Origin of the sequence: Streptomyces sp. NPDC020845, assembly GCF_044334165.1 — a bacterium.
In the GTDB taxonomy this organism is placed as follows: domain Bacteria; phylum Actinomycetota; class Actinomycetes; order Streptomycetales; family Streptomycetaceae; genus Streptomyces.
On sequence record NZ_JBIRSJ010000011.1, the window covers coordinates 1 to 54439 of the forward strand.

Sequence of the window (54439 nt, forward strand, 5' to 3'; positions counted from 1 at the left end):
ACTGCCACCGACAAAGACTGAACAAGACCACCGACGACGCGAAAGGGTCCAAACTCAACCGTCCAAAATGGGTCACGGTTCAGCCGCCGCCGACAAAAATCGATCATCACGTGCCGGTCGCAGACGATCTCGACCCCGGGCCAGCTGGCCGCGTAAGCCGTACCGTCAGGGGGATACACCCCTTCACAAAGATTCGAGCCCGCACTCTCCTCGATCGTCCAGCCCGGATACAGACGCCGCATCATCGCGGACGTCCGACGCAGGTCCGCGGCACCCACCTGGCGCAACAGGTTCGGAACATCGCCATCGGCAAAAACGAGCAGACCGGTCTTGGCCCCCAAGGCCCCTCCCCAAGGCAGCAACACTCCACAGCCATCGCACCGTACCCACCCGCTCCGACACTCGGGCCACGAGCAAGGGCCATGGAACGGCAACTTGCCGGCACGGCCCGTGCACGCCGGGCTAGGTTGCAACCATGGAGCAGCTTCCGGACCACCCGGCAGACCAAGTCAACAGCAGGGAAGCCCTGGTGAGTCACATACTCAGCCTGCGTGACGATCTCCTCGAACGAGGCGATGAATGGGAAAACCCCACGCTTGAGCGCTACCTAGAGGCACTGGCGGCGTGGATCAAGGGATCACCAGGCTGGTATCGAAACTTCGGCCAGGAAATGCCGGCGGACGGCGACTGGACGTTCTTCGCTCGTGCACTGAGCGCCGCAGTCGTATACGAGTGACCAGTGGCTGCTGACGTGCCAGATGCGTGCCAGAACGAGCGGTAAGCCACGGTCAACGCGGGCCACTAGGAGCCCACGCCCAAGATCGCATCAGGAGCTGTTTACGCAGGTCAGCGCGGTGACTTGCCTCAATCAACCAGTGATTCCCAAGCTCAGAGCGCGGGTTCGATTCCCGTCACCCGCTCCAGTAAAAGCCCCAGGTCAGCGACCCGGGGCTTCTTCGTTCCCCCGGGCCGCTGACGTCTCCGTCAGCGCGACGACGCGCCGAGATCCGGCGCAACGCGATCACACTTGGGCTAAAGCGATCGAGACGCGTCGGGTGTTGTGTGGGGGACGAGGCGCGGGCGTAGGCTCAGGCCAGCGACCGCAACAACGGCCAGGCTCACGATGATCACGCAGACCGCCGCCCAGGAGACGTTTCGATGACCGAACAGCCTTCTGCCCCCGACGGGCCCTTGATCCCCATGCCGGCGCTCACTCCGGCAGCGCTCCGCGCAGCGGTCGCCCAGATTGCCCCCGCCCAGCTGCCTTCCTTCGTCGAACACCTCGACCGCGCAGTTGAACAAGCCGCTGCTCAGAGCACGATCGCTCCACTGCGCACCTTCCTGCAGTGGTGGGGCGAATTCGTCGCCATCCAGCGCTACCCGGCCCGCGCTGCACGCCTGCGCGAATTGGAAGCCGTAGCGGAAGAAGCAACAGACCGCGAGGCCCTGCGTTCCGCACTCGCCGAGATGCGACAGATCACAGAGTTGGCGCACCACGAGATCTCCGCGTGAGCGATACCTGGACCTGGGACTACGACCCCGATGCCGAGCACGTCGTAGGCGGCCTGCCGCACGAAGTCGTGGCCGAGGTAGAGCGCTTGGCTGAGCAGCTGACAGTCCTGGGCCGCGACGCGATCGACGTCGGCCGCGGAAACCCGCACGGCGGGGGCTGCGGACACAGGACATCTTCGGAGGGCGGGGCTTCTTCTTGTTCATGGCCCTGGAACGGCTCGAACTGGTTGTGATCACCCGCGTAACATGGCTCGGCTGATCAGCGACTACCGGGCAGCCTGCATGCATGCGATCGGCCCGCTGGCTGGTGCAAGGTGAGCCACGGTGGGGCGCGTCAGGACGCACACTGAGCGACCACGTGGCGTCCCCGCACCAGAAGCGCACCAGATACAGCGGTAAACAGCGGTCAATGACGGGTGCTGCGGCGGGCACACCAGCCCGCCGTCAGCACTCGTTTACGCTGGTCAGCGGCATGATCAGCGCCGAGCGCCCGGTGATTCCCAAGCTCAGAGCGCGGGTTCGATTCCCATCACCGCTCCACGACGAAGGCCCAGGTCAACGACCCGAGCCTTGTTTGTTGTCTAGACCTGTTTATGCCTCCCATGCCCGTGGCGTCGGACCCGACGCTCGTCTACGCGCACGGACACCCAGAGCGGAGGTGTTCTCAGGCGACGGTGTACTCGGCGTCCCCGAAGTCCGCGACCACCCGCAGCCGACCACCCAGCGCTTCGACGTAAGAGCGGATCGTGGCCAGCTCGGCGCGGTCCAATTCGCCGTGCTCGATCGCCGAAACCCGAGGTGTGGAGACCCCCATGGATGCGGCAACTTGGCGCTGAGTCAGCGCCTGCTCGCGCCGGACCTCTGCGAGCTTGTGAGCGCGTACCTCCGCGGTCAGCCGGTCCATCGCCGCCTGCTTCTCCTGCGCCGATCGCACCGGCAGCCCGGCGGCCTCGCGCCGCTCGCGCGCCTTGCGCCTGGTCTCCTCCCAGCTGACCGTGCTCATTCGTACTCCCTGATTTCAAGATCGGCCAGATGCGCCTGGTAACGCTTCTCCGCGATCGGGATGTGGGTGTTGTACCAGCCCTGCCAGTTTCCAGCCTTGTCGCCGGCCACCAGCAGCACGGCCCGCCGCACTGGATCGAACGCGAAGAGAATCCGGATCTCGCTGCTCCCGGACGACCCTGGTCTCAGCTCCTTCAAGTGATGGTTCTCAGCACCTTTGATTCGGTCGACCAGTGGGCGACCGAGCGTTGGACCCGTCTCCGCCAGCATGTCGATGGCGTCTTCCACCTGCTCGGCACTGTCCCAGTCTTCCTCGGCCAGCGTCTCGAACCACGCCGCAACCTCCGCGACGAGAATCACTTCCCATTGAGCCACGGCGCCGATGTTAACGCAAGCGTTAACCCGCCAGCCCCCTGATTCCCAAGCTCGGGTTTTGATCCGGCTGCCGCTCGGAACGGAGACCGGCCTCTACTCGCCGGTGCAACCGTGATCGGCCCACTTAGCGAGGAGGTCGGCCAAGCTGGCCAGCGGCGTCGTCATTGGCCAAGGTGGGCGCTCCTCGTGGCCCGCCAAGGTCAAGTGCACCACAGCCCAGGGGAAGGGACGGCCGGCAACGCTGAAGAGCACGTCGTCACATCCTTCGCACCGGGCAGCAGCAGAGACTCGGGCGCCATACAGCTGGTGTCCCGGAGCAAGCTCGCGGCGCAACTCCACTTCCAGTACGTGCATGCCACCATCAGGCACCCACCACGGAGCGGGGAGCTGCGACAGGTCATCCGGCGTGGGCTGCACAAGCAGATTCTTGCAGGGCCCCGGCCGGAAACTCATCAGCTGTACAGCGGTGTAGTACAGCAACCACCGAGACCGCAGCCCACCGCCACCAGCCGCAGCCGACCGGCTCACCAGCCCGGCCGACCTCAGCAACCCTCCCGCCCGTAGTTCGGGACGAAGCGCGGCGCGCACCAGATGCGCACCAGATAGAACGGTAAACAGCGGTCAACGACGGGTACTGTGGCGGGTACACGGGCCCACCGTCAGCACTCGTTTACGCAGGTCACCTGCGTGATCAGCGCCGATCGCCCGGTGATTCGCAAGCTCAGAGCGCGGGTTCGATTCCCGTCACCCGCTCCACGACGAAGGCCCAGGTCAGCGTCCCGGGCCTTGTTTGCTTGGAGGGACCGAGGCGTCGACTGCGCGCATACTGGAGTATGCTTGCCTTATGTCTGCCACGACGCGCATCACCGTCACCCTGCCCACCGAGCAGGTCACCGAGCTGAGGAAGCTCACGGACAACGTGTCCGGCTATGTGGCTGAAGCGGTCGCCCGCCAGATCCGGCACCAACTCCTCGGCGAGGATCTGCGGCGCCATCAGGAGGAGCAAGGTGCCTTCACGGACGAAGAGCTGACCGAAGCTCGCGCCAGGATCTTCGGCACCGCCAACCGTGCCGGCCATACGGACGCTGCGTGAGCACACGCCTTGAGACCGTCGTCCTGGACTCCCAGGGATTGTCCGCATGGGTTGCCCAGGACCGGAAGGTTCTCGCGATGTTCGAGGTGTTCCACGGAATGGGAGCTGATCTCGTCGTCAGTGCCAACACCATCGTCGAAGTCAGCCATTCGCGAGTGAATCTCCCACGCCTGAACTGGGCCCTCTCACGAGTCAAGGTCGAACCCGTCACCGAACAGGCGGCCAAGGCAGCCGCCGAACTGCTCAAGTCAGCAGGACTGCACGGGCACAAATACGCGGTCGACGCCACCGTCGCTGAGGCAGCACTACGCCAGCCGGCACCAGTCGCCGTGCTCACCTCCGACACCGACGACATGGCAAAGCTCTGCAATGACCGCGTGCGACTGATCGGCCTATGAGGCGCGGAGCTCTTACGACAGACAGATGCGCGGTGGACGACGCACCAGATGCGCACCAGATTGAGCGGTAAACAGCGGTCAAATGGCGGGTGCTGTGGCGGGCACACCACCGTCAGTGCTCGTTTTCCCTGGTCAGCGGCATGATCAGCGTCGAGCGCCCGGTGATTCCCAAGCTCAGAGCGCGGGTTCGATTCCCATCACCGCTCCACGACGAAGGCCCAGGTCAACGACCCGGGCCTTGTTTGTTGTCAGACCTCCTCCATTTACATGCCGCTGGAACCCCTGGCCGACGCCTCCTTCGCTCTGGCATGCCCCGGCAACCCTCCCCTGCGGAATAATCGAGTCAAGGCATCAACGACCAGCGTCTCCAAGCTCCGCCGCACCAAGTTCGCACGGCGGCTACCGGCCGAGCTCTCGGAGCTCGCCAACCCGGCCCATGGCACTGTCAGCCTGCCGCTGCACATGGCATGGTCCGGGCTCACCCAGTTCGACCTCGACCAGCCCCGCCTCAGGATGAGCTTCTACCGGATCGTCCTGGCCGAGGGCATGCGCGACGATCTGGCGCAGTACCTCAACCATGGCCTACTGATCAGCATGTGGCCCACCCTCCGTACCTTGATCAGCCGCGATATCCGCGACACCGGGGAAAGCGCCTTCACCGAGCTGACTGCCCACACGACGGCTGTCGCGTGACCTCACAGACCTGCACCGGCGGCTCCTCGCAGACGTGCTCGCCGTCCGAGGCCCCTACCCCTTCGTTCTCACCGGCGGCTACGCCGTAAAAGCGCACGGGCTGGTCGACCGACTCAGCCAAGATTTGGACGTCGCTACCGAGAACCCGGAACGGATGGAGAACATCGCGGCGACGGTAGGCGCGGGTTTGGAAGAACGCGGTTGGCATGTCCGGGCATTGGAGACCGCCCCCTTGTCCGCGCGGTTGATCGTCACCGACATTGGCAGCGGAGAAGAGTGTGAGGTCGACATCCTCAAAGAAGCACTCTGGCGCCCGCCGGTGGAGACCGAACACGGTCTGGTGCTCTCCCTTGAAGACGTGGTCGGCACCAAAGTGCGCGCACTGAGGTTTTCTCACTGAAGATCACTTCCAGTGGCAGTTGAGAGCGAGGGCGGCTCGGGCTATGTCGCCGATTCGACTGGGGCTCAGGGTGACGCGCTTCAGTGTGCGCCAGCGTTCCTTGAGCTCGGCGGCGGTGCGCTGGCCGAGGGCACGGAGGTCTCTGATCAGGGTGTTCGTGGTGCGGGTGTCGGCGTCGAGAGCTTGTTCTGACTTCCCTTTCGGGCGGCGGACCGGGACGTGGACGCCGATACCGGCGCCGATGCAGCCCTTGTCGGCCAGGGTCGGCAGGCCGTCGGCGGCCGCCTTGTACAACGCGGGCAGGACGTGCAGCCGGGCGGCGGTGATGTCCGGGGTGGAGCCTGGCTCGGCATCGGAGACCCACAACGAGGTTCCGTCAGGGGCCGCGAGGAACTGGACATTGCCGCCGAAGCTCTTATGTTTCTGGCTGAACCACAGGTCGTTGCCGTTGTCCCGGGTTTCGGTGAGGCGGTCGCTCTCGATGAGCATCCCGTCGAGGATCACGTGACTCATCCCCTCTTGGCGGCAGCGGTTCAATACCTCGTGCAGGTCAGGGGCTTGAGCGGCGAGGACGTCGATGGCCTCGTGCAGGTAGCGGTAGCCGGTGGCCTGCGAGACTCCGGCGTCCCTGGCCAGGCAGTGCACGCAGCCGCGCTCACGGAACCAGCGCAGCACCATGACCGCCTGCCGGAATGTGCCCAGGACCCGCGACCCACGGGGCGTGTTGAGGCGCCGGCGATGCGCGGCGAGCAACCGGGAGAGGTGCACCACGATGTGGCGCGGGACATCGAGCGTGGCAGCATGGGTGACCAACGTGCAGCCTCTGGTTCAGCGGACGATCTTGCGGTGAGAGCCGTCCTACCAGGGGCTCCACATGCATCTGCTCCGTCGCCGACTGGGAGCGACATGTCAACGAGCAACGCCCTGCCATCGGGCAGGGGGTTGCTCGAGATGGTCTGTTTCAGGATGCCTTTTGGTCGGCGGGTTTCTCGATCTCGGTGGTCACCCGTGCCCCTCGGAAGAGCACCGGGAGCCACAGGAGACATGCCAGCAGGGGGACCGCGGCGTAGGTGGCCATGCCCACACTGGAGCCCAGCCCGTCCATGAGCTCGCCGAGGACGAGATAGCCGATGCCGATGAGCGCCGACTCCACGAATGCGATCATCGACAGCAGGCTCGCCCGGTGGCGCGACGGCACGGCCTCGTTGAACACGTTGTCCACGATCACAGCGGTGATCTCGGGAATCCCGACCAGGGCCAGGAACGCGGCGATGGTGACCCAGACAAGGCCGAGGCCGCTGAGGCCGAGTGCCGCGGCGAGCGTCAGGAGGGACACCGGGACTATGACCCGATACCCGATGCGCCGGTCCGCGCGGTCCGACAGCAGCGGAGTGAGCCCGCCAGTGAAGAATCCCGCCGATATGACCACGCTGACCAATGCGGTGCCCGCTCCCTGATCGGAGAGGGTCTTCTGGGTAAAAATGATGTACGGCGTCAAAGTCGCATGCATCAATCCGGACACCACGACAAGCGTCACGAGCGCCGGCGTGGCGACCCGAAGCATCGCCCGCCATGCTGTGGCGTCGCCGTGCTCCTCCTCGGTTCCGTCCTGCTCGTCCACCGCGTCCGCGCCGCGGATCTCGGGCACCCGTGACCTCAGCACCACCACGGCCAGGACGAGGCACGCCGCCGAACCGACGTAGACGACTCCCCAGGAGATCTGCTGCAGTTGGCCGCCGAGGACGATGGCGGCTCCCGAGGTGACCGTCCCGAGCATGGTGAACCGGGACTTGATCTTGACGTAGTTGGCCGTTGCACCACGACGCACGAGCAGGTCGTACAGCAGGGCGGTGTCCGAACCGGACACACATGCCATGCCCACGCCCTGCCCGATGAACAGCGCCAGGAACACCCAGTAGTTGGAGAACGCCACCTGACCGAGCAGACATCCAGCTATCAGCACCTGGCCGATCACGATGCCGGCACGCCTGCCAATTCGGTCGGCGATGACTCCCGTCGGCAACTCCGCAAGTCCGCTGACCAGGTAGAGCAGTGTCTGCAGTAGGGCCACTTGCCCGGCGGAGAAGCCTCGTTGCTGAAGGAAGAGGACGAATACGCCGCGCTGGAACAGCGTGTTGGCGAGCACGGCGTATACGTAGAACGGGCGCGTGACACTTCGTGCTGCATTGTCGACTGCAGCCGACCCGCTAAGGGCCTCCGTGGTGCCGGTCATGCTGCGGGCTCCCTGGTGACTCCGGTGATCATTAGTGTTGGGCCTCCGCCGCCGACCGGAACCTCCAGTCCATACTTCGCGCAGGATATTGGGCCGACCCTCCGGGAACCGTTGCCAGCGCCGCGGCCATCCTCACAGCCCGCAAGCACGGCCTCAACCCCATGACCGCCCTGCGCGACCTCTTCGCTCGAAACGTCTGGCTGCCGCCCGCTCACACGTAATCAAGCACCTGAGCAGTCACCCTCGATCCACCGCGTGAACTCCGATGATCCTTTTCGACCGGTTTCCGGAGACTTCTCCAGTCCGAGGCAGCGCGAGTCGCCGGGTGGCCGTCCGGGCGGGGTCTCGCCCGGGTCCGCGCCTCCCCAATCACGAGCGGGCGGGCCGAGCTATCCCTCAACCACGGAGAACGCAACATTGTTCGACCCGCCCGGACGGGAGCGGAGGCCGCCCATGAACGTGCCGACGGGCAAGGGCAAACCGCGCGCCAAGGAGGCACGTTCAGCCGTCATGGTCCCGGTGTCGGCGGCATTCCGGAAGAGTTCATGGCCGGACGTTGATCAGGGGAGTGATGTCGGTGCCTTACCGGGCGTCAGCGGACGGGGCTGCGCCGCCTATGGTTGCGGCGGATGAGACATCAGGACGTGCTGCGGCGTTCCTGGCCTGCCTGCGGGCCTTCCTCGGTGATCGAGCGGGCTCGGCCGGTGCCGGTGTCGATGAGGATCTGCTTGGCCTGCGTGACGTTGTCGACGCGGACGGCCCGGGCCATCGCCGTGCGTGCCGCGTCGGGCGTCGCGTGCGGCGGGACCACCAGCAGGGAGAAGAGATCTCGATCGCCTCGGGTGATGAGGATGGTGTCGTCACCCACCGGGAACGAGTCGATGTGCACGATACGGTCGTCGATGATCATTCGTGTCGGCAGTTCTTCCCAGGCGCTGGAGTCCAGGCCGACGCGCATGACGGGCCCGAGGTGCTCGGTCAGCGCGGTGACCAGGGCGGGAAGCTCGGCGTGCAGGTCTCGGGAACGCGGCCACCAGGCACCGTCGAGAATGCCCTCACGGGTATGCGTCGTCGCCAACCGCAGCAGGGCTGTTCCAGGCTTCACAGCATGGTGGATCGCGTCCGGCAGAAGATTCATTTGTCGCGGGGTCTCGGCGTCGGACATGGTCTGCTCACCCTCTGCGGGGTTCGGTGGGCCGCCGGTTTCACCGTACTCCGAGCCCACGCCCAGGCTCACCCACGCCCTGCGGACACAGACCCGGGTTCCTGAAGAAGTCGCTGATCACACGGGGGCTCAGCGGCCCACGCCCGGAGTACAGTGAAAACACCGGGAGCACTTCGTACACCGGCTTCCACGCAGGTGTCGTTCTCGGCGAGCAACAACACCGGGACGTTGAAGATGCGCCCGGGGACGGGTCCGCGCCATGACCGTGACCATCGGCCGTACGACCACCCATGAGCGCGCGCCCTCGCCACCGGCCCGCCTGTCCCTGACTCCGGTGAGCCCGGTTCCAGGTCTTCTGGACGGTGCGTGGTGGCCTCGCTCCCGGGATCTCCTCCATGAGCTGCCCGCCCTGACGGACGTGCTGGACGCACGCTGGGGCCGTATCACTCGCGTCTCCGTGAACCCGGCCCATTGGCCCGTAATCCCGCGCAAGGTGCCGGTGACCGGGCACACGGTGCACGTGGGCTGGTTCACCGACGAGCAGGACCCGCACAAGTTGATTCTGCTCTCCTACACCGCGGGCCGCTGGGACCTTCTGGTGGTCCCGCCGGAGACGAGTGCGGCCGCCGCCGCCCGGCTGATGGCCGCCGCGGCCACCCCCGGCAGTCTCCTCACCGCCAGCGGTCTGATGGCGAACGAAACCGCCACCCGTGACGCCCGGGAGGCGCTCACCCGGGAGGAGGAGTGGGAGACCGATGGCGGGCCCGCCCCTACGGCGGCCGGCATCCGAACCCGACCGGACTCCTGAGCTCCGCCCAAGGGAGGTGAGGATGTGGAGACCGTCATCACCGTGTTCGTGATTATCGCCATGATCATGCTCGGAGTGCTGCTGATCCATCGGCTCAATGGCCGGCACAACGAGCGGATCGCAGCATTCCACTACAGCGACGCCCTGGCGGGAGTCGGCCGACGGAGCCGGAAGAGCCAGCCGGCAAGCCCTCCGGATCACCCGTCGTCACCGCCTCACCCCCAACCCCGCGACGGGGCCGCAAAAGACGCATGACCTTCTCCTGGCCTGGGCCGGTGGGTGCGAAGCGTGGCCCCACGCTCACCGCCCCGTCTTCCTGATGAAACGAGGTCACCATGCAGCCACCCGAATCACCCTCGGCAGGGCGCGCCGAGGTGCGTATCGTCTCCGCGTCCCCCGAGGCCGCCCGTCAGGTCGCCGAGGTACTCCGTCGTTGCTTCGCCAGCACCGAGCAGCGCAGCTACCCTGCCGGCGCCGACGGCGGAACCCGGCTCCATCTCACCGTGGACACCACGCACATGGCAGGGCCGGCGCGGTCCTGGCTGCTGGCAAGTCAGTCCTCCGGACAAGACCGCCCGCAGACGGATGAAGTCTGAAGCGATGCCCCTCAACGGGCGCGGGCAGGGCACCGCCGCCCCGTGTCCATGTACTCCTCGCACTCCTCGGCGGTGCCCTGCACGTGTGGACGGCAACCATGGCAACACTGCGCGAGCGGAAGAACTACCGCGAAGCGATCATGAAGGCTCTGTACGAGGCCGTGGAAGGCAATCGCCTCCTCGGCATCACCGGGGCGAAGCTGCGCGACGAGCTCCAGGTCCCTGAGCAGGATCTGGCGGCCGCCTGCGCATATCTGGCGGGCGAGGGGCTCATCACAGTCGACTGGGCACGAGGAAATACACCCGCGATGGCCACGCTGACGCACCAGGGGATCCGGCTGATGGAGGGCGAAGAGGAGGAGGAACGTGGCTGACGGGGCGCGGGCCTTCCCGCCCAGGTGCCGTATTACCCAAAGAGTCTGTGATGCCGGAAAAGAGCCCCAGGCATAGCATGGTGAGTGGGCCGGTGCACTCTCACGTGCAACCGGCCCGAAAGGGCGGCCCCGGTGTGTTTACGCCGGGGCCGTTGTGTCGCCGTCGGCGCGACGGCAGGGAGCAGGGCAATATCCACGAGGTGATCCTCGCTCTGCATGCGCCTCGACGGTGCGAGCACCTCTAAAGGCCGAGGAACAGGACACGGTACCGACGGCTGTGCAGCTCACGGCGGTCTTCAGAGTGCGTCGCTCGGCTGATGCGGTAACCACGGCAAGGCGCCTCCGGCGGGGCGCGCACATTGCTCCTCGGCCGCCTCAGGCACCGGTCGCGCTCCGGCGACCTGGCGGCGGGTGTCGCAGACCCTCATGTGCGCGATGCTGGGGTGGAGGAGGCAGCAGGACCGAAATGCGGCGAACAGCACTGAGGCTCGCCTCTGTGTGAGGCGCTGCGGCGAAACGAGGTCGCCATGACGGAAGGTGCACGGGACTTCCGTAAAGTCACCGTGGATCGGTCAGAGGGATTCGGTGAGCGGCTGCTGGGTGTGCTGCTGGACCGGGCTCACGAGATGCCGCCCCAGCTGATCGCCCCGCTGGTTGCGGAGGAAGTGGGCAGGATCGGCGGGCGGGACGTCTCGATCCTCCTTCAGGACTACGACCAGCTGATGCTGGCTCCCCTGCCGGGCATGAGACTCGTGGTCGGGGAGCCCGAGCGGATCGACGATTCTCAGGCCGGCAGGGCTTTTCTCAGCGCGACGATAGTGGAACAGCCGCAGGCCGGTGGTGTACGGATGTTCCTGCCGCTGTTGGACGGCAGCGACGTGGTGGGGGTGCTGGCCGTCACCCTGAGCACCGTCGATGACGACGACCGGCGGTTGCTGCGGCGCCTGGCCAGCCTGGTCGCCGACATGCTGGTCACCAAGAACAGCTATACCGATCAGTTCTTCCAGGCCCGGCGCCGTGAGCCGATGAGCCTGGCCGCGGAGATCCAATGGTCACTGCTGCCCCCGCTGACCATGGTCACCCCGCAGGTCGCGGTGGCCGGAATCCTCGAGCCCGCCTACGACGTCGCGGGTGACAGTTTCGACTACGCCCTGAACGACGACGTCCTGCACGTGGCCGTCATCGATGCCATGGGTCACGGGCTGGACGCCGCCGTGCTGGCCACCGTCGCCATCGGCGCCTACCGGCACGCCAGACGCGCCGACGTCGGCCTCGCCGACCTGTACATGTTCATGGACACGGCCATCGACAAGCAGTTCGGGCCCGACCACTTCGTCACGGCGCAGATGATGCGCCTCGATATCGGAACCGGCCACCTGCAATGGGTCAACGCCGGGCACCCGGCACCCCTGCTGATCCGTGACCACCGCGTCGTCCAGGCGCTGGAGAGCCCGGGCACCCTGCCCGTCGGCTTCGGCGGCGCCACCCCGCAGATCAGCGACCAGGCGCTGTCCCGCGGCGACCGGATCCTCTTCTTCACCGACGGTCTCGTCGAGGAGCACCGCACCGGCGAAGAGCAGTTCGGCGAGGAGCGACTGCTCGACTTCGTGGACCGCGCGGGGTGCGCGGGCGAAGGCGTACAGGAAATGGTGCGCGGCCTGTCCCACACCCTGATGCAAGAACGCGGCGGGGTCACCACCGACGACGCGACGCTCTTCCTGATCGAGTGGTGCGGGGGCACCGCCGACCATCTCGTCACGGCAGAAACATGACCAGCAGGTTCCCCCTGGCTCCGCGGGCGGGGCGTGGCGGCCCGACGCCACGCCCCCACAGGGGCTCAGCGCGGCCTCGCCCCACCCTCACCGCACCCGCCCCGACGCTGCTTCGGCCCCCAGCGTTGGTCTCAGCGGCTACGGAAGCGTTCGCTGCTGGGCACCCCGGCACGGAGACAGCCACAGCGGCTGGACGCGGCGTTCGGGCTTGCCTCTGCAAGGCAGGCCGCAGGCCGGGTGGGCTTGCAGGCGATGCAGCCCGCTGAACCGACGGAAACGAAGAACCTTCTGCGCATCCGCTGGCCTCGTGCCCTATCCATGCCCTTCGCAGCAGTCAGCAGCGGTCAAAAACGCCGCGATCAAGCCCCGCGCACACGCCCTACGGGCCACGTTTTCCCTGGTCAGCGGCACCACAGCGCCTGAGAGGGTGTCATTGATTCCCAAGCTCAGAGTGCGGGTTCGACCCGTCACCCGCTCCACTACGAAGGCCCGCCGCGCAGGTAGGCCGGTTGTGATCGCACCAGATCTTCGTTAGTGGCGCGTTACTGGAACGGTAGCCGTCACTGACAACGTGAGTATCACACCGGGCGAAACGTCGTTGGGTGTACTAGTCCGCTGATGACGAAGAAGGTCTTCCCATGCTGATCGCCGGCCCCCGAGTCCGTGTGTTCGCCGGTGCCGGTCTGCTGGTGACTGCCGCGATGCTCGCCACCGCTTGCCAGTCCTCGGACGACGCGAGTGGTCAGTCCGGTGGCTCGTCGGCATCCGCCAAGGCTGTGGCTGTGGCTGTGGCTGTGGCTGGCAAGGACACCGGCTCTGGTTCATCGACCAAGTCCTTCACTGCGACGGACGAAGGAACCCAGGATGGTGTCGGCGCCGACACCGGCAACGGCGAACGCGGCAAGGTCGGGCAGAAGTGCGGGGCCAACGACATTTCCTGGAGCACCAGAGCCGAGTCGCAGGCCGGCGGATACATCCTGATCATCACGAAGGCCAAGTCAGGGATCACCTGTCTCCTGCCCGCCGAGCTTCCCACGGTGGCCTTCGGGTCGGACGGCACCGAGGCCGGCCCTGCGGAACAGGCCGTGGGCCAGCAGATCACGCTGGGCAAGGGAGTCATCGCCTACGCCGGGGTGAACCCGAAGACCACCAAGGAAAACGGTGGCAAAGAACTGAACAGCATCATCGTCGGCGTCGGTGCTGACGACGCCACCCCGGTCTCCCCGCCGGTCGACACCAGCACCGTCGACGAGCCCATCGTCACCAACCGGCACACCTCCGCAACGGATGCCGTTCCCTTCGACGGCGGAACGGACCAGTAGCTCGCCGGCCGCCGGCTTCCCACGAAGGCAGGTGGCGGGGGGCACTCGGACGGGGCAGCGCACCGATCAGCCGTGATGGGCGGGTGCCTCCCAAGCCCAGGGCGCGAGTTCGTCACCCATATCTCACCTTGCAGCAACGACGTCAGGAGTTCGTAGATGCTTCGCAAGCGCTCAGGTCTGATCGCCGCCCCGATCGCGGCTGTCGCCTTGACCCTGGCTGTCGCCGGTTACCAGGCCACTGCGGCCGGGTCGTCGCCCTCGGGCGGCGCAGGGCGGGCCGGCACGGCCACCGAGGCGACGGCCCCGTGCCTGGCCGGCGCCACGACGCTGGTCGGCGATCTCGACGGTGACGGCCACCCGGACAAGATCACGAATCCGGGGCACACCGGAACCAAGATGACGATCCAGTGGGGGGCCGCGGACGGTTCGTTCGGAGAGAAGCAGGCGGTCAGCAAACTCCTGGGCGCGAAGAAGGGGGAGGTCGCGTCCGCCGCGGTCGCCGACTTCCAGAACGACGGCACCCTGGACATGGTCGTCAACCTCGTCGAGCCGTCCGGCGGGGACGACTCCTCGACAGCGCGCGTCGCGGAATACCGCCCCGGCCCGCTCAAGCGGGCGAACCTGAGCTCCGCCCATTCCCGGCACTCCGACATTGGCGACCACGGCGAGGTCCAGCAGCTTCGGATCGCCAACTACGGCGACGACGCCTACCCGGACCTCGCGATCCTCAACAACCCCGGAGACGGGCAACTGGATCGGGACGTGCGCCTGTCGCAGCCGGACAGTGGCCCGGGGAACTACGACTACGCGCTGATGAAGAAGTACGGCGAGTACGCGTCCACGGCCGAGCCGCCGGCCATGCCCAGCGACGGCTGGACCCAGTTCTACAAGCCCTGCTCCTGACCACAACCGGCCGCCCGTCGGCCTCCTGACACCGGAGGGCCGACGGGCGGCCACCTCTGGACGGCTCCCTCCTCCACGGTGAACGCAGTAGGCGGATGAGGGCGCGCACATAGTCTCGGCCTCCGAGCCGGAAACCTGCGTTTCGCGGCTCTCGTCCGTCACTCTCCCATTGTGGACTTCGAGAGCCCGCACCCGGCGGGCGTGCAGGAGGACCGGATCATGGCTTTCGCCGACTACCAGAACGAGATCTACTTCGACGGGCTGCGCGGGGTGCTGCCAAACCTGCCCATGACCTCCGACGAACTGGAACCGCTGGCCGAGGCGGCGATGCCGCCCGCGGTGCGCTCGTACGTGGCCGGCGGTGCGGGCAATGAATACACCCAGCGGGCCAACGTCACCGCGTTCGAGCGGTGGGGCCTCATTCCCCGCATGATGGTCAGCCCCACCCAGCGCGACCTGTCCGTCGACCTGTTTGGGATGCGCCTGCCCACACCGCTGCTCATGGCGCCGGTCGGTGTGGTCGGGCTGTGCGCACAGGACGGTCACGGTGACCTCGCCACCGCCCGCGCCGCCGCCCGTACCGGCGTGCCGATGATCGCCTCCACCTTGACCGTCGATCCGATGGAGCAAGTCGCCGCCGAGTTCGGAGATACGCCCGGCTTCTTCCAGCTCTACACCCCCTCCGACCGGGAGGTGGCCGAGAGCCTGGTCAACCGGGCCGAGGCCGCGGGCTTCAAGGCCATCGTGGTCACCCTCGACACCTGGATCCCCGGCTGGCGGCCCCGTGACCTGGCGGCCAGCAACTTCCCCCAGCTCCGCGGCCACTGCCTGACCAACTACACCAGCGACCCGGTGTTCCGCTCCCGGCTCGCCAAGGCTCCCGAAGACGACCCGGCTGCGACCGTGATGCACTGGGCGAAGATCTTCGGCAACCCCCTCACCTGGGACGATCTGCCCTGGCTGCGGTCGATCACCAACCTGCCGCTGATCCTCAAGGGCATCTGCCACCCCGACGACGTCCGTCGCGCCAAGGACGGTGGTGTGGACGGCGTCTACTGCTCCAACCACGGCGGACGCCAGGCCAACGGCGGCCTGCCCGCGCTCAACGCCCTGCCGGAAGTGGTCGAGGCCGCCGACGGGCTGCCCGTCCTGTTCGACTCCGGCGTCCGCACCGGGGCGGACGTCATCAAGGCCCTCGCTCTGGGCGCCACCGCGGTCGGCATCGGCCGTCCCTATCTCTACGGCCTGACTCTCGCCGGCGCTGACGGCGTCGTCCACGTCCTGCGTTCGCTGCTGGCCGAGGCCGACCTGCTCATGGCCGTCGACGGCTACCCCACCCTCGCCGACCTCACCCCCGACGCGCTCCGCCGCCTCATCTGACCACCGCGACAGCCCTACCCGACTGGCGCCGCGGGGGCGGGGTGACGCCGAGGAAGGCGATTCCGGCCGGTGGCGAGGCGGTGCGGATGCGGGGCGCCGGGGCGGAGAACCGGCTGTTTCCCCCGGGGCAGCGGGCGGTGCGGGGCAGGTCTTCAGGGAGGGGGAGGGTGCGGTGCAGGGCGTTGCCGCGCAGGCAGTTGCCCTGACCGGGGGATCGGGCCGAAGGCTGGTGGGTGATGTCGACCGCGTTGCCGGACAGGGTGTTGTGCTCCAGCCGGTTGCCCAAGGGCGGTACGTACGGTCAGGCCGACCCGGTTGCGGGTGAATCGGTTGCGCAACACCCAGATGGGCCCGCTGGCGTTGGTGCCCTCGTACCCGATGGCGTTGTGGTCGGCGATGTTGTGATCGGGCCGGCGTCGGGTTGGCTGGTAGCTGCCGGGGCCGGTGGGAGCGGTCCGCATCGCGTCGGCCGCGGCCCGCAGAAGGCAGCAAGTGTCAGGACGACACTCCGTAGCAGGTGGCAATCGCGGCGGCGCGGTTGCGCAGGGAGGTGCGCAACCACTGCGGGGCGAGGGCTTCCGCGTCCGTGGTGAGCTGCCATATCGCCCATTCGGCGTGTCGCGAATCCTGGAAGGTCACCTCCAGCCGCAGCCAGCCGTCCGCGTCGGTTTCTTCGGCGAGGACGGCCAGCGCGGTGCCCACCAGGTCCTCGCGCCGCGCGGGGTTCACCCGCACCAGCACGGCGACTTGGTCGCCGCCGCTCCGAAACCGCGTACTGCGTTCCTGCCAGGCCCGGTCCAGGTCGACCCGGTCCGGTCGCTGTGCGGGTTCGTCGAGTTCCTCGGCGGCCAGGATGCGCGACAGCCGGTAGGTGCGGTCCGCGCCGGACCTCGTGGCCAGCAAGTACCCCTGGCCCCGTACGGTGACCAGGCCGATCGGGTCCACGGTGCGCCACTTCGGGCTCTGGTCCACGGCCGCGTAGCGGATGTGCAGCTTGTGTCCGGCGAACACCGCGCGCCGGACCTCGGCCACTACGGCGTCGGGTACCTCCTCGGCGACCACGCGGCGCGAGAGGAGGTCGGTCTCCGGGTCGATGAGCAATCGCTGCGCCGCGCCGGCCGCGGTGCTCCGATAGCCGTCGGGCAGCGCGTCGACCACCTTGAGCATGGCCGAAGCGAGCGCCGAGCCGAGGCCGAATACCTGCGCGCCACGCCGTGATCCGGCGACCAGCAGGGCGAGCGCCTCGTCGTGGTTCAGTCCGGTGAGCTCGGTCTGGAAACCGGGCAGCAGCGCGAAACCGCCGTGCCTGCCGCGTTCGGCGTAGACCGGGACGCCGGCTGCGGACAGCGCCTCGATGTCACGCAGCACGGTGCGGGTGGACACCTCCAGCTCGCGGGCCAGCGTGGCCGCGGAGAGTCGACCGCGCTGGCGCAGCAGCAGCACCAGTGAGACCAATCGGTCGGCGCGCATACGAAAACTCTATCGGAATACATGACACAGGATGTCGTGGTTTCGCTGCGAGGCTTTCAACACGGCGTCGGAGATGGGCAGATACCGAGCCGATGGACGTACGTACGCCCGGTGAATCGAATGGAGCTGTTGTGGCCTTGGAACGAACCGCAGTCAACCCGGTGACGTGGTCGGTGGAGATGGGATTCAACCAGGGTGAGGTCGTCTCCGGGCACACCCGCACCCTGTACTGCTCCGGGCAGACCGCGATGAGCGGCGACGGCAAGCCCCAGCATGACGGTGATATGGCGGCCCAATTGGCGCTGAGCCTCGACAACCTGGAGGCCGTGCTCGGCGAGGCCGACATGACCTTCACGAACCTCGTCCGGCTCAACGTCTACACCACCGACGTGGAGGTGCTTTTCCAGCACTACGGCGTGCTGGCATCGCGGTTGGGCGCCGCCAGGGTGGCGCCGACCACCACGATGCTCGGGGTGACACGGCTGGCGATCCCCGGCCAGATGGTCGAGCTCGAGGGGACCGCCGTCGCGTGATGCGACCTCGCCGTCTCCGCTGCTCGTGCCGGTCGAACCGGCACGAGCAGCGGGCCGATGGGTGATTTCCGCTGCTCGGAATGGCGGGGCGTCAGTCCTCATCCGGTTCGGGCAGGGCTTGGGCGATCATGCGGGTGGCGAAGTCGCGGTCGTCGGTGAGGCGGTTGATGTGCTCAGCGAGCAGGAAGGCGGTGACTTCCAGGGGAGTCATCTCGTCCTTGGTCCAGAATCCGTACTGTTTGCGCCACAGGTTGGGGCTCAGGCCGGTGCCCGCGGCGATGAGCAGGCCGGCCATGGTGGGGATGGCCTCGGGGCGGACGCTCCTGGGCATCATGCGCATCGTGGCCACGAGGTTGGGCACCACGTACTCGATGACGTCCTTGCCGTGGTCCTCGTAGGCCAGCCGGAGCCACTTCATGAACATGAAGATGAGCGTGCACGTGCCGTCCAGCACGGCATTGGCTCCCCTGGGGCCCAGGGACGCGGTGTACTGGTCGATCAATGCCCGCTGTTCGGGATCGGTCTCGGTCGCGCCGTCATAGATGCCCTTGAGCCGGGAGTCGATCATCATGAGCGCTGCGCCCACATCGCCGGCGGGAGCATGCTTGGGGTCGCAGGGCGATGACACAGGATTCCTCCTCAGGTGACTGCGGTGAGTAACGCGGTGCATCCGTACAGTAGATCGCCGATGCGGTCGAGGTCTGGCGAATCCCGATAAAGCGCAGATAGGGGGCAAAGGCGTTGCCGAGTGCTACCGCGATGCGGGCGTCAGCGGCACCGCTCGGAACGACGCGGCCCGGTCCCGCAGCGTGTATTGCGGTGACCTGAGCACGTACGGGGCGTACGTTCTCCTATCCCAGGCTGCCGCTGCCGCCGGCCGCGTCGCTGGTGCCCGCCGGCCGCTCGCCCGGCCGCTCGCCCGGCCACGCCGGCCGCCTCCAGCTTCGCGGCGGTGCACGGCGGTGCGCGGCGCCGGCGGATCGAAGCGGTCCGAACTTATCTCCGGTACAGCGGAACTGATCCACGTACCGGGCCGGAACCGCTGGTTCCCGGGCGGAACGCATGTGAGGATTACTCGCCGTCGGTTGTTCGAAATCCACAACCGGCCGCGTGAAGAAGACCGTTGGGGAACAATGCGTACACATAAGGCCGCGGCCTGTCTGGCCATCACGGGAGCCCTGCTGGCAGGCTGCTCCGACGACGGCGACAAGGACGGCGCGAGCGACAGCATGGTGACTGTCGAATTCAAGGTGACGGGGGATTCACCGGCGAGCGTATACATCCCCGGTATCAACTCGGACCTGTATACCGGCAAGAAGAACAGCAGCGGTGATACGGACCTGGATCTCGACGAGGTCAAGACGCCGTGGTCGAAGAAGTTGAAGGTGAAGCCGGGAAGGTCGCTGTCGCTGCAAACGGGTTCAGTGAACCCGAAGACGGAAATCGGCTGCCAGATATTCGTCGATGGCAAGCTCGTGGACGAGGACACGAAGAAGAACAAGCCCGGCAAAACCCTCACCGCCAGCTGCTCGAGCTCGACCTAGGTGCCGGGCACCCGAGCCGTACGGTGGGCCGGTGCCTGATCCCGGAACGAGCGCCGCCCGCGTCGTGGCTCTACAGAGCCTCTTGGCCGATGCCTACTCCACACCGGTGGCCGTCGAGCGTTGGGAGCGGCTGGAGCCCTGGGCCGTGGCCCGGGTCCGGCTCAGGGGTGCGGCCGTCCCGCCGTCCGTCGTCGTCAAGTGGACGGCGGGCGGCCACGTCCAGGCGCGTACGGCCGCGTGGCGGCTCCGTACCGAGCTGGCCGCGCTCCAGTTCCTCCGGGACGACGTCGGGGTCGCCCTCGCCCCTCGCCTCATCGCCGCCGATGTCGCCGCCGGGTTCGTGGTCCTGGAGGACCTTGCGCCTCGTACGGCCCTGGATCAGCTGCTACGGCGCGACGGAGCGGCGGTCCACGACGAACGGCTGGCCGCCTTCGCTCAGGCCCGCGGCGAGCTGAACGCGGCCACCGCCGGGCGGGCCGAGGCGTACTACGCGCGCCGGGCGAGGCTGGGGCCGGTCGACCGCGTGGCCGATCAGGCCGGACGACTCGCCTCGTACCGCGATGCGGGGATCGAACACGCCGTGGCGCTGGGGGCGCCCCCGGAGGGCCGAGCCGCCACCGATCTCGCGGCGGCCGTCGGCGAGTTACGCGCCCCGGGTCCGTTTCTCGCCCTCAGCAACGGGGACACGGAGGCCAACAACGTCCTCCTGCACCCCTCCGGCCCGCCCGACGCCCGCCTCATCGACTTCGAATTCGCCGGCTACACCCACGCACTCACCGACGCCGTGTGCCTGCATGTCCCCGGCCCCGCCTGGATGTCGGTCGGCGACCCGGCCGCCACGGGCCTGGCCGACCGCTATCGCCGCGCCCTCGCCCGCGGCATCCCGGCCGCCGAGGACGACCGGCGGTACGGGTTCGGGCTCGCCGCCGCCTGCGCCTCCTGGGCGCTGATCCGTCTGCAGCGGTTCGCTCTGGTGGACACCCGCCCAACGGGCCACCGCAGCCGCCCTCAGCTCATCGCCACGATTGAAGCCGCCGCGCGCACCGCCCGGACCCACCGGGCCCTGCCACACCTCACCGCCTGGGTCCAGCGCATCGCCGCCCTGCTGCGCGAGCGCTGGCCCGACGCGGACCAGGACTTCACCGACCCCATGCGATTCCCGCCGTATCAGCCTCGGCGCTGACGGCAGTCCCAGTGTGATCCGGAAAGTCTCCGAAAACTTTTCAGTATCGCCCCCCTGGAATTCGGGCTCTGAGTGGGGGACTTCGTCAATCGACCTCCGCCCGATGAGTCGATCACGGCAGTGAACTGGGCTTATATCCCTTTGGGAGATCTCCCAGCCAGGGCGGAGTTTCCGTAATCCTTGCGGAAACCGTTGACACCCAACGGCCCCAGTCCAACACTGTCGCCATCGTCGGTCGCCAGCCTTCATGAGGAGGAAGTCATGCACGAGGACAACACCCCCGCACGCCCGGTGAACCGCAGGGACTTCATCGGCCGCGCCGGCGCCTTGGCACTGGCCACGACCGGGCTGATGCTGCCCGGCACCGCGTACGCCGACACGACCATCACCACGAACCAGACCGGCACCAACAACGGCTTCTACTACTCGTTCTGGACCGATGGCGGCGGGTCGGTCGCCATGACCCTGGCGTCCGGCGGCAGTTACCGGACCTCGTGGACCAACTGCTCCAATTTCGTCTGCGGTAAGGGCTGGAGCAACGGCGGACGCCGGAGTGTGAACTACTCCGGCAGCTTCAACCCGTCCGGCAATGGCTATTTAGCGCTCTATGGGTGGACCTCAAACCCGCTCGTCGAGTACTACATCGTCGACAACTGGGGCACCTACCGGCCCACGGGCACGTACAAGGGCGCGGTCACCAGCGACGGCGGTACGTACGACATCTACATGACGACGCGCTACAACGCGCCGTCCGTCGAAGGCACTCGCACGTTCAATCAGTACTGGAGCGTCCGGCAGTCGAAGAAAACGGGTGGAACCATCACCACGGGCAATCACTTCGACGCTTGGGCCCGTTCCGGAATGAATCTGGGCACCTTCAAGTACTACATGATTCTCGCGACCGAGGGATATCAGAGCAGCGGGAACTCGAATCTCACGGTGAGTGGCTGAACGTCCCGTCCCCAGTCCCCAGTCCCCCGTCCCCCGTCCCCCGCTGCCGACTAGTCCGGCTCGTTGAGCTTCTTGCGGAGTTCGTCGGCGGCCGTGTGGTCGATCTCGTCGGCGATCCTCAGGGCCTGCTGCCTTACGGACCGGGCCAGGTCGGGTGCGTTGCGCGCGCCGTGGCTGTCGCCGAGATGGATGAGGATCTCGACCTCCCCGCACCGGTCACCGAATCCACGCACGAGGTCGAGGGCCCGCTGGTAGCAGTTCACGGCGTCGGCGTAACTGCCCAGGTGGTGGTGGGCGTAGCCGAGGCTGTCCCACGCCCCGGCCTCGGCGTGCCGGTTTCCGGACTTCTGGTTGAGCTCGACGGCCTCGGTGCAGTAGTCGAGCGAGTGCTCGTATTCGCCGAGCATGGCGTGCAGCCATCCGGCGTTGTTGAGCGACTTGGCCTGGCCGGTCCGGTGGTCCGCCTCCCGGTAGAGCGCGAGCGCCCGTTCGTTGTGGACGAGCGCTTCGCGCAGCCGGTCCTGTTCTACGAACACCCAGCTCAGGCCCCGGTAGGCATGGGCCTGCCCCAGACGCTCGCCCGCGCGGCCGTAGAGGTCGAGCGCGTGCTGGTAGTGGGTGTGCCCGTGGTCGAGGCGCTTGACCTGGGTGTAGACCGCGCCCAGACCGCGGTGGGCGTCGGCCTGCCAGGTCAGCTCGCCGAGCCGCTGCGCGGCGAGCAGCGCGGTGTGCTGGGTGTCGGCCCAGTCGCGCCAGTGGCCGCGGTAGTCGAAGAACGGCTCGAGGGCCTGGGCCAGCATCCATACGTGGGAGTCGAAGCCGAAGGCGCGGGCGAGGTCCACGGCGCCGAGCAGGAACGGATGCTCGGCGGTGAACCACCTGAGGGCGTCCTCCTCGTCCGCGAACGCCTCCGGTATGACGCCTGGCCTGGGGTCGGGGCGGGGGATCCGGTCCCTGTGCGGGTCCAGGAGCTCGGCCGCGGCACAGGCGCTGTGGAGGCAGAAGTCCAGCAGTCGGTGGCGGGCGGACTGACGGTGGTCGGCCGGCAGGTTCTCGGCCTGTTCGGCGGCGTAGAGGCGGACCAGGTCATGCATCCGGTGGCGGTGCGGGGTGTGCTGCTGGAGCAGGTGTGCGGCCTGCAGGGTGCGCAGATGGTCACGGACCCGGGGCGCGGGGAGGCCGGTGAGGCTCGCGGCGGCGGGGACGCTGATGTCCGGGCCCGGTGCGAGGCCGAGGAGGCTCAGCGTCTTTGCCGCGTCGGCCGCGAGGGCCCGGTACGAGGAGGAGAACACCGCCCGCAGATCCGCGGCGACATCGCCGGTGTCCAGGGCGTCGAGCCTGGTGGCGGCCTCCTCGACCTCCTCGGCGAGCGCCGAGAGGGGGAGGTCCGGATGGGCGGCGGCGCGGGCGGAGAGGATGCTGACCGCGAGTGGAAGGCCCCCGCAGTGGTCCAGGAGCGTGTGGACGGCCGCGGGTTCGTCGGCCACGCGGTGGTCGCCGAGGTGGCGGGTGAGCAGGGTGCGGGCCTCGGTTTCGGAGAGTACGTCGAGGCCGAGGGCGCGGATTCCGTGGGTGGCGGCGAGCCCGGTGAGGCGGTGGCGGCTGGTGATCAGCGCCGTACAGGTGGGGCTGCCGGGCAGCAGGGGCCGGACCTGGTCGCTGTCGCGGGCGTTGTCGAGCAGGACGAGCAGGCGTTTGCCCGCCACCAGGCTCCGGTACAGCCCGGCCTGCCCCTCCACATCCGAGGGGATGGCCGCGGGGTCGGCGCCGAGGGCGTCGAGGAGGCCGCGTATGGCCGCCGCCACCGGAACGGGTTCCGCGGAGGGGTCGAAACCGCGCAGATTGACGTAGAGCTGTCCGTCCGGGAAGTCCCGCAGCTGGCGGTGGGCCCAGTGCAGGGCCAGCCAGGTCTTGCCGATGCCGCCGGGACCGGTGATCGCCACGATCGCCATGGGGTCTTCGGCCCCGGCCCGGCCGTCCAGGAGGCGGGCCAGCCGGCCCAGTTCATGGGTGCGGCCGGTGAATCTGGGGGGTGGGGCCGGCAGGTGCGCGGGGACCGGGTGGCGGGCCGGCGGGGCCGCGGAAGGGGTGGGGTGCGGGGTGAGCGCCGGGTCCGCGGTGAGGATCTGCTGGTGCAGCTGTCTGAGCTGGGGCCCCGGGTCGACGCCCAGTTCCTCGGCCAGCCGGCGCCGGAAGGCGTCGTAGCGGGTCAGCGCCTCCGCGACGCGCCCGCCGCGGTACAGCGCCAGCATGATGTGGCCGGTCAGCCGCTCGTTGAGCGGCTGCTCCGCGACAAGGGTGAACAGTTCGGCCAGCAACTCTCCATGGCGGCCGAGCAGGAGAAGGGTGTCGTAGCGGTCCAGCAGGGCGGCCAGCCGCTCCTGCCGTAGCCCCTCCCGTACGGAGCCGAACCACGGAGTGTCACAGGACGCGCCGAAGTCCCCCCGCCACTGCCCCAGCGCCTGATCGAACAGCGGCGCGGCCACCGACGCCTCGTCGGCGGCCCGGGCCTGCTCGACCAGGGCGCGGAAGCGGTGCAGGTCCACGGAGTCGGGGTCGACCAGCAGCGCGTAGCCCCCCGGGCGCCGAGCGATCCTGCACTCGTCCTCGGCCACCGCCAGCACACCCCGCAAACGGGACAGATAGCTGTACAGCGTCCCCTTGGCGCGCTGCGGGGTGCCCTCGCCCCAGATCCGGTCGACGAGTTGATCAGCCGACACCGTGCGCCGGGCCTCCGCCAACAGCACCGCCAGAACCGAGCGCTGCTGCGCATGGCCCAGATCCAGCGCCGCTCCGTCGACATACGCCCCGACATCGCCGAGCACACGGAACTCAATCGGCATGTCCCCACCCCCCGTTGCCAGGGGTCCACTTTTGCAAGACGTACCCCAACCAGCCAGTTCAAGTTTCAGCCAAGGTTCCACCAAGGTGAGTACTTACGTGGCCGGAGCTGAGTACCCGGGCGGATGAGGTCCGGCCGTCCTGACGGAAGAGTGAAGATCACGGAAGGGCCGCTCACTCTCTCCGGGATCAGTGTTCGAACCACTCAGAGGTATTTCATGCGCAAGATCGGAACGACTGCCGCGGTGCTCGTCATAGCGGGCGCCTGTCTGGCCGGTACGGCCGGAATCGCCGGTGCCGCGACCGGTCCGGCGGACCAGGTCGTATCGGCCGCGGCCTGCTCGGCCTCCTGGAACAGCAACACCAAGTCGGCCGAGGACGCCACCGCCAAGTCGTTGCGGAACATCACGACGGGCAAGCACACGTGCTACGACCGCATGGTCTTCGACATCAAGGGGGCGACGAGCAAGATCGGCTACCACGTCGGGTACGTGACGAAGTTCCGCCAGAACGGCACCGGTGACCAGATCAGGGTCAACGGCGGAGCCATCCTGGAGATCGTCGTGAACTCGCCGAGCTACAACCCGTCGAACCCGGCACAGAAGACGTATGCCGGCAAGCCCGGAAAGTCCCTGCCCGGTGTGAACGTCACCGGCTACAAGACGTTCCGGGACACCAAGTTCGGGGCGAGCGTCGAGGGGCAGACCCAGGTCGGTCTGGGCCTCCGCGCCAAGCTGCCGTTCCGGGTGCAGCAGTCCGGCGACAAGCTGATCGTGGACGTCGCCCACGCCAAGTAGGTCACGGCGACACGGCGGCACGGCGACACCGCGGCACCGCGGCACCGCGGCACCGTGACGCTTCGGCGCGCCGCAAAATCGCTCGTGTTCGGCGCGGCGCGAAGGAGAGCATGCGCGTATGCATTACTCCGGACCGCCGCCTCGCGATGTGCGCGTGCCCGCGCCGATCACCGCTCTTGCCGGAGACCGGCCGGTGCTGCCCGTATGGCTGAACGAGTTGGGCGGCCTGACCTTCCAACTCGGCAGCGGGGAGGACCGGCTGTTCGCCAAGTGGGATCCGAAGGGCTCGGGGGCGGATCTGGAGGTTGAGGCCACTCGTCTGCGCTGGGCCGGTCGCCATACGCCCGTTCCTCAGGTTCTGGATCTTGGAGCCGATGAGGACGGGACCTGGATGATCACCAAGGGGCTGCCCGGCGAGAGCGCCGTCAGCCCCCGGTGGAAGGCGGACCCGCGGACGGCCGTACGGGCGCTGGGGACCGCGCTTCGGGCGCTGCATGAGCGGCTGCCCGTGGACGACTGCCCGTTCAGCTGGTCCGTCGACCACCGGCTGGACGTGGCCCGGCGCGCGGGCGCCGAGGTGCCCGCGGATCTGCCCGCGCCGCCGCCGATCGACCACCTGGTCGTATGCCACGGGGATCCCTGCGCGCCCAACACGCTCCTGAACTCGGACGGCACATGGTCCGGCCATGTGGACATGGGCGCCCTCGGCCTCGCCGACCGGTGGGCGGACCTGGCCGTGGCCACGTGGAGCACCGAGTGGAACTACGGGCCGGGCTGGGATGACACACTCCTTGACGGCTACGGCATCAGCCCCGACCCGGAGCGGATCGACTTCTACCGACGGCTGTGGGCCGCGACCTGACGCCCCTCCCTGCCTCCCCTTCCTCAGCGGTTACGCATCTCCCTCAGCCCCGACGATCAGACAGGTCGTCGTGGCGTGGGCGATCAGCTTTCCCTGTTCGTCCAGCACTTTGCCTTCGGCCGTCGCCGTCCGGCGGCCGGCGTGGATGACGGTGCCCTCGGCGGTGAGGGTCTGGCCTTCGGTGCGGGCGGCGCGGATGTAGTTCACCTTCAGTTCCAGCGTGGTGAAGCCGACGCCCGCGGGGAGGGTGGTGTGGACGGCGCAGCCCATGGCCGAGTCGAGGAGGGTGGCGGCGATGCCGCCGTGGACGATGCCGAGGGGGTTGGCGAAGTCGGGGCGGGTGTCGAGGGAGACGACGATGCGTCCGTGGTCGACTTCGTCGAAGCGCATGCCGAGCAGGCGGCCGATGGAGGGGATGTCGGTGGGGCGCTCGGACTGTATCCAGCGCATGAGGTCGAGGCCGGAGAGGGCGGCCAGGTCTGTGGTCGACATGGGGCGGGGTTTCCTTGCGGGGTGCGTCGGCGTCAGCCGAGGGGGATGTCCTTGTCGCGCAGGGCGGCCAGGACGGGGGCGTACATCCGGGTCTTGATGGTGCCGAGGGTGTCTCCGGCCTTGCCCACCTGCGCCGCGGCGAACTCGATGGCGGTCGACCGGACGGCGGCCTCGGCCACCGCGCGGTCGACGATGCCCGCGGTGAGCGCGTCGTGGCCGCCGTAGCGGCGGGCGGTGACCATGGCCTCATGGGCGGTCCGCGGGGCCAGCCGGCCCTGGATGAGGGCGGACATGCCCGGGGTGAAGGGGATGTTGATGTCCGCCTCGGGCAGACACCAGTAGCCGCGGTCGGCGCGCATCACGCGGACGTCATGCGCCAGCGAGAACATCGCGCCCGCCGCGAAGGTATGCCCCTGCAGCGCGGCCACGGTCACCAGCGGCAGGGACAGCATCCGGGCCAGGAGGTCGTGTACGGAGACGACGTAGTCGTGGTGCTGATCGGCGTGGGCGAGCAGCCAGTCCAGGTCCAGGCCGTTGGAGTAGAACTTGCCCGTGGCGGCCGTCACCAGGGCGCGGGGCCCCTCCGCCGACCGGACCTCGTCCAGCGCGGCTTTGACGGAGGCGAGCCAGTCGGGGTGGAAGCGGTTCTCGCCGTCCCCGAGGTCGAGTACGAAGACGTTGTCCTGGCGGTCCAGCGTGGGCATGGCTACTCCTTCACACAGGGGCGGGTCGGCACGGCACAGCACGACATGGCCGACAGGTCATGGAAGCGGCTCGGGCCCGGTGCGCAGGGCATGGACCAGCAGGTCGTGGATCTCGGCGGCGGCCACCTCGAGCGGGGCGGTGCTCTGCTCGGCCCGGCACATGATCACGGCGCCTTCCACCGCGGCGATGAAGGTCTTACTACCTGGCGGTAACATACGTCGTACGGCACAGAACACGCAAGGGTTCAGGGAATGGGGCGCCGACCTCGTCTGTTTCCTGAGTCAGCCAGTCAGTGGGTGGCACGGATCATCACTGTCAAGACAGGTGAGGCCGGGGACGGCTGGCTCTGGCCGATGTCCTCGTACCCCCACGCCCTGTAGAGGGCGTGGACCTTTCCGTCGCCAGCGGCGGAGTTGACCATGAGCGTGACGTATGGCTCTTCGCGCGTGTCGAGCAGAGCGTCGTGGATTCGCCGAGCGGTCCCGGTCTTGCGCCAGGCAGTGCGTACGCCGATCTCCTTCAGAGCCACCGCCGGACGGCTGGTGTACTCCTCTGCTGGTGTCGGGCTGGTGCGCTGCCAGTACCGGTCACCGTGCTCGATGGTGTTGCCGTAGGCGTAGCCGATCGGTTGCCCGTCGGCGTACGCGAGGACGGCCACGAAACCGGGCTCACCGCCGTGCCGGTCCAGGCGCTCACCGAACGCGGTGACGGCGTAGTTCGGCAGGTGGAGCAGTGGGGCACGCACGTCGGCGTACACGTCGATCAGGTCACCACGGACCGGTTCGAGGCTGGTTGCGGTGCGTAGCTCGATGGCGGGTGCTGCGGTCATGCGGTCGTCGCCCTCCAGGCTTCGCCGGTGTGCTCGGTCCAGGTCTGCACGGTGGAGCTGCCCTGCGCCGTGGCGCGCAGCGCAGCCCCGAATTCCTGAAGCATGCGGGTTACCCGGGGGTGTTGGGTAGCGGCGTCTTGGGGGACGGACATCGCGGTGAAGGTGGCGGCGTCGTCGGCGCCCTGCGCGAGCTGGGCGTGTGCGAGCCGGGTGGTGGCGATGGCCTTGGATCGGCACATGTGGGGCCGCAGAGCCGACAGGCAGCGATGAGCGTGGAATTCGGCGGTCTGGTAGGCGCCGAGCGACAGGTAGGCCGAGAGTGCGAGCGAGTCCAGTTCGGCCTGGTCGTAGAAGGCGATCATCCACACCGGCCGGTAGGCATCGGGGTTGGCGCGGTCCATGGCGTCCTGCGCGTGGTCGAACGCGCGGCGGGTGCCGGTGCGGTCCTGCGCCACGCCGAGGATGGCCCCCTGCCGGGCCAGGCCGAGGGACGCGAACATGGGGTCGCGGCGCGTGATGTGCAAGTTACGCGCGACATCGTTCGCGGCGAGGGCGTCGGCGGGGCATCCCATGTGCCGGTACATGGTTCCCGTGTGGCTCCAGATACGGAACTTGATCGCCTGATCGCCGGACATCTCGGCGAGGGCCTGGGCCTCGCGCATGTGCACCTTGGCGTCGTTGTAGCGGCGGCCGTCGATCGCTGCCCACATCGCCGAGGAACGGAACGAGGCCGCGCAGGCGTACAGGCTGCTGCGCACGCGCTGGGTGGCGCTGCCGGCGTTCTGGAGATTCAGTGCCTCGTCGGCAAGTGCGGCGGCCTGCTGCTCGATGCTGAGCTGTCCGCCGTGGCGGTGGTCGCTGGCGATGATCTCGGCAAATCGGCACTGCAGGCGTTCGACGTCGCTCATGCCGATGCGACGGGGTGCGGCAGTGCCGGGGGAGGCTGCTGCTGCGGCAGCGGCGGCGATGCCTCCGACGAGAGTACGGCGCTTCATGTCGGGGTCCTCCTGCGGTGGGGCTGGGGTGGGTGACGTCCGGCCCCGTGGCACGAACCCTAAAGCGGTGGCGGGCAGGCCGGTCACATCCTCAAGTGCCTTGCGGGTTGCCGCCTTGGGCCACCGGACCCGGCCTGCCTTCCAGCCCCGGACAGACGAGCCGTCCAATCCGCCCATCCGTCCTGTGAACCGTTCAAGTGCCTTGTTCACCGCCTCAGCCAGGCTGTTGGAGCTGTAGCCGTGCTCGCCCATCCACGTCTCAAGAGTCGCATTGCGCGTGGTGTCCATCTACGCACCGTAGCCCTACGAACCCACACCACCAGGTAAATGGTGGATCAAATCGCCCTAGGGCGGTTCGCCGGATACCTGCCTCTTCGCCCTAACCGATCAGCCTCAAACGAGAGTTGTCTGGTTATCGGTCGCCCTTCCCCATGCGGGCGGCTGTTGACGGCCCGGCCCGCTCCTTGGGCTCCCCGAGGGGCGAGCTGGGCGCCGAGACAACCGTGAAGGCTCCACTCATGACGAGTCTCAGCACCACAGCTCAGGCCGCAGCTACCGGCCACCCCGGATACAGCGAGTGCATGCCCCGCATCCCCGAGAGCGCCGCCGCAGCGCGCCTCCTCGTACGCACCGCGCTCGCGGCCTGGGGCATAGAAAACCTGACCGACGACGGTGAGTTGATCGTCTCGGAGATGGTCACCAACACCGTCGATCACGCTCGTGGTGATGCGATCCGCGTCATCGTCACCCGGCCGTCCGAGGACACCGTGCAGATAGCCGTGGTGGACAAGGACAAGCGGCGCCCACAGGCCCGCACAGCCGGTGCGGACACGGAACACGGGCGCGGGCTGTTTCTCGTCGCCGCGTTCGCCGAGGACTGGGGCGTGGAGCCCAAGCCGTGGGGCAAGCTCGTGTGGGCCACGCTCACCAGCAAGGAGCAGCGTTGAACGGCCGGCACCGAGCGCCGGACTCGGACGGGGCACTGGCCGGGGTCTTACTCGCGGCAGCGAACGCGGTCGGGATCGGTGTCATGGGCTTGCTCGTGGCCCGCGAGCTTGCACACGCCGCCCGGAAGCTCGCGCCCATCACCCGCGAGGACCTGTCGATCGAGGAGGAATCCGCGGTTGCCCCGGCGGTCGATGCCTCCCGTCCCCACGGTCACCTTGACCGGGTGCCACATCCGCACACCTGCCGGTGCGGCACCCGCACCCCACCCGACGACCCTCCCGGAGCCGGAGGGTTCGCTGCCCGGCTTCGGGACTGCCTCCCAGCCCCCTCCGGGCGCTGCCGCCCTCATGGTCCCCGCGCCGCGCTACTCCTCGGCGCGGAGGGCCACTGATGGGCGCCCATCGCAGACGCCGCCCCAGGTCGCCCTGGTGGAAGTGGTGGCGAACCTGGTGGCTCGGCTCCGCCGCCCTGCTCCTAGCCCTCGTCGTCCTCTACCCACTCCGCTGACTCCGGCGGCGCGCGGCCACCCGTGAAGACACACGCCGCCGGGCCCCGCCCGTACCCCTCGGGCGGGATGGCCCGGGTCCGTGCCCCCGTCGTCCCGGGCCCACAAGCCCCCGCCTCCGGCATCCAGACATGCGGTGTACCGGCAAACCACCGCGTGGCCGGGACGGGTTGTCGCCCTCTGGCCCGGCCAGGAGGCGACTGCCGCTGTTGGACCACTCGAGAGACGAGGAGACTCATGCAGCAGGCGACAGCGCCAACCGATCAGGTCACCCCCTGGGGACTCGGGCGCTTGAAGCCCTTCCCCGACGCCGCCGTACTTCCCGCCGCCCGGCCCGTACTCGACCCGCACACGCAGGTCCCCGTCTGGGTCGACCCCGATGGCACGCCCATGCCGACCATGGACAAGCACAAGAGGTCGGAGACGTCGAAGGAGACGAAGACGAAGACCAGCCTCGACGGCAACCCGGACCAGGGCAGCGACCAGCAAGGGGACACTGACTGATGGCCGTGGGTGGGCCGCCCGTCCTCGTCGTCACGCGACTGGACGACGCGACGGCCGACGAAGTGATCTGCGAACTCAACCGTCGCCGCGTGCCAGTGGTCCGCCTGGACCCCGGCGACTTCCCCACTGAGGTCAGCCTGTCCGGCACCTTCGACAGCATCGGGCCCAGCGGCACCCTCGCCACCGGCACCCGGACCCTCGACCTGGGGAACGTCCGCTCGGTGTACTGGCGGCGACCCACCCCCTACACCGCCGACCTCGCGATGCCCGAGCAGACCGCCCGCTGGACGGTCGAAGAAGCCCGCTACGGGCTCGGCGGTGTTCTCGCCGCCCTGCCCGGCGCCCAGTACATCAATCACCCCTGGCGCAACCGTGACGCCGAGTACAAGCCCGCCAGCTCGCCGCCGCGGCCCGCTGCGGCTTCACCGTTCCCCCGACCCTGATCACCAACCACACCGACACCGCCCGCGAGTTCACAGCCGACCACGGGCCGGTGATCTACAAGCCGCTCAGGGAGACCGACTACACCGACACCACCGGCCGCGCCCTGACGGTGTGGATCGACGACGTCACCCCCGACCAGATCGACACCCGCCTCCGCCACACCGCCCACATGTTCCAGCAGCGGGTGAACAAGACCGCCGACATCCGCCTGACCGCCGTCGGCGACCACCTTTCCGCCGTCCGCATCGACGGCTCGCCCGGGATTGACTGGCGCCGCCACTACGACGCACTCACCTACACCCCCCTCCCTGTCCCGCCCGAGATCTCCAAAGGCGTGCGCGCCTACCTCGACGCCTTCGGCCTGGTTTTCGGCGCCTTCGACTTCGGCCTGGACCGTCACGGCCGGTGGCACTGGTATGAGTGCAATCCCAACGGTCAATGGGCGTGGTTCCCCGACCACATCACAGCCCCCATCACCAACGCCCTCGCCGACTGTCTTCAGCACCCCGAAGGAAGCGCATGACCGATCCTGCCGCCCTACGCCGCCACCTTGCCGGCGCCATCCACGTGGATGACCCCGCATGGCGCGATGCTCTCGAAGGTGTCCCCCGCGAACTGTTCCTCGGCGACGCCCTGTTCCGCCCCACCGGCACCCAGTGGGAACCCGTCCACCGCGACGAGACCGACCCCGGCGAGTGGCTGCGCATGGTCTACCAAGACACCACCTGGGTCACGCAGATCGACGGCGTGGCCGCCGCCGACGCTTCCGGCCCGATGTCCGGACGCCCCACTTCGTCCAGCACGCTGCCTTCCCTCATCGTGCGCATGCTCGACCTTGCGGGCATCCGCGGCGGTGCCAAGGTGCTGGAGATCGGCACCGGCACCGGCTACTCCACCGCGATCCTCTGTCACCGCCTCGGCGACGAACAGGTCTTCTCCATCGAGTACGACCCGGGCCTTGCCACCGCAGCGGCCGACCACATCCACGCGGCCGGGCACTTCCCGAACCTGGTTACCGGAGACGGCCTCGCCGGGCACAAGGACGCAGCCGAGTACGACGCGATCGTTGCCACCTGCGCCGTCCGCCACATCCCTCCGGCTTGGCTCTTCCAAGTGCGCGACGGCGGCACCATCACCACCACCATCAGTGGTTGGATGCTCGCCTCTGGCCTCATCCGCCTCACCGTCCAGGACGACGGCACGGCCACCGGCCGCTTCGCCGGGAACCAGATCGGCTACATGCTCGCCCGCCCCCACGAACGCCCACCGCGCCCCCTCTACTACCAGCACTCCGGTCAGACCCGCCCCACCCGCGTGAACCCCGCCCTCGTCGAGGACTGGACCGGCCAGTTCCTCGCCCAGCTCGCTGCCCCCTCCGCCGAACTCATGACCAGTGGCGACGGTGTGATCCTCGTCGACGTGGCCACCGGATCACAGGCATGGACCGAATCCGCTGCCGACGGCTGGCAGGTGCACCAACACGGACCCCTCCACCTCTGGGACCAAGTGGAAGACGCACTCATCACCTGGCAGGGTGCAGGATCACCCTCACAGTCCGACTTCGGGATGACCGTCGAGACCGACGGCACACAGCGGGTATGGATGGGCGCTCCTGACGGCCCCTCCTGGAATCTGCCCGTCTGAGTACCGCACGCAGGGAGCACGCGACATAGCTGATCCAGACGACGAGCCGCTGAGCGATTGGGCAGCCCGTCTCTCTGTTTCAGCCTGTCGCTCAGCAGGCCACACACAGATTCTCGTCAGATGTAGCGGATGCCGGAACGTCCTCCCCGTGCCTGCAGTCGCGGCAGCGGGTGGGCTCCGCCGCGCGGAGGGGGCGTTCGCAGCCGTCGCAGGTTTGCCAGGGCAGGGGTACGGCCGGGGGTGGTGTGCGGGGCGTGGACGCGGCGGAGTCGGGGGCGGGGAGGGGTGGTTCGCTGAGGCGGAAGGCCAGGATACGGGCCGGACGGGCGAACAAGCGGTCCGGGAGCCGGGCGGTGAGCGCGCTGGTGAGCTGCCTGGGCCCCACGCCCGCCGCGAGCCACTGCGTGACGGCGGGGGCGAGTTGGGCCACTTCGCGTCGGGACAGGATCAGCCGTGGGTCGGCGATGCGCAGTGAGGCGAGGAGGGCGACAGCCTGTTCGTCGGCCTCGGCGAGGGAGGGTTGCGGCGTCGTGGTCGGGGTCGGTGCCGGTACCGGCACCGGTGCGCGAACGGAAGTTGGTGTGGGCGCGGTGTCGGCCGTGGGATGCGGGCTGGGCTTTCGCGGGCGCGATGGCAAGGTGGGCAGGTCTCGTTGGGGCAGGTCCCGTTGCGGTACGTCGCGGAAGTACGTACGCGTACGGATCAGCCCGCCGGGCCCGCGCTCGCGGCGCCGCTCCAGATAACCGGCGGCCTCCAACTCCCGCAGCGCGCGCGAGATCAGGATCTCGCCCTCGGTGAAGTGCTCGCACAGTGCGGCGATGCTCACGGGCGCGCCATCCGGCAGCGAGAGGATGTAGGCCGCGACACCGATCGTGACCGCGCTTCCGCGCCGCTGCGCCAGGGCGTTGGCGATCACGGTGAAGCCGGTGTTGAGGCGGGTACGGACGTGGATCACGCCGGAGGTCGGAGCTCCGGCATCGAAGCGCGCATGCGCGTTAGACTGCGTGTCAGCCATCGGGAAGCGGGTCTTCCTGGGTGGTCAGGCCCTCGTTCGGGATTGCCGTCCCTGCGGGGGCCGTCGTCTGTGTGGGGTTGTTGCGGCGAACGTAACCGCCTGCATCCCACACCCGCAAGCCGGTCACTCGTACGGGTGACGTGGCGGAAGGGTGGGTGGGTGGGGAGTTCTTTTCCCCAGGTTCTTTAGGGGAGTTGGTGGCTCGCCGGACCCCCGCGTACGAGGATCCGGCAGGGCGCGTAATGCGTACTCAACTACTGGCACGGGACATTGGACCGGCTTGTACGGCCGCACCGCTCCGCGCACGCGCAACGCATCTTCTGGGCCGCGTACGTCGACCGGGTGCGCACCGCCACCGGGGCCGCCAAGGTCGATATCGTCGGCCACTCCCAGGGCGGGATGATGCCCCGCCCCCATGCCGTGGGGGCCGACGAACACCCGCAGTCTCGCGGCGGGTTGAGGGGCACGGGCACGCACCGGTCCTTGAGGATCCAGGCTAGGTCACTTTTCGAGTGGCGGGGAATATCAGCCGGGCCGAGAGAAGGGCCAATCCCAGGCTGCCCCACACAAGACCGTGCCGCAGCCACCTCATACCGCCCTCCCAGTCCTGCGGAGGCCCGAAGGCCAGCCAGAGCGCGACAGCGATGCCGATCAGCAGAATCGCGATACTGGCCAGGCGGCTCAATGCAGGACTCATGCAGCCACTATCTCCTCTGCTCTTCCCACCCATCAACCGAAAATCGGGACGCCGCGTCTTCCTCAACGCGCGCGCGGGCGGGGCGAGTTCCGTGGGGTTACGCGGCAGACGCCGCCTCCCGTATCACCTTCGCGGTGGACGCCGGGTCGTAGCCCTCGGGGAGGCCGGGGACCAGGATGATGTCGCCCTCGATGTGGCGCGAGCGCAGCGGGGCGATCTCCTGGTACGCGGGCGAGTCCCACCAGGCCCGCGCCTCGGCGATCCCCGGGAAGCCGATCACCACGACATGCCCGGGCCAGCTGCCCTCCTTCACCTCGTGCTGGGTGGCGTGGACGAGAAAGCGGCCGCCGTACGGCTCGAAGGTGGCGGTGATGCGCTCGATGTACTCGGCGATCTCCGGGTGCGGGGCAGCCTCCCGCAGATGACCTATGACGTAGGCAGACATGGGTGGCGTCCTTCCGGTCGGTGGCGGCGCCGTGGGGCTCCGTATGCCGACGATCGTGGCGTACGGGGCCGTCGGGGTCGATGACCTGGCAGGTAATCGCCCGGGGCAGGGCTGAGGGCCCGAGGCGTCGGCCCCCGCTCTCAGGCCGCTTTCCCGGGCCGCCGGCCGCGGGTGGGGCGGGCCTTCCGGGCGTAGCGCCCCGGGGTGACGCCCACGAAGCGTTTGAAGTGCCGGGTCAGATGCGGCTGGTCGTAGAAGCCGACCGCGGTCGCCACCTCCGCGGGCGGCCGGCCGTCGAGGAGCAGCCGCCGGGCGTGGTCGACCCGCCGGGCCATCACGTACTGGTGCGGGGCGATGCCGAAGGCCGCGCTGAACGCCCGCACCAGGTGGGTGGGGTGGGCGTGCACCAGCTTGGCGGCATCGTCCAGGGTCATGCCGTGCGACAGCCGCTCGTCGAGGAGTTCGCGCAGGCTGTGCGCCACGCCGAGGTCCGTTTTGGGTGGCGGGGCGGCGAGCCGGGGCCGCAGGTGGCCGCGCAGCCGTTCGCCGATCAGGGCGAGGCGGCTCTCCGCTTCCAGTTCGTCGCCGCGCTGGGCCAATGCCGCGTGCAGCTGTCCGATGCGTCGGCGCAGGAGGGGATCGACCATGTCCGGGTGGTCCACCGCCGGGCCGATGAGCCCTTCGTCCAGCTGGGACAGGTCCAGATAGACCACCCGCTTGCGGAAGCCCTGCGGGGTGGCGGGTGAGCCGTTGTGCGGCACCTGCGGGGGGAGCAGGGACACCGTGTCGTGCGGGGTGCCGCATTCACGGCGGTTCAGGTCGTAGCGGACGGCGCCGTTGTCGACGATCAGCAGGGTCCATACGTCGTGCACGTGCATCGGGTACGCGTGCTCGGTGAAGTGGGCATGGAAGACCTCGACGACGCCCGGGACCTGCGGGCGCCACGCGGATACCTCTTGCGGGGACACCATGCAAGAAACGTACAAGACGGTACGGCGAGGCGGTCGGCAGCCTCGAAGCATGACAAGCACGACGAGCGACACGAACATGACGGCTGAGACCGCCCCCGTACGTTTCGATACGAAGATCGCCGTGGTGCTGCGGGATGACCTGCAGCCCTGGCAGCGGCTGAATGTGACCGCGTTCCTGGTCAGCGGCCTCGGCTCGGAGCTGCCCGAGGTGATCGGCGAACCGTACGCCGACGCCGACGGCACCCCGTATCTGCCGATGTTCCGCCAGCCCGTCCTGGTCTTCGAGGGGACGAAGGAGACGCTGACCGCGGCGCACGCCCGCGCCCTGTCCCGCGCGCTCCCCCGGGCGGTGTTCACCTCCGACCTCTTCACCACCGGCAACGACCGGGACAACCGCGCGGCGGTACGGGCCGTACCGAAGGACCAGCTGGATCTGGTGGGGCTCGCCGTGTACGGGCCGCGGAACGCGGTCGACAAGGTGATCAAGGGCGCTCGGATGCACCCCTGAGCGCCGCGAACCAGATGCCCGTGGCGGCGCAGGCGACGGCCGCCATCAGAAAGGCCCAGAACGCCCCGGTCGCCCCGGAGGCCCCGGTCGCCCCGGAGGCCCCGGTCGTCCCGCCCGCCATGAGAGGCGCGCCCATCATGGCGACGCCGAGGCTCGCGCCCGCCTGGCGGGCGGCGTTGAGGAGGCCGCCGGCCGCTCCGGCCGCGCTCTGCGGGGCGCCGCTGACCACGGCGGTGACCAGGGCGGGGAGCGCGCAGGAGACGCCGAGGCCGGTCAGCAGCAGGCCTGCGGCCAGCCAGGCGTAGCGGGCGTCGGCGCGGGCCGCGAGGGCGAGGGCGGCGGTGCCGGAGGCGAGGAGTGCCAGTCCGGCGAGTACGGGGAGCCGCGGACCGGACTTCGCGACGATCCTCCCGGTCAGCGGCGGGTTCACGGCGAACGGCACGGTGAGGGGGAGGAAGGCCAGCCCGGTGGTCAGGGGTCCCATACCGCGCGCCTGGAGGAGCAGCGGGAGGACGAAGAGGGTGCCGGTGAGGGTGAAGTTCACCGCCGCACCGGCGGCGAGGCCCGCGCGGACCGCCCCAGAGCGCAGCAGCGCCGGGTTGAGCACGGGGGCGGAGCTACGGCGTTCGAGCCTGGCGAACACGACGGCCGTCGCGGCGGCGCCGGTCAGCGCGGCGGCGGTGTGGCCCCACGCCTGGGCGCCCGCCGCGATGAGGCCGTCCGTGGCCAGTGCCAGGCATACGCAGGCGGCGAGCTGGGCCGGCCAGTCCAGGTCGCGGTCGCCGCGCGGGCAGCGCAGCTGCCGGGTCGCGGTCAGGGCGAGGACCAGGGCGCCTAGGGGGACGTTGATGAGGAAGACCGCACGCCAGCCCGCGGCGCCCACCAGCGCCCCGCCCGCAAGCGGCCCCGCGGCGACGGCCGCGCCGCTGATCGCCGCCCAGGTCGCGACGGCCCGGGCGCGCCGGGCCTGGTCCGAGTACAGGCGGCCGATCAGCGCCAGTGACGACGGTACGCAGGCGGCCGCCGCCGCCCCGAGGACCGCCCGTACGGCGATGAGGGCGCCCACGGTCGGGGCCAGGGCGCACAGCGCGGACCCCGCCGCGAACAGTGCGATGCCGGCGCGGAAGACACGGTGGGCGCCCAGCCGGTCGGACAGCGCTCCCGCGGACAGCAGCAGAGCGGCGAAGACGACCGTGTAGCCGGTGGTCGCCCACTGGAGGCCGGCCACGGAGGTGTGCAGCGAGGCGGCGAGATCCGGTTCGGCGACGGACAGCACGGTGGTGTCGAGCAGCACCATGAAGTAGCCGAGCGAGATGCCCAGGAGGGCCAGCGGTGCCGGGGGTGCCAGGGGCGCCAGGGGTGCCGGGCGGCGGACCGGGGCCGCGGGGCCGGGGTGGGTGGCGGGGTCGGCTGCGGGCCGAAGGGCTTTGTCGAGCGTCATGCCCGGCACTGTGCGTCCGGGCAACCGCCCCGCTCCACCGGCCCGGCCGTACACTCCGTTCGGAAAAACCGCACGCTCGGTCGGGCGAACGCAGAAGAGAGCAGAACAGCAGTGGAGTTGAGGCAACTCCGGACGTTTGAGGCTGTGTTGAAGCACGGCACGGTCACCGAGGCCGCCAACGCCCTCGATCTCGCGCCGTCGTCGGTCTCCGCGCAGATCCGGGAGCTGGAGCGAGCCGTGGGCGTCGCCCTGTTCCACCGCACGGCGAGCGGGATGCGCCCCACGACGGCCGGGGAACGCATGGCCACCTGGGCGCGGCGGCTGCTCGACCAGGCCGAGCAGGCGGTCAGGGAGGTCGGCGGGGCCCGCCCCCGCCTGCGGCTCGGCGCGCTGGAGACCATCGCCGCCACCTGCGTACCGGACGTACTCCAGCGGCTCGCCCGGCGCCATCCCGGCCTCGCGGTCGACGTACGGGTCGCCACCAGCCGCGACCTGCTCCTCGAAGAAGTCCTGGCCGGGGAACTCACCGCCGCCCTGCTGCTCGACCTCGGCAGCACCCTCGGAGGCCTGGGCTTCCCCGTGCCCCCGGCCCCGCTGACCAGCCTGGACGTCGACACCGTCCCCCTGGACCTGGTCGCCGCCCCGGGGCACCGGCTGGCCGGCCACGCCCTGCGCCCGGCCGATCTCGCGGGGGAAAAACTCCTGGTCAATGTCGCCCAGTGCAGCTTCAGGATGGCCGCCGACCACGTCCTCGGACCCGAGGTCGAACGGCTCGACGCCGGCGGCGTCGCCGTGATGCGGGCCTGGGCGGAACAGGGGCTGGGGATCGCGCTGCTGCCCCGCTTCGCCGTGGCCGACGCGGTACGGGCCGGCCGTCTCGTCCGGCTCGGCCTGCCCACCCACGACCTCCGGCTGCGGCTGGTGTGGAGCGCGTCGGCCGAAGAGGTGCCCGAGGTCCGTGAACTGCTGTACGCGGCCAGCGCGCTGCCCCGCACGGCCCCCCGTACGACCCCTTAGCGCCGGGCGGCGCCGGGCGGCGCCGCCCGGCGCCGAGTCCTGCGTACCGTGACGCGGGTGGGAAACCTGTTCCGGGGCGGCGGCGACGGCCTCTCCCTGTCCAACGGCGGTACGGACGTCTTCCTCGACGTCCTGACGCTCGCCGCCTCCGATCTCGCGCACGACGCCTGGGACTACCGCTTCGCCGCCCTCCTGACCCTGCAGGACCAGAACGTCATGGGGCGCGGGGCCGTCGGGTTCGACCTGGAGGAAATCGACTGGGGGGCTACGCCCGCCGCACAGGCACGGGCGAAGGATTTCGTGGTGCGCGTCGTCGGCCTCGCCCTGCGCCGGCACCGCTGGGACGAGTTGGGGTACGAGCCGCCGTTCGCGGAGGGGTATCTGCGGCAGTTCAAGGCCATGGTCGAGGCGTTCGACCCGGCCGACGCCGTACGCCGTGATGGCGGCAGCTTCCCCGGGCCCGGCGAGGCCGCGGTCGCCTCGTGCGTACCGCACCGTGTGCTGAGCGCCTTGCCGTACTGGGATGGCTGCCGCTTCTGCCATTCAGCGGCGGGTCAGCAGCCATAGGGCCCGGCGTTGAGGTGCCAGGCGGACGACCGGGTGGGCCCGGGCCAGGAGGGGTGGGCTAACGTCACGGTCGTGCTCGACTTGTGCCGATTCTGCGGCGGCCCTGGTGTGGTCGGCCGCCCGCGGCGTGCCCGCCCACCTAATCTAGTGCGGCGCAATCTAGTGCGGCGCACGCGTTCGGGTGACGAGCGAGACAGTAGGGCGGGGAAAGAGGATGGGCCATGTCCCTGAACACCGGGGATCCTGACTTCATAGGCGGCTACACCCTGGTCGACCGGCTCGGCGCGGGCGGCATGGGCGTGGTGTATCTCGGACGCTCGGCCTCGGGGCGGCATGTCGCGGTCAAGCTTGTGCACCAGCAGTACGCGCAGGACGAGGAGTTCCGGACGCGCTTCCGGCAGGAGGTCGCGGCGGCGCGCAAGGTGAGCGGGGCGTTCACCGCTCCCGTGGTGGACGCCGATCCGGATGCCGAACGGCCCTGGATGGCCACGCTGTACGTGCCCGGGCCCACCCTGAGCGAGGTCGTACGCAAACAAGGCCCGCTGGACGGGCGGAGCTTGCGGACGCTGGGGCTGGGGCTCGTCGAGGCGCTGCGCGATATCCACCAGGTCGGGGTGGTGCACCGGGATCTGAAACCCTCCAACATCCTGATGGCCGACGACGGGCCGCGCGTCATCGACTTCGGCATCTCGCGCGCCGCCGACAACCAGACGCTCACCGTCACCGTCGGGAGGGTGCTGGGCACCCCGCCCTTCATGTCGCCCGAGCAACTGCGCAGTCCCCGCGGGGTCACCGCGGCCTCGGACGTGTTCTCGCTGGGGTCGCTGCTGGTGTTCGCGGCCACGGGCGCCGCACCGTTCGAGTCCGACAGCCCGTATGTGTCGGGCTATCAGGTGATGTACGAGCAGCCGACGCTGGCCGGGGTGCCGGGGCCGCTCGTGGCGATCGCCGAACGCTGCCTGGCCAAGGAGCCGGCCGAGCGGCCCGATCTGGCCGAGCTGCACCGCATGCTGGACGCGCTTCCCGACTTCGCCGCCGCGCCCCCCTCGACCACCGAACGGCCGCACGCCCAAGGGCCAGTCCCCACCCACCTGGGGGCCAGTGCCGCAAGAGCCCCCGAAGCCCTGCCGCCCCAGCCCCCCGGCGAGCCCGCCGCCGGGCGGCGGCGCCGTGGGCGGCTGATCCTCACCGCCGTCGGCGCGGCCCTGGCCCTGGCCGGGCTGACCGTCGCGGCGGTGATGTTCGCGACGGACTCGCCCTCGCCGGACTCGACGCAGCCCACGGCGTCCGCGGCGCTGCCCAAGGGCTGGCGCCCCTGGCGCACGTCGCTGAGCGTCACCACGTCCGGCCCCCAGATGGGCTACCAGAAGTCCGGGTGTGTGTCCGACGCCACCACCACCCTGTACTGCGGCGGAACGGGCTTCACCGTCGCCGCGGTGGACGCCGCCACCGGTCGCATCCGGTGGCGGTGGGGCGACACCCCGCAGCAGGCGCGGCCGATCGGGGTGCGCGACGGGGTCGTCTACGCCTACCGGGAGACGGCGGAGCGGGGCCGGTACGTGGTGGCGCTGGACGCCGACACCAAGGAACAGCGGTGGGAGCAGCGGATGAGCGGGGCCGGATCGGCGGTCCTGTTCCCCGGCGGGGTGCTGACGCTGTCGGACGGTGAACTGGAGTTCATCGCGTACGGGACGTCGGGTCGGCTGCTGTGGCGGTCGCCGGCGCCCGCAGGGAAGTTCTGCAATCCGACGGTGCTGGGCGGCGTCCCGTACGCCCTGTGCTCACCCATGGACAAGTCCGGCCTGGCCAAGGAGGGCCCGTACACCCTGCTGCGCCTCGACCCCGCTGACGGCACCCCGCGCGAACTCGCCACCCTCCCCAAGAAGTCGCTGCTCCTCGGTGCCTTCCACGACCAGCCCGTGTTCCTCGTGCCGCAGACCGCGAAAGACGTGTACGACGAGGGGTACGTGCGGCCGTACAACGCCCTGATCCGAGTGGACCCGCGCACCGGCGGGACCGAGCGGACCGCGCTGTCCCACACCATGTACGGCTCGGCCACCGTGCTGAACGGCGTCGTCTACTTCGTCCAGGACAACGGGACGGTCAGCGCCGTGTCCGCGGACACCGGCCGGAGGCTGTGGCGGAGGTCGACGGACGTCGAGAGCCTGTCCGCGCCGGTGAGGTCCGAGAAGTACGGACAGCTGTACTTCTCCAACCGCTTCGGCCGGTTGCTGGCGCTGGACACCAGGACCGGGGCGGAGGCATGGCGCATCACCGCGCTGAACAACGTCGGGATCGGGGGGGTGGCCGTCCCGCCGAGCGTGATGCTCGTCAAGGACGAGATCGTGGCCACGGCCGGGTACACGGCGTTCTCCGTGCGCGCGGACCGGCCCTCGGCCCGGCCGTCGGACCAGCCGTCGACCCAGCCCTCGGCCCGGCCGTCCGCGTCCGGGCAGGTCACGTCCCCTGGTGCCACAGGCTGACGGCGAGGCCGAGACCGGCCAGGGCGATGACGATCCGCAGGGGTGTCTCGGGCAGCCGCCGTACGATCATGGGCCCCACCCAGCTGCCGACGAGGGCCCCGACGCCGAGCGCCACGGCGGCGCCCCAGTGCACGGGCGCGACGAAGGCGTAGGCGACCGCGGCGGTGATGTTCGCCGCGCCGGTGGCGATGTTCTTGACGGCGTTGGTGACCGGAAGCGGCTCGCCGGCGGCGGCGGAGAGCGAGAGCACCGCCAGCATCAGCACGCCTGAGGCCGCGCCGAAATAGCCGCCGTACAGGCCGACCAGCAGGATCGCGCAGGCTATGGGGAGCGTGGGACGGGCGGCTCGGCCGACCGGGCGCGACTTCGACTCCACCAGGCGGCGCAGCGGGTCACGGACGAGGATCAGCACCGAGCCGAGCGCGATCAGCCATGGCACGACCGCCTCGAAGGCCGAGGACGGGGTCGAGAGCAGCAGCGCGGCCCCGACCGCGCCGCCGAGCGCGGCGAGGACGCCCAGACGCAGCAGGCGGTCGCGCTGGCCGCGCAGTTCGGCCCGGGATCCGGCCGCGGTGCCCACCGTGTTGGAGAACAGCGCCACCGTGTTGGTCACATTGGCGGCCACGGGCGGCAGACCGGCCGCGAGCAGGGCCGGATAGCTGAACAGTGAGGCCAGCCCGGCGATCGAGCCGGCGAGCCCCGAGGCCACGCCGGCCGACACCAGCAGTGCCGAGGACCCGATGCTCATCCGTCCCCACTCCTGCCCGCGCCTGTGCCCGTACCCATGTCCGTGTCCGCCGTCGGCTCATCCTCCAGACTCGCCGTCTCGTATGCAAGACAGTGTCCACATACTTAGACGACAGTGGGCTCGGGACCCACGAGTTCGTCCAGGACATCCGTCATGGTGACGAAGCCGAGCACCGCACCGCCGTCGTCACCGGTCACCGCCGCCAGATGGGTGCCCGCGCCGCGCATCGCGGTGAGGGTGTCGTCCAGCGGGGTGTCGGCCCGTACGCGGGTGACGGTGTGCAGGGCGGTGCGCGGGAAGGGCTTGTCCCGGTTGGCCGCCCCGAGGGTGTCCTTGATGTGCAGATAGCCGAGCACCGCCCCGGCCGGGCCGATCACCGGCAGCCGGGAGTAGCCGGAGGCGGCCGCGGCGCGCTCCAGCTGGTCGGGGGTGACCTCGGGGCCGACGGTGACCATCTCGTCCAGCGGCACCAGGATGTCGCCGACCCGCCGGGTGCCCAGCTCCAGGGCGTCGCGCAGCCGCTCGCTGCCGGAGGGGTCCAGCAGCCCCGCGGCGCTGGAGTCCCGGACCAGCCGGATGAGCTCGTCGTCGGTGAAGACCGACTCGACCTCGTCCTTGGGCTCGACCTTCAGCAGCCGCAGCAGCGTGTTGGCGAAGGCGTTGATGCCGAAGACGACGGGGCGCAGCGCGCGGGTGAGGGCCACCAGGGGCGGGCCGAGCAGCAGCGCGGTGCGCTCGGGGGCGGCGAGGGCGATGTTCTTGGGGACCATCTCGCCGATGAGCATGTGCAGATACGTGGCCGCGGTGAGGGCCAGCACGAAGGCGATCGGGTGCACCAGGCCGTGCGGGACGTGCACCGCGTCGAAACCGGGCTCCAGCAGATGGGCGATGGCCGGTTCGGCGACCGCGCCCAGGACCAGCGAGGAGATGGTGATGCCCAGCTGGGCGGTGGCCAGCAGGGCGGACAGGTGCTCCAGCGCCCACAGCACGGTGCGGGCCCGCCGCGAACCCGCCTGGGCGGCGGGTTCGATCTGGCTGCGGCGCACCGAGATCAGGGCGAACTCGGCGCCGACGAAGAAGGCGTTGGTGAGCAGGGTGAGGGCGCCGATGGCCAGCTGTAGAACGGTCATCGGGCGTCCTCCTTCTCGATCGCGCGCTCGGCGGCGGGCCCGGTGGCGGGCCCGGACGTGGACTCGGACGTGGACTCGGCGGCGGGCTCCGTCGCGGACTCGGTGGCGAGTCCGGCTGCGGGCTCGGTGGCGGGCCGCGCCGGGGCGGTGATGGTGACGCGGTCGGCGCGGTGGTGGTCGACGTCGAGGACGGTCAGGTCCCAGCCGTCGAGATGGACGGTGTCGCCCTCCTCGGGGATGCGCCCCAGGCGGGTGGCGAGCAGCCCGGCCAGGGTCTCGTACGGGCCGTCGGGCGCGGCGAGGCCGATACCGGCGAGCTGGTCGAGGCGGACGCCGCCGTCGGCCTCCCAGACGGCGCGACCGTCGTCGGTGGGCGGCGCGGGCAGCAGGTCGGGGGGATCGAAGGGGTCGTGTTCGTCACGTACCTCGCCGATGACCTCCTCGACGACGTCCTCGACGGTGGCGACCCCGGCGGTGCCGCCGTACTCGTCGATGACCACGGCCATGACGCGCTCGGCGCGCAGCCGCTGAAGCAGGGTGGCGACAGGGAGGGTGTCGGGCACCAGCAGCGGCGGGGTGATCAGGTCGGTGACGGGGGTGGCGGCGCGCTTGGCGGCGTCCAGGGCGAGGACGTCACGGATGTGGACGGTGCCGATGACCTCGTCCAGGCTGTTGCGGTAGACGGGGAAGCGGGACAGACCAGTGGCGAAGGTGAGATTGGCGGCGTCGACGGCGGTGGCGTGGGACTCCAGCGCCTGGACGTCCACGCGCGGGGTCATCACGTTCTCGGCGGTCAGCTCGCCCAGGTGGAGGGTGCGCACGAACAGTTCGGCCGAGTCCGGCTCGATGGCCCCCTGCGCGGCGGAGTGGCGGGCGAGGGCCACCAGCTCCTCGGGGGTACGGGCGCCGGCCAGCTCCTGTGCGGGCTCCAGGCCGAGGCGGCGTACAAAGCGGTTGGCGGTGTTGTTGAGGTGGCGGATGAACGGCGAGAAGGCGGCGGTGAAGCCGCGCTGCGGGCCCGCGACCACCTTGGCCACGGCCAGCGGGCGGGAGATCGCCCAGTTCTTGGGCACCAGCTCGCCGACCACCATCAGCACCACGGTGGACAGGGCCACGCCCAGCACCGTGGCCACCGAGGAGGCGGCCGCGCCCAGGCCGACGGCCCGCAGGGGCCTGAGCAACAGCGCGGCCAGGGAGGGCTCGGCGAGCATGCCGATCACCAGGGAGGTGACCGTGATGCCCAGTTGGGCCCCGGACAGCTGGAAGGTCAGCCTTCGGACGGCCGCCAGCGCGCCCTCGGCGCCGCGCTCGCCAGCCTCGACCGCGCGCTCCAGCTCACCGCGCTCGATGGTGGTGAGCGAGAACTCGGCGGCCACGAAGACCGCGCAGGCCAGGGTGAGCAGTAGCGCCAGCAGGAGCAGCAGGACCTCGGTCACCGTGCCACCCTCCGCTCATCGCTCGACTGCCGACGGGGGGTGGCACGGCCGGTACTGGGAGGTTCGCCCATGGCGGGTCTACCGCTCCTTTTCATCGCTCGGGTTCATCTTCATGGCTCAGGTTCATCGCTCATTCAACGTAAAGAGATGGTAAAGCATTCCCGTCCGGGACTACGGTGGCCATCACGCAGACCCACCTCGACCGCACCCTGCTAGTTTTTACACCACTGTAGAAACAACACACATACGGAGTTCTCATGGCCCTGTGGGATCGCATCAAGGATTCCGCCCAGACGATGCAGACCCAGCTCGTCGCGAAGAAGAACGACCTGAAGAGCGGTGCGTTCCGCGACGCGAGCATGGCGATGTGCGCCCTGGTCGCGGCGGCGGACGGCAGCGTCGACCCGTCCGAGCGGCAGCGCGTCGCCCAGCTCATCGCCACCAACGAGGTGCTGCAGAACTTCGCCGCGGACGACCTGCAGCGTCGCTTCAACGACTACCTCAACAAGATCACCGCCGACTTCGAGTTCGGCAAGGTCAGCCTGTTGCAGGAGATCGCCAAGGCGAAGAAGAAGCCGGCCGAGGCGCGGGCCGTCATCCAGATCGGCATCGTCATCGGCGGCGCCGACGGCAACTTCGACAAGACCGAGCAGGGCGTCGTGCGCGAGGCCTGCTTCGCCCTGGAGCTGCCGCCGGCCGAGTTCGACCTGTAAACAGACGGTCCGCCCGTTACAGCGGGGTGGCCGCCTGCAGGACGAGGAACAGCGCCACCGCCGCGTTCGCCGAGGACAGCGCGGACGCGGCGGTGCCGGCGGCCGCGATCCAGGCGGCCAGACCGGCCGCCGTGGCCGCGGGCGGCCACCAGCGCGCGGGCGGCACCGGCCCCAGCAGCGCGGCCACCCGCCGCGGCACCGGCCCGGGGGCGGCGAATCCGGCCAGCGTGGGGGCGGGTGTGCCCCGCGAGACCAGCGCCGCCTTGCCGACCGCCCGCGCCATCACCCTGCGGTCCCCGACCTCTCCGGCCGCCTCCTCGTCCGCCCATCGCTCCGCGCAGTAGGCCACCGCGGCGCGCAGCGCGTGCAGCAGGGGGTTCGCCCGCGCCGCCAGCTGGGCCACCAGCAGGTAGCGATGGTGCCGCCCGGCCAGATGTGCCTGCTCATGGGCGATCAGCGCCTGCCCTTCGCGGGCGTTCAGACAGTCCAGCATCGCGGTGGAGACGACGATCCGCGCCCGGCACCCACCCGGCCCGCCGGGCAGGGCGTACGCATACGCCTTGCCGTCGGGCAGCACCGCGACCGGCGAGTCCGGCATGCCGTCCAGCGCCGCCTGGGCCCGCCGCCGTACCGTCACATGCCGCACCAGGGTCGCCACACAGCCGGTGGCCACCACGGCCAGCGCGCCGATCGCGGCCTTCCCGGCCACCTCGTCGTACGGCACCGCCGCCCGCACCTCGGGGTCGGACCAGCCGTCCGGGAGCGGATTGCCCGGCAGTTGGGCCGTGCCGACGACGACCAACAGGCCCAGGCACAGCGTCGAGCACAGCGCGAGCACGCCCCCGACGAACGACAGCAGGCGGGTGGCGGCGCGCGGATGCAGATGCTGCTCGGCCAGGCGCGCGATCGGCAGCGCCGTCAGCGGCAGCACCAGGGGGAGGAAGACGAACACGCCCATGGTCAGTCCTCCGGCTCCCCCGCCGCCTCGCTCAGCAGATCGCGCAGCAGCCGCTCGTCGTCCGCCGACAGCCCGGTCACAAAGCTCGCCAGCACGGCCTCCCGGTCGTCCTGGCCATCCAGCACCCGGCGCATCCGCAGCGCGGCCAGGCCCGCCTCGTTGGCCTCGGCCCGCCATACGAACGACCGGCCCACCCGCTCCCGCGCCACCGCCTGCTTGGTGTGCAGCCGGGACAGGATCGTCATCACCGTCGTATACGCCAGGTCACCCTCGAGCCGCTCCTGCACCCAGGCCGCCGTGACCGGGCCACCCGCCCGGCACAGCAGATCCAGGACCTGCGCCTCCAGCTCGCCCTGCCCGCGCCGGCGGGAACGCGGGCGCGGACCGCCCTCGTCCGGGTTCAAGGGGTCGTGCCTCACCGTCCGTCTCCCTCCGCCAGGCCGCACCGCGCGGGCGACGCGCCACGCGCGACCGGCCGCCACAGGACCGTACCGCCTCCGCGGGCCCACATCGCCCTCCCATTTCTTCTACAGTGCTGTAGATTTTTCCTCCGGGCCCGTCAACCAGCACACCGAACACAGGAGGAGATCGTGGGAGTTTCCCTGTCCAAAGGCGGCAACGTCTCGCTCAGCAAGGAGGCACCGGGCCTGACCGCGGTCCTGGTCGGCCTCGGCTGGGACGTACGGACCACGACGGGCACCGACTACGACCTCGACGCCAGCGCCCTGCTCTGCGACGAAGCCGGGAAGGTCCCCTCCAACCAGCACTTCGTCTTCTACAACAACCTCAAGAGCCCCGACGGCTCGGTCGAGCACACCGGCGACAACCTCACCGGCGAGGGCGACGGCGACGACGAGTCCATCAAGGTCAACCTCGCCGCCGTGCCCGCCGAGATCACCAAGATCGTCTTCCCGGTCTCCATCCACGACGCCGAATCCCGCGGCCAGAGCTTCGGCCAGGTCCGCAACGCCTTCATCCGCGTCGTCAACCAGGCCGACGGCAACGAGCTCGCCCGCTACGACCTCAGCGAGGACGCCGCGTCCGAGACCGCCATGGTCTTCGGTGAGCTGTACCGCCACGGCGCGGAGTGGAAGTTCCGCGCGGTCGGCCAGGGCTATGCCTCCGGCCTGGCGGGCATCGCCTCCGACTACGGGGTCGGCGTCTGACGTCCCCGCCACCACCGCCGCCGCTGCCGGGCACGGGCCGGGCCCTTGGGCGCCCCGGCCCGGCGGCGGCACCGGCTGGTTCCAACTCACCGAGGGAACGGACATGACCGGCCCGTACGCATCCCAGGCACCGCAGGCATTGGACGCGGCGGACAGACCCGACTTCGAGCAGGTGCTGCACCAGGCGCTGAACACCCCGGAGATCCGTACGGCCCTGCGGAACGGCTCCGCCGAGGGCCCGGACCTCGAGGAGCTGCGCTCCCAGGCCCTGGCGGACGCCGCGTCCATCGCGGTGGCGGCGGCGACCGAGTACGGCGCTTATGTCCGGCAGCGCGCGCCGGCGTTGCCGGACGCGACGGCCGGAGGCCCGGCCGTATCCGGGGACAGGCCCGCGGACGGGTCCGGGGTCGGGCCCGGGCCGGGCGGGCAGGGGTTGCTGCCCGCGCTGGCGGTTCTGACGCCCGTGCTGGCCACGGTGGCGACCGTGGTCTTCCTTCTTCTCGGTCACACCCTGGGGCTCAGCGCCTCCCAACACCGAATGGCCGACACCCTGTTGACCGCCGCGCACACCACCGCTGTCATCGCGGCCGTCACCACCGCCGCCGGAGCCATCTGGCTGTTCACCACCGCCGTACGGCACCGCGCCACACCCGTCGACCGGGCCGAGCGGCACCGGGACGGCATCGCCGCGGCCCGCGACGCCTGGCGGCTGGCCCTCCTCGAACGCGGAGTCCTGCCGTATCTGCGCGGGCGACTGCGCGACAATCGCCCACAGGAGACGGCGGAACTCATCCGCCGTCCGCGCCTCGGCTACTCCAGCCCCGACTACGCCAGCCCTGACTACGCGAGCCCCGACTTCTCCGGCCCTGTCTTCACCCCACCCCACCACTCAGCGAAGAAAGCAGGTACCGATGCTCGGGATAAGTGAGCTGTCGCTCCTCCTCATCGTCGTCATCGTCATCCTCGGGGCCAGGAAACTTCCCGACCTGGTCCGCTCCATGGGCAAGTCGGCCCGCATCCTCAAGAGCGAGGCCAAGGCGATGAAGTCCGACGACCAGCCCGCCGTCACCGAGGACGGGTCCGGGCACCGCGTGATCCGCGCCGAGCCCGGCGATGTCATCCGGTCCCGGACGGAGACGACCGACCCCAACAGCGGCACCGGCACCGGCACCGGGCAGCGCTGACCCGCGCCGGCCGCCCCCTCCGGCCGGCCGCCAACTCACGGCGGAGCCGCCCCGAGCCCGCACAGCGCTCACGGAAGAGGGTGAGCAGCCCGACGCACAGCGCCACGCACAGAGCGCTCTCGCCTGTGCCTAGGCGCCGTCTCGCGGCATTCGGCTCACGCGGGCGCGGGTTTCGTCTCGGACCCTCCGGGTCCAAAGCGCCAGCAGGAGGAGGGGAAAGGGGGCGGCCGACCCGGCGTCCCGATCCCTCGGCCCGGCAGGCGGCCGAGCTCAAAACAGGCTCCGCTGCGCTCCACCGCAGCTGCTGCCGCGCGGTGGCCGACCAATCAGCCCAACGGTGCGCTCGGCCGGGGACGCGGGAGCGCGACGGACAGGCCAGCACCGACGGGCAGGACCGCCCCTCCCCCACCCCCTCTTAGAAAAACGCTTGATGCAGTACTTGATATAAAGCAAGCATTTTTTTAAGAGGGGGTGGGGGGAGAGCCCAACCGGACCGGCACCCACCGCCCCAGGCGACCACCCACCGTCCCACCGCCCACCAGCCGGTGAACACCACTTGGGCAAGACGGCGACGACGCCTCCGGCACCCCCTCCCCTCCCCGCTGCTGGCCGCTTTGCGCCAAAGGCGCGAGACGATGCCCGCACTCGGCGACCGGACCATGCCGCCCAACGGCGCCGGCCCGTCCGTCGCGCTCCCGCACCCCGGACCAGCGCACCGCTGAATGCAGTGGTCGGCCACCGCGCGGCAGCAGCTGCGGCGGAGCGCAGCGGAGCCTGTCTTGAGCTCAGCCACCCACCGGGCCAAGGAACCAGGACAACGGACCAGCCGCCCCCCTTCCCCCCTCCTGCTGGCGCTTTGGACCCGGAGGGTCCGAGACGAAACCCGCACCCGCGTGAACCGAATGCCGCGAGACGGCGCACAGGCCCAGGCGCAGCGCAGCCAACCCGCAGCACAGCCAACCCGCAGCACAGCGAAGCGAAGCGCTCAAGTCGCCACGTCGAACGCCTCGCGGTGCGCCGTGACTTCGAACCACAGAAGCTTTCCGCTGATGCGGAAGCGGTCATCGGCGAGTGGGTAGCCGCCCCAGTCGTCGGCACATTCCCGTCCCCGAGCGCCGGGCCGCGCTTCGGGCGAAGACCGCCCGCGCCTGCGGTCAGCAGGGCAGACTCACCAACGGCTGCAAGCCCTGCCCGGGCTGCACCACTTCAGCCGCCGTTGCTCAGCGGCTCCGGAAGACACTCAGCGGGCATGACGTACATCACACCCACGTCCGATGCCGTGCCTGTCCGCCCCGGACGGCGAAGACCTCAGCAGCCGCGCTCGGTACCCTGAAAACGTCGCGGTCCCCCCACCACCTACCTCCTCGTACGGTGCTGCTGTCCGTCGGCGTCGGTTTGCTCAGAGTCGGTCAGGATAGAGGTTGGTGCACACGTGCTGGTGGCGGATCGGTACCGGTTGGAGACACCCATAGGCCGCGGTGGGATGGGCGAGGTCTGGCGGGCCACCGATGAAGTGCTGAGACGGACCGTGGCCGTCAAACTGCTGCTCGGAGACGACCCCGCGTCGCAGGCGGCGGCCCGCTTCCGGCTGGAGGCCCAGACGGCGGCCCGGCTGAGTCACCCCAACATCGTCGGCGTGTTCGACTTCGGGGCGCGTGACGGCCGCTTCTATCTGGTGATGGAGCTCGTCGAAGGCCAGAGCCTGGCCCAGGAGTTGACCGCCCAAGGCGCGCTCCGCGCCGAGCGGGTGGCCGTCATCGCCGCCCAGGCGGCCGCGGGGCTGGCCTCCGCGCACCGTACGGGGATCGTCCACCGGGACATCAAACCGGGCAACCTGATGTCAGACGCCGACGGCACGGTCAAAATCGGCGACTTCGGGATCGCCCGGTTCGTCGACGACCCCGCCACCGCGCTCACCACGGCGGGGCAGATCATCGGCACCAGCCTCTACCTCGCCCCCGAGCGCGCTCTGGGACGGCCCGCGAGCCCGGCCTCCGACGTGTACTCCCTGGGCTGTCTGCTCTACCAACTGCTCACCGGAACCCCGCCGTTCCAGGCCGACACCTCCGCCGCCACGCTCGCCCAGCACATCGACGCCGCGCCCTTGCCGCCCAGTCAGCGGGGCGCGGGCCTGCCGCCCGCGTTCGAGAACTATCTGCTCGGCATGCTCGCGAAGCAGCCCGAGGGGCGCCCCACCGCGCAGCACATCGCCGACTGGTTCGGCTCGGGCGCCTGGCAGGGCCACCCGGAGCCCATGCCACAGCCCGCACCCGCGCCCATGCCGGGCCCGCCCCCGCACGCCCAGGTTTTCGGCACCGCGACGCCGCAGGCCCCGCCCGCGGCCGCGCCTGCAGCGGGCCCGCCCCGTGCGCCGGAGACGCCCTCCGTGGCCACGTACCGCCTGCCGCAGCCCGCCCCCGCCCGCCGCCCGGCCCGCGGCCACCGGTCCACGTCGGCGTCCCCATCCACGTCCCCTTTCGCGTCCACGCCCGCGCCCGCGTCCACGCCCGCGGCCACGCCCGCGAAGCGGCGCGGCGCTCGCGAACTCATCAGGCGCCGACCGAGAGTGGCGAGCCTGATCGCCGGTGCCGTGGCCTTCATCGCCGCGGTCCTGATCGGCATCGCCTGGTTCTCGACCGACAACAGCTCGGCGGACAGCCCGCACGGCACGACGTCCCCTCCGACCAGCTCCCCGTGAATAGACGGCGGTACGTCGCCCGAGGGGTGCCAGGCGGCTATCGCATCTGGGACAACCGGGGGCGCCGACGAAGGCGATGGCGGGGGCTCTGAGCCTCGGGCCGTGGCGCCTTCGCCTGGAGGTCCGCCGAGGCGGCTGCCAGGACCGCATGGGCACGGGGCGTGCTGAACTCGTGGGGGACAGTCGGCTGTTGCTGAGGGGCACGCCGGGCTGACCAGGCCCCGTGGGCCGGGACGGGAACGGCCGGGCAGCACGCAGGGCAGGGACGGGAACGGCCGGGCAGCACGCAGGGCAGGGACGGGAACGGCCGGGCAGCACGCAGGGCAGGGGCAGGCGCGGCCGAGCGCCCGCCCCTGCCCCCCCGTTCTCCTCCGCCTCACTCCGTACGCAGCGCCGTGGCCGTACGCGTCCGGGCCGCCCAGCCCGCGGGGAGCAGGGCCCCGGTGGCCGCGATCAGCAGGCCGCCGAGGCCGAGCAGAAGCAGCTCGGGCGAGGCGTAGACGTCGAGGGCCGAGGTGGGGAGGGTGAGTCCGGCGCTGTGGCCCATGGCGGGGACGACCGCCGCGTGCAGGGCCAGACCGGCCGGGACGCCGAGGGCGCCGCCCGCAAGACCCACCACGACGACCGAGGCGAGGACCATCGCGACGGTCTGCCGCGGGGTCATGCCGAGCGCTTTGTGGACGCCCAGGTCGTGGACGCGTTCGCGGGTGTCGAGGACGACCGCGTTGAGCACGCCCAGCCCAGCGACGGCGACGAGCATCAGGGTGAGGAGCGCGGCCAGCGCGTCGAGGACGAGGATCAGCTCGCTCTCGCCCCCGGAGGGGCCGGTGTGCGCGGTGACGTCCAGCGAGCCGAGCGCGGAGTTCAGGGCGGTGACGTAAGCGGCCGCGTCCGTGCCGGGCTTGAGAGTGATGCGGTAGCTGTCGACAGGAGTGCCCGTGGGGGCGAGCGTCGCGGCGTCGGTGAGGACGTTCATGCCCTGGTTCCGGGGGTCGAAGACCTCTCCCACCATCCGGACCCGGATCGTCTTGCCGTCGTGGTTCAGGGCGACGGTGTCCCCGAGCCGGGTGCCGGTGGCGGCGAGAAACTGGGTCGGTACGACGGCCTCGCCCGGCTGCTCGAACCATCTGCCGGAGACCTTCTGGTAGTTGGCCCAGGTGGCGTCCCCGGCGAAGGTGTGGAGATCGGTGGTGCCGGACAGCCCGGCGATGGTCACCTCGGTGGCGGCGGTGGCGTAGTACGCGCGGGTCCCCGGTTGGGCCTTGATCGCCGCGGTGATCGCGGCGGGGTCGGCCGTGATCCGCGGCGGACCGCCCGGGCCCTTGCGGTGCGGGCCGGACCCGTTGTCCGTGCCGGGACCGCCGTTCGAGCCGGGACCGCCGTTCGAGCCGGGGCCGCCCTCGGGGCCGGGGCCTCCGTCCGGGCCGAGGACCGCCGCGTTGGCGTCGACCGTGACATCGGCCCTGTCGTGCTCCCTGGCGTCCTGCACCCGGTTCAGCGAGGCGGCCAGGCCCACGGCGAAGGTGACGGCGGTGGCCCCGAAGGCGACGGCCGCGACCATCGCGGCGGCGCGGGCGGGGCGGGCGAAGGGGCGGGCCAGGCCGAGGCCGATCGGGCGGGGCAGCGGGAGCCGCCCGGTCAGCCGGACCACCGCCCGGCCGCGGCTCGGGCGCGCGGAGCGGCCGAAGGCGAGCGCGTCTACGGCCCGCAGCCGACCGGCCCGTGCCGCGCTCGCCCACGCGGTCACCGCCACCAGGCCGAGCGCCCCGGCGGCGACCGCGACCACGACCCACGGGACAATCGTCAACGCGGCGGTTCCGTAAGCCTCTTCGGCCTGGGACAGAACGGGACGGGTCAGGAGGACGCCCGCTACGACGCCGACCACGGTGCCGAACGCCGCCGGGATCAGGGCCTGGGCCATATAGGCCCGTACGACCTGGGCGGGGGTGAACCCGAGCGCCTTGAGGACGCCGATCCGCCGCAGCCCGC

At 70.0% G+C, this 54439-nt stretch carries 59 protein-coding genes and 2 pseudogenes (1 of these 61 cut by a window edge); 35 read left to right on the top strand and 26 right to left on the bottom strand.

Going from position 1 to position 54439, the window contains the following annotated elements:
- Positions 1–341, bottom strand: a 341-nt coding sequence (locus ACH4U7_RS28490; protein ID WP_398530677.1) for a DUF6928 family protein, incomplete at its 3' end; no start/stop codon positions are given.
- Positions 342–475: 134 nt separating this feature from the next.
- Between ACH4U7_RS28490 and ACH4U7_RS28495 the strand changes: the two genes are divergently transcribed.
- On the top strand, positions 476–736 hold the full coding sequence (locus ACH4U7_RS28495) for a hypothetical protein (RefSeq protein ID WP_398530678.1): 261 nt from the start codon (positions 476–478) through the stop codon (positions 734–736).
- A gap of 422 nt (positions 737–1158) precedes the next feature.
- Entirely contained in the window at positions 1159–1512 is a 354-nt protein-coding gene (locus ACH4U7_RS28500; protein ID WP_346174583.1) for a DUF6247 family protein, read from the top strand.
- A 664-nt stretch (positions 1513–2176) separates the two neighbouring features.
- Here ACH4U7_RS28500 and ACH4U7_RS28505 read toward each other — a convergent pair.
- Both ACH4U7_RS28505 and ACH4U7_RS28510 read right to left on the bottom strand, forming a co-directional pair.
- Positions 2177–2515: an XRE family transcriptional regulator gene (locus tag ACH4U7_RS28505; protein WP_398530679.1), complete on the bottom strand. Its 339-nt coding sequence runs from the start codon at positions 2513–2515 to the stop codon at positions 2177–2179.
- Complete coding sequence (locus ACH4U7_RS28510) at positions 2512–2898, bottom strand: type II toxin-antitoxin system RelE/ParE family toxin (protein ID WP_398531018.1); 387 nt, start codon at positions 2896–2898, stop codon at positions 2512–2514. The genes ACH4U7_RS28505 and ACH4U7_RS28510 overlap by 4 nt, the downstream gene beginning before the upstream one ends.
- Positions 2899–3733: 835 nt before the next feature.
- Between ACH4U7_RS28510 and ACH4U7_RS28515 the strand changes: the two genes are divergently transcribed.
- The 4 genes and pseudogenes from ACH4U7_RS28515 to ACH4U7_RS28530 form a co-directional block, all read left to right on the top strand.
- Entirely contained in the window at positions 3734–3982 is a 249-nt protein-coding gene (locus ACH4U7_RS28515; protein WP_398530680.1) for a hypothetical protein, read from the top strand.
- A complete protein-coding gene (locus tag ACH4U7_RS28520) occupies positions 3979–4380 on the top strand; it encodes a PIN domain-containing protein (protein WP_398530681.1) in 402 nt (133 codons plus the stop codon). Before ACH4U7_RS28515 ends, ACH4U7_RS28520 begins: the two co-directional genes overlap by 4 nt.
- 267 nt (positions 4381–4647) lie before the next feature.
- Positions 4648–5073 (top strand): transcriptional regulator, encoded by a 426-nt coding sequence (locus tag ACH4U7_RS28525; RefSeq protein ID WP_398530682.1) that lies wholly within the window; start codon positions 4648–4650, stop codon positions 5071–5073.
- Positions 5063–5458, top strand: a pseudogene (locus tag ACH4U7_RS28530) (nucleotidyl transferase AbiEii/AbiGii toxin family protein); the annotation flags it as partial. The gene ACH4U7_RS28525 and the pseudogene ACH4U7_RS28530, both read left to right, overlap by 11 nt.
- A gap of 18 nt (positions 5459–5476) precedes the next feature.
- Here the strand turns inward: ACH4U7_RS28530 and ACH4U7_RS28535 are convergent.
- From ACH4U7_RS28535 to ACH4U7_RS28545, 3 genes are all read right to left on the bottom strand, one after another.
- Positions 5477–6286 (bottom strand): transposase family protein, encoded by an 810-nt coding sequence (locus ACH4U7_RS28535; protein ID WP_398530683.1) that lies wholly within the window; start codon positions 6284–6286, stop codon positions 5477–5479.
- Positions 6287–6434: 148 nt separating this feature from the next.
- On the bottom strand, positions 6435–7706 hold the full coding sequence (locus ACH4U7_RS28540; protein ID WP_398530684.1) for an MFS transporter: 1272 nt from the start codon (positions 7704–7706) through the stop codon (positions 6435–6437).
- Between the two features lie 637 nt (positions 7707–8343).
- A complete protein-coding gene (locus ACH4U7_RS28545; RefSeq protein ID WP_398530685.1) occupies positions 8344–8871 on the bottom strand; it encodes a DUF5994 family protein in 528 nt (175 codons plus the stop codon).
- Between the two features lie 259 nt (positions 8872–9130).
- Between ACH4U7_RS28545 and ACH4U7_RS28550 the strand changes: the two genes are divergently transcribed.
- The 8 genes from ACH4U7_RS28550 to ACH4U7_RS28585 all read left to right on the top strand — a co-directional run bounded on the left by ACH4U7_RS28550 (position 9131) and on the right by ACH4U7_RS28585 (position 16026).
- A complete protein-coding gene (locus ACH4U7_RS28550) occupies positions 9131–9679 on the top strand; it encodes a DUF5994 family protein (RefSeq protein WP_398530686.1) in 549 nt (182 codons plus the stop codon).
- Between the two features lie 24 nt (positions 9680–9703).
- Positions 9704–9934 (top strand): hypothetical protein, encoded by a 231-nt coding sequence (locus ACH4U7_RS28555; RefSeq protein WP_398530687.1) that lies wholly within the window; start codon positions 9704–9706, stop codon positions 9932–9934.
- An 80-nt stretch (positions 9935–10014) separates the two neighbouring features.
- Entirely contained in the window at positions 10015–10275 is a 261-nt protein-coding gene (locus ACH4U7_RS28560; RefSeq protein ID WP_398530688.1) for a hypothetical protein, read from the top strand.
- Between the two features lie 98 nt (positions 10276–10373).
- Positions 10374–10649 (top strand): hypothetical protein, encoded by a 276-nt coding sequence (locus tag ACH4U7_RS28565; RefSeq protein ID WP_014178208.1) that lies wholly within the window; start codon positions 10374–10376, stop codon positions 10647–10649.
- Between the two features lie 527 nt (positions 10650–11176).
- Positions 11177–12421, top strand: a complete 1245-nt coding sequence (locus ACH4U7_RS28570) for a PP2C family protein-serine/threonine phosphatase (protein WP_398530689.1) — start codon at positions 11177–11179, stop codon at positions 12419–12421.
- Between the two features lie 638 nt (positions 12422–13059).
- The gene (locus tag ACH4U7_RS28575; RefSeq protein WP_398530690.1) at positions 13060–13743 is read left to right on the top strand and encodes a hypothetical protein; all 684 of its coding nucleotides are present in this window, start codon (positions 13060–13062) and stop codon (positions 13741–13743) included.
- Positions 13744–13899: 156 nt separating this feature from the next.
- The gene (locus ACH4U7_RS28580; RefSeq protein WP_398530691.1) at positions 13900–14646 is read left to right on the top strand and encodes an FG-GAP repeat domain-containing protein; all 747 of its coding nucleotides are present in this window, start codon (positions 13900–13902) and stop codon (positions 14644–14646) included.
- A 219-nt stretch (positions 14647–14865) separates the two neighbouring features.
- Positions 14866–16026: an alpha-hydroxy-acid oxidizing protein gene (locus ACH4U7_RS28585; protein ID WP_398531019.1), complete on the top strand. Its 1161-nt coding sequence runs from the start codon at positions 14866–14868 to the stop codon at positions 16024–16026.
- On the opposite strand, the gene ACH4U7_RS28590 is transcribed toward ACH4U7_RS28585, so the two are convergent.
- Entirely contained in the window at positions 16019–16312 is a 294-nt protein-coding gene (locus tag ACH4U7_RS28590; protein ID WP_398530692.1) for a hypothetical protein, read from the bottom strand. The two genes, ACH4U7_RS28585 and ACH4U7_RS28590, sit on opposite strands and share 8 nt — an antisense overlap.
- Before the next feature lie 209 nt (positions 16313–16521).
- Positions 16522–17496, bottom strand: coding sequence for a helix-turn-helix transcriptional regulator (locus ACH4U7_RS28595; protein ID WP_398530693.1), 975 nt, complete (start codon positions 17494–17496; stop codon positions 16522–16524).
- A gap of 137 nt (positions 17497–17633) precedes the next feature.
- Here ACH4U7_RS28595 and ACH4U7_RS28600 point away from each other — a divergent pair, with 137 nt between their 5' ends.
- Positions 17634–18029 (top strand): RidA family protein, encoded by a 396-nt coding sequence (locus tag ACH4U7_RS28600; protein WP_398530694.1) that lies wholly within the window; start codon positions 17634–17636, stop codon positions 18027–18029.
- A gap of 91 nt (positions 18030–18120) precedes the next feature.
- Here the strand turns inward: ACH4U7_RS28600 and ACH4U7_RS28605 are convergent, their stop codons facing one another.
- Positions 18121–18657: a hypothetical protein gene (locus ACH4U7_RS28605; protein WP_398530695.1), complete on the bottom strand. Its 537-nt coding sequence runs from the start codon at positions 18655–18657 to the stop codon at positions 18121–18123.
- A gap of 334 nt (positions 18658–18991) precedes the next feature.
- Between ACH4U7_RS28605 and ACH4U7_RS28610 the strand changes: the two genes are divergently transcribed.
- The 3 genes from ACH4U7_RS28610 (at position 18992) to ACH4U7_RS28620 (ending at position 21707) form a co-directional block, all read left to right on the top strand.
- Positions 18992–19573, top strand: coding sequence for a hypothetical protein (locus ACH4U7_RS28610; protein WP_398530696.1), 582 nt, complete (start codon positions 18992–18994; stop codon positions 19571–19573).
- A 31-nt stretch (positions 19574–19604) separates the two neighbouring features.
- On the top strand, positions 19605–20756 hold the full coding sequence (locus tag ACH4U7_RS28615; RefSeq protein WP_398530697.1) for a hypothetical protein: 1152 nt from the start codon (positions 19605–19607) through the stop codon (positions 20754–20756).
- A gap of 261 nt (positions 20757–21017) precedes the next feature.
- Positions 21018–21707, top strand: a complete 690-nt coding sequence (locus tag ACH4U7_RS28620; RefSeq protein WP_398530698.1) for a glycoside hydrolase family 11 protein — start codon at positions 21018–21020, stop codon at positions 21705–21707.
- A 50-nt stretch (positions 21708–21757) separates the two neighbouring features.
- Here ACH4U7_RS28620 and ACH4U7_RS28625 read toward each other — a convergent pair whose 3' ends face one another.
- Complete coding sequence (locus ACH4U7_RS28625) at positions 21758–24550, bottom strand: AfsR/SARP family transcriptional regulator (protein WP_398530699.1); 2793 nt, start codon at positions 24548–24550, stop codon at positions 21758–21760.
- A gap of 216 nt (positions 24551–24766) precedes the next feature.
- Here ACH4U7_RS28625 and ACH4U7_RS28630 point away from each other — a divergent pair, with 216 nt between their 5' ends.
- Both ACH4U7_RS28630 and ACH4U7_RS28635 read left to right on the top strand, forming a co-directional pair.
- Entirely contained in the window at positions 24767–25345 is a 579-nt protein-coding gene (locus tag ACH4U7_RS28630; RefSeq protein WP_398530700.1) for a hypothetical protein, read from the top strand.
- A gap of 118 nt (positions 25346–25463) precedes the next feature.
- On the top strand, positions 25464–26207 hold the full coding sequence (locus tag ACH4U7_RS28635; protein ID WP_398530701.1) for an aminoglycoside 3'-phosphotransferase: 744 nt from the start codon (positions 25464–25466) through the stop codon (positions 26205–26207).
- A 30-nt stretch (positions 26208–26237) separates the two neighbouring features.
- Here the strand turns inward: ACH4U7_RS28635 and ACH4U7_RS28640 are convergent, their stop codons facing one another.
- From ACH4U7_RS28640 to ACH4U7_RS28660, 5 genes are all read right to left on the bottom strand, one after another.
- Positions 26238–26699, bottom strand: a complete 462-nt coding sequence (locus ACH4U7_RS28640) for a PaaI family thioesterase (RefSeq protein WP_398530702.1) — start codon at positions 26697–26699, stop codon at positions 26238–26240.
- Positions 26700–26731: 32 nt separating this feature from the next.
- On the bottom strand, positions 26732–27403 hold the full coding sequence (locus tag ACH4U7_RS28645) for an enoyl-CoA hydratase-related protein (RefSeq protein WP_398530703.1): 672 nt from the start codon (positions 27401–27403) through the stop codon (positions 26732–26734).
- Positions 27404–27460: 57 nt separating this feature from the next.
- Entirely contained in the window at positions 27461–27619 is a 159-nt protein-coding gene (locus ACH4U7_RS28650; protein WP_398530704.1) for a hypothetical protein, read from the bottom strand.
- A 74-nt stretch (positions 27620–27693) separates the two neighbouring features.
- Entirely contained in the window at positions 27694–28233 is a 540-nt protein-coding gene (locus ACH4U7_RS28655; RefSeq protein WP_398530705.1) for a GNAT family N-acetyltransferase, read from the bottom strand.
- Complete coding sequence (locus ACH4U7_RS28660; RefSeq protein WP_398530706.1) at positions 28230–29516, bottom strand: XRE family transcriptional regulator; 1287 nt, start codon at positions 29514–29516, stop codon at positions 28230–28232. The genes ACH4U7_RS28655 and ACH4U7_RS28660 overlap by 4 nt, the downstream gene beginning before the upstream one ends.
- Positions 29517–29746: 230 nt before the next feature.
- On the opposite strand from ACH4U7_RS28660, the gene ACH4U7_RS28665 reads away from it, so the two are divergent.
- From ACH4U7_RS28665 to tgmC, 5 genes are all read left to right on the top strand, one after another.
- Positions 29747–30175, top strand: coding sequence for an ATP-binding protein (locus tag ACH4U7_RS28665; RefSeq protein WP_398530707.1), 429 nt, complete (start codon positions 29747–29749; stop codon positions 30173–30175).
- Between the two features lie 743 nt (positions 30176–30918).
- On the top strand, positions 30919–31185 hold the full coding sequence (tgmA, locus tag ACH4U7_RS28670) for a putative ATP-grasp-modified RiPP (protein WP_398530708.1): 267 nt from the start codon (positions 30919–30921) through the stop codon (positions 31183–31185).
- Positions 31185–31628 (top strand): MvdC/MvdD family ATP grasp protein, encoded by a 444-nt coding sequence (locus tag ACH4U7_RS28675; protein WP_398530709.1) that lies wholly within the window; start codon positions 31185–31187, stop codon positions 31626–31628. The genes tgmA and ACH4U7_RS28675 overlap by 1 nt, the downstream gene beginning before the upstream one ends.
- Before the next feature lie 50 nt (positions 31629–31678).
- Positions 31679–32152, top strand: coding sequence for a hypothetical protein (locus tag ACH4U7_RS28680; protein ID WP_398530710.1), 474 nt, complete (start codon positions 31679–31681; stop codon positions 32150–32152).
- Positions 32149–33273, top strand: coding sequence for an ATP-grasp peptide maturase system methyltransferase (tgmC, locus tag ACH4U7_RS28685; protein WP_398530711.1), 1125 nt, complete (start codon positions 32149–32151; stop codon positions 33271–33273). Before ACH4U7_RS28680 ends, tgmC begins: the two co-directional genes overlap by 4 nt.
- Before the next feature lie 91 nt (positions 33274–33364).
- Here the strand turns inward: tgmC and ACH4U7_RS28690 are convergent, their stop codons facing one another.
- Positions 33365–34288 (bottom strand): hypothetical protein, encoded by a 924-nt coding sequence (locus tag ACH4U7_RS28690; protein WP_398530712.1) that lies wholly within the window; start codon positions 34286–34288, stop codon positions 33365–33367.
- A gap of 327 nt (positions 34289–34615) precedes the next feature.
- Between ACH4U7_RS28690 and ACH4U7_RS28695 the strand changes: the two are divergent.
- Positions 34616–34702, top strand: a pseudogene (locus ACH4U7_RS28695) (esterase/lipase family protein); the annotation flags it as partial.
- 82 nt (positions 34703–34784) lie between these two features.
- On the opposite strand, the gene ACH4U7_RS28700 reads toward ACH4U7_RS28695, so the two are convergent.
- The 3 genes from ACH4U7_RS28700 to ACH4U7_RS28710 form a co-directional block, all read right to left on the bottom strand.
- Positions 34785–34985, bottom strand: a complete 201-nt coding sequence (locus ACH4U7_RS28700; protein WP_398531033.1) for a hypothetical protein — start codon at positions 34983–34985, stop codon at positions 34785–34787.
- 97 nt (positions 34986–35082) lie between these two features.
- The gene (locus tag ACH4U7_RS28705; RefSeq protein WP_398530713.1) at positions 35083–35430 is read right to left on the bottom strand and encodes a DUF1330 domain-containing protein; all 348 of its coding nucleotides are present in this window, start codon (positions 35428–35430) and stop codon (positions 35083–35085) included.
- Between the two features lie 140 nt (positions 35431–35570).
- Positions 35571–36401: an AraC family transcriptional regulator gene (locus ACH4U7_RS28710; protein ID WP_398530714.1), complete on the bottom strand. Its 831-nt coding sequence runs from the start codon at positions 36399–36401 to the stop codon at positions 35571–35573.
- 49 nt (positions 36402–36450) lie between these two features.
- Here ACH4U7_RS28710 and ACH4U7_RS28715 point away from each other — a divergent pair, with 49 nt between their 5' ends.
- A complete protein-coding gene (locus ACH4U7_RS28715; RefSeq protein ID WP_398530715.1) occupies positions 36451–36909 on the top strand; it encodes a DUF2000 family protein in 459 nt (152 codons plus the stop codon).
- On the opposite strand, the gene ACH4U7_RS28720 is transcribed toward ACH4U7_RS28715, so the two are convergent.
- Positions 36884–38350, bottom strand: coding sequence for an MFS transporter (locus tag ACH4U7_RS28720; RefSeq protein WP_398530716.1), 1467 nt, complete (start codon positions 38348–38350; stop codon positions 36884–36886). The two genes, ACH4U7_RS28715 and ACH4U7_RS28720, sit on opposite strands and share 26 nt — an antisense overlap.
- 144 nt (positions 38351–38494) lie before the next feature.
- On the opposite strand from ACH4U7_RS28720, the gene ACH4U7_RS28725 reads away from it, so the two are divergent.
- The 3 genes from ACH4U7_RS28725 (at position 38495) to ACH4U7_RS28735 (ending at position 42417) form a co-directional block, all read left to right on the top strand.
- Complete coding sequence (locus ACH4U7_RS28725) at positions 38495–39367, top strand: LysR family transcriptional regulator (RefSeq protein ID WP_398530717.1); 873 nt, start codon at positions 38495–38497, stop codon at positions 39365–39367.
- A gap of 57 nt (positions 39368–39424) precedes the next feature.
- Positions 39425–39934: a hypothetical protein gene (locus ACH4U7_RS28730; RefSeq protein WP_398530718.1), complete on the top strand. Its 510-nt coding sequence runs from the start codon at positions 39425–39427 to the stop codon at positions 39932–39934.
- A gap of 221 nt (positions 39935–40155) precedes the next feature.
- A complete protein-coding gene (locus ACH4U7_RS28735; protein ID WP_398530719.1) occupies positions 40156–42417 on the top strand; it encodes a PQQ-binding-like beta-propeller repeat protein in 2262 nt (753 codons plus the stop codon).
- Here ACH4U7_RS28735 and ACH4U7_RS28740 read toward each other — a convergent pair.
- The 3 genes from ACH4U7_RS28740 to ACH4U7_RS28750 all read right to left on the bottom strand — a co-directional run bounded on the left by ACH4U7_RS28740 (position 42392) and on the right by ACH4U7_RS28750 (position 45731).
- Positions 42392–43165, bottom strand: coding sequence for a sulfite exporter TauE/SafE family protein (locus ACH4U7_RS28740; protein WP_398530720.1), 774 nt, complete (start codon positions 43163–43165; stop codon positions 42392–42394). The two genes, ACH4U7_RS28735 and ACH4U7_RS28740, sit on opposite strands and share 26 nt — an antisense overlap.
- A 104-nt stretch (positions 43166–43269) precedes the next feature.
- Positions 43270–44295, bottom strand: coding sequence for a hemolysin family protein (locus ACH4U7_RS28745; protein WP_398530721.1), 1026 nt, complete (start codon positions 44293–44295; stop codon positions 43270–43272).
- On the bottom strand, positions 44292–45731 hold the full coding sequence (locus ACH4U7_RS28750) for a hemolysin family protein (protein ID WP_398530722.1): 1440 nt from the start codon (positions 45729–45731) through the stop codon (positions 44292–44294). The genes ACH4U7_RS28745 and ACH4U7_RS28750 overlap by 4 nt, the downstream gene beginning before the upstream one ends.
- 257 nt (positions 45732–45988) lie before the next feature.
- Between ACH4U7_RS28750 and ACH4U7_RS28755 the strand changes: the two genes are divergently transcribed.
- Positions 45989–46444, top strand: a complete 456-nt coding sequence (locus ACH4U7_RS28755) for a tellurite resistance TerB family protein (protein WP_014178179.1) — start codon at positions 45989–45991, stop codon at positions 46442–46444.
- Positions 46445–46460: 16 nt separating this feature from the next.
- Here the strand turns inward: ACH4U7_RS28755 and ACH4U7_RS28760 are convergent, their stop codons facing one another.
- On the bottom strand, positions 46461–47402 hold the full coding sequence (locus tag ACH4U7_RS28760) for a M56 family metallopeptidase (protein WP_398530723.1): 942 nt from the start codon (positions 47400–47402) through the stop codon (positions 46461–46463).
- A 2-nt stretch (positions 47403–47404) separates the two neighbouring features.
- Positions 47405–47806 (bottom strand): BlaI/MecI/CopY family transcriptional regulator, encoded by a 402-nt coding sequence (locus ACH4U7_RS28765; protein WP_385622208.1) that lies wholly within the window; start codon positions 47804–47806, stop codon positions 47405–47407.
- A gap of 186 nt (positions 47807–47992) precedes the next feature.
- Here ACH4U7_RS28765 and ACH4U7_RS28770 point away from each other — a divergent pair, with 186 nt between their 5' ends.
- The 4 genes from ACH4U7_RS28770 to ACH4U7_RS28785 all read left to right on the top strand — a co-directional run bounded on the left by ACH4U7_RS28770 (position 47993) and on the right by ACH4U7_RS28785 (position 52450).
- Positions 47993–48568, top strand: a complete 576-nt coding sequence (locus tag ACH4U7_RS28770) for a TerD family protein (RefSeq protein WP_385622084.1) — start codon at positions 47993–47995, stop codon at positions 48566–48568.
- A gap of 103 nt (positions 48569–48671) precedes the next feature.
- Positions 48672–49496, top strand: coding sequence for a hypothetical protein (locus ACH4U7_RS28775; RefSeq protein WP_398530724.1), 825 nt, complete (start codon positions 48672–48674; stop codon positions 49494–49496).
- Positions 49480–49752, top strand: a complete 273-nt coding sequence (locus ACH4U7_RS28780; protein WP_398530725.1) for a twin-arginine translocase TatA/TatE family subunit — start codon at positions 49480–49482, stop codon at positions 49750–49752. Before ACH4U7_RS28775 ends, ACH4U7_RS28780 begins: the two co-directional genes overlap by 17 nt.
- Before the next feature lie 1438 nt (positions 49753–51190).
- Positions 51191–52450 carry a serine/threonine-protein kinase gene (locus ACH4U7_RS28785; RefSeq protein WP_398531020.1) on the top strand — a complete coding sequence of 420 codons (1260 nt, stop codon included), beginning with the start codon at positions 51191–51193 and terminating at the stop codon, positions 52448–52450.
- A gap of 376 nt (positions 52451–52826) precedes the next feature.
- On the opposite strand, the gene ACH4U7_RS28790 is transcribed toward ACH4U7_RS28785, so the two are convergent.
- Positions 52827–54439, bottom strand: partial view of an FtsX-like permease family protein gene (locus ACH4U7_RS28790; protein WP_398530726.1) — the 3' portion only. It continues 829 nt past the right edge of the window; the window shows 1613 of its 2442 coding nt (coding positions 830–2442); its start codon lies off the right edge, out of view — the gene reads right to left on this strand; the stop codon is at positions 52827–52829.

Bases quoted from the DNA above. Each gene is read 5' to 3' on its own strand.
- ACH4U7_RS28495 (WP_398530678.1), top strand. From the start codon at position 476: ATGGAGCAGCTTCCGGACCACCCGGCAGACCAAGTCAACAGCAGGGAA.
- ACH4U7_RS28500 (WP_346174583.1), top strand. From the start codon at position 1,159: ATGACCGAACAGCCTTCTGCCCCCGACGGGCCCTTGATCCCCATGCCG.
- ACH4U7_RS28505 (WP_398530679.1), bottom strand. From the start codon at position 2,515: ATGAGCACGGTCAGCTGGGAGGAGACCAGGCGCAAGGCGCGCGAGCGG.
- ACH4U7_RS28515 (WP_398530680.1), top strand. From the start codon at position 3,734: ATGTCTGCCACGACGCGCATCACCGTCACCCTGCCCACCGAGCAGGTC.
- ACH4U7_RS28525 (WP_398530682.1), top strand. From the start codon at position 4,648: ATGCCGCTGGAACCCCTGGCCGACGCCTCCTTCGCTCTGGCATGCCCC.
- ACH4U7_RS28540 (WP_398530684.1), bottom strand. From the start codon at position 7,706: ATGACCGGCACCACGGAGGCCCTTAGCGGGTCGGCTGCAGTCGACAAT.
- ACH4U7_RS28545 (WP_398530685.1), bottom strand. From the start codon at position 8,871: ATGTCCGACGCCGAGACCCCGCGACAAATGAATCTTCTGCCGGACGCG.
- ACH4U7_RS28550 (WP_398530686.1), top strand. From the start codon at position 9,131: ATGACCGTGACCATCGGCCGTACGACCACCCATGAGCGCGCGCCCTCG.
- ACH4U7_RS28560 (WP_398530688.1), top strand. From the start codon at position 10,015: ATGCAGCCACCCGAATCACCCTCGGCAGGGCGCGCCGAGGTGCGTATC.
- ACH4U7_RS28565 (WP_014178208.1), top strand. From the start codon at position 10,374: ATGGCAACACTGCGCGAGCGGAAGAACTACCGCGAAGCGATCATGAAG.
- ACH4U7_RS28570 (WP_398530689.1), top strand. From the start codon at position 11,177: ATGACGGAAGGTGCACGGGACTTCCGTAAAGTCACCGTGGATCGGTCA.
- ACH4U7_RS28575 (WP_398530690.1), top strand. From the start codon at position 13,060: ATGCTGATCGCCGGCCCCCGAGTCCGTGTGTTCGCCGGTGCCGGTCTG.
- ACH4U7_RS28580 (WP_398530691.1), top strand. From the start codon at position 13,900: ATGCTTCGCAAGCGCTCAGGTCTGATCGCCGCCCCGATCGCGGCTGTC.
- ACH4U7_RS28585 (WP_398531019.1), top strand. From the start codon at position 14,866: ATGGCTTTCGCCGACTACCAGAACGAGATCTACTTCGACGGGCTGCGC.
- ACH4U7_RS28595 (WP_398530693.1), bottom strand. From the start codon at position 17,496: ATGCGCGCCGACCGATTGGTCTCACTGGTGCTGCTGCTGCGCCAGCGC.
- ACH4U7_RS28620 (WP_398530698.1), top strand. From the start codon at position 21,018: ATGCACGAGGACAACACCCCCGCACGCCCGGTGAACCGCAGGGACTTC.
- ACH4U7_RS28625 (WP_398530699.1), bottom strand. From the start codon at position 24,550: ATGCCGATTGAGTTCCGTGTGCTCGGCGATGTCGGGGCGTATGTCGAC.
- ACH4U7_RS28630 (WP_398530700.1), top strand. From the start codon at position 24,767: ATGCGCAAGATCGGAACGACTGCCGCGGTGCTCGTCATAGCGGGCGCC.
- ACH4U7_RS28635 (WP_398530701.1), top strand. From the start codon at position 25,464: ATGCATTACTCCGGACCGCCGCCTCGCGATGTGCGCGTGCCCGCGCCG.
- ACH4U7_RS28640 (WP_398530702.1), bottom strand. From the start codon at position 26,699: ATGTCGACCACAGACCTGGCCGCCCTCTCCGGCCTCGACCTCATGCGC.
- ACH4U7_RS28645 (WP_398530703.1), bottom strand. From the start codon at position 27,403: ATGCCCACGCTGGACCGCCAGGACAACGTCTTCGTACTCGACCTCGGG.
- ACH4U7_RS28650 (WP_398530704.1), bottom strand. From the start codon at position 27,619: ATGTTACCGCCAGGTAGTAAGACCTTCATCGCCGCGGTGGAAGGCGCC.
- ACH4U7_RS28655 (WP_398530705.1), bottom strand. From the start codon at position 28,233: ATGACCGCAGCACCCGCCATCGAGCTACGCACCGCAACCAGCCTCGAA.
- ACH4U7_RS28660 (WP_398530706.1), bottom strand. From the start codon at position 29,516: ATGGACACCACGCGCAATGCGACTCTTGAGACGTGGATGGGCGAGCAC.
- ACH4U7_RS28665 (WP_398530707.1), top strand. From the start codon at position 29,747: ATGACGAGTCTCAGCACCACAGCTCAGGCCGCAGCTACCGGCCACCCC.
- tgmA (WP_398530708.1), top strand. From the start codon at position 30,919: ATGCAGCAGGCGACAGCGCCAACCGATCAGGTCACCCCCTGGGGACTC.
- ACH4U7_RS28675 (WP_398530709.1), top strand. From the start codon at position 31,185: ATGGCCGTGGGTGGGCCGCCCGTCCTCGTCGTCACGCGACTGGACGAC.
- tgmC (WP_398530711.1), top strand. From the start codon at position 32,149: ATGACCGATCCTGCCGCCCTACGCCGCCACCTTGCCGGCGCCATCCAC.
- ACH4U7_RS28690 (WP_398530712.1), bottom strand. From the start codon at position 34,288: ATGGCTGACACGCAGTCTAACGCGCATGCGCGCTTCGATGCCGGAGCT.
- ACH4U7_RS28700 (WP_398531033.1), bottom strand. From the start codon at position 34,985: ATGAGTCCTGCATTGAGCCGCCTGGCCAGTATCGCGATTCTGCTGATC.
- ACH4U7_RS28705 (WP_398530713.1), bottom strand. From the start codon at position 35,430: ATGTCTGCCTACGTCATAGGTCATCTGCGGGAGGCTGCCCCGCACCCG.
- ACH4U7_RS28710 (WP_398530714.1), bottom strand. From the start codon at position 36,401: ATGGTGTCCCCGCAAGAGGTATCCGCGTGGCGCCCGCAGGTCCCGGGC.
- ACH4U7_RS28715 (WP_398530715.1), top strand. From the start codon at position 36,451: ATGACAAGCACGACGAGCGACACGAACATGACGGCTGAGACCGCCCCC.
- ACH4U7_RS28720 (WP_398530716.1), bottom strand. From the start codon at position 38,350: ATGACGCTCGACAAAGCCCTTCGGCCCGCAGCCGACCCCGCCACCCAC.
- ACH4U7_RS28735 (WP_398530719.1), top strand. From the start codon at position 40,156: ATGTCCCTGAACACCGGGGATCCTGACTTCATAGGCGGCTACACCCTG.
- ACH4U7_RS28740 (WP_398530720.1), bottom strand. From the start codon at position 43,165: ATGAGCATCGGGTCCTCGGCACTGCTGGTGTCGGCCGGCGTGGCCTCG.
- ACH4U7_RS28745 (WP_398530721.1), bottom strand. From the start codon at position 44,295: ATGACCGTTCTACAGCTGGCCATCGGCGCCCTCACCCTGCTCACCAAC.
- ACH4U7_RS28755 (WP_014178179.1), top strand. From the start codon at position 45,989: ATGGCCCTGTGGGATCGCATCAAGGATTCCGCCCAGACGATGCAGACC.
- ACH4U7_RS28760 (WP_398530723.1), bottom strand. From the start codon at position 47,402: ATGGGCGTGTTCGTCTTCCTCCCCCTGGTGCTGCCGCTGACGGCGCTG.
- ACH4U7_RS28775 (WP_398530724.1), top strand. From the start codon at position 48,672: ATGACCGGCCCGTACGCATCCCAGGCACCGCAGGCATTGGACGCGGCG.
- ACH4U7_RS28780 (WP_398530725.1), top strand. From the start codon at position 49,480: ATGCTCGGGATAAGTGAGCTGTCGCTCCTCCTCATCGTCGTCATCGTC.